Raw genomic sequence first — 50675 nt, 5'->3', positions numbered from 1 at the left:
AACCAGCAGTGCGCCGAGAACTCGACCCAGGCGAAGGGCGACGAGCCGATCTCGCACGTCCTGGACAACATCCCGGTGCTGTCGGGCAACGGCGCCTCGGGCAGCTGATCCGCCGTCACGAGGACCGCTCGGGCCGCCCCGTCGCTCTGTGCGGCGGGGCCGCCCGGGTTCTTCGGAGATATGTTCCGCGTTTCTTTTCCGGCTTTATGAAGTGACGTTTCGCCACCGATTCCGCTCCGGGCGTTCGGGTGAAATACCGGAGAGTCGCACTTTCTGTAGTTTCTTCGTCCCCCGTTCCCTCGTTCTACAGCCCGCAGGTCATGGTGCGAGTCGTTCAGGCTGGGCTCGTCCGGTTTCGGCCGTCATTGGGCATGACCGCAGAGAAAGGGAAGTACGTGAAGCACAAGAAGAGTGCCGTCGTCATCGCCGGCGCGATCATGGCCATGGGCATGGGCGCCCCGGCCTTCGCCGACTCCGAGGCCGAGGGTGCGGCCGTCGGCTCGCCCGGCGTCCTCTCCGGCAACGTTCTCCAGGTGCCCGTGCACATTCCTGTCAACGTGTGCGGCAACTCGATCAACGTGATCGGCCTGCTGAACCCGGCGTTCGGCAACGAGTGCGTCAACGACTGACGTCGTAACGCACCAGCCGGACGGCTGAGTCACGCCGGCCTTGGACCGCTTTCCGGTGCCAAGGCCGGCTTTTCCCACTTCTACCAGCAGAGAAGACAACGAAGTTGCGACAGACCCTGAGCAAGGGAATGGTCGCGGCCGCCGCCGCGACGAGCATCTTGTCCCTGTACGCCTCCCAGGCGTCCGCGGACTCGGACGTGCACGCCGTCGCGGCGGACTCGCCCGGAGTGCTGTCCGGCAACAACGTGCAGGCGCCGGTGGGCGTACCCGTGAACGCGTGCGGCAACTCGGCGAACGCGGCCGCCGGTCTCAACCCGTCGTTCGGCAACTCCTGCGCCACTCCCACGGGCAAGCACCGCAAGCCGGACGGCCCCCGCCACGGAGCCCCGGCCGGATACGGCTCGGACCACGGCCACGGCTCCCACCAGGACCAGGGATACGGCTCGGACCACGGCGGCGGCTCCGGCCACCACGGCTCGGGCCCTCACGACAGCGGCCACCACGGCGGCGGTTCCGCCACGCACGGCGGTACGCACGACGCGCCCGGTGTCGGCAGCGGCAACGTCGACGAGGCCCCGGTGCACGCTCCGGCGAACGCGTGCGGCGACACCGCGGACGCGGGCGGTCTGCTGAACCCGGCGTTCGGCGACACGTGCGGGCACGACGGACCGGGGGGCTACGGCGACGACGACACCCCGCCGTCCGGGCCGCCTTCCGGGCCCCCGTCCGGCCCGCCGCACACCCCGCCTCCGCACACCACCCCGCCCACGACCACGCCTCCCGAGACGGGCCCGCCGGGGACGGTGCCGCCCACCACGGGACCCCCGTCGTCGCTCCCGCCCGCCACGGGTCCGGGAGCGCCGCATCCGTCCCCGCCCTCCTCGGGCCGGGGCCCCTGGCCGGAGCTGGCACAGACCGGCGCCGACGGCATGCTCGCGGCCTCCGCCGCCGGCACGGGCCTGCTGCTCGGCGGAGCGATCCTGTACCGGCGCAGCCGGGCCGCCGCCCGCCGGTGACGACGCGCCGGGTGCCGGACGCCACACGCCCGGCATCCGGCATCCGGCACCCGGCACCCGGCACAGGGCATCCGGCGTGCGCGCGGTCAGCGCCCCGCCGCCCCCAGCACCCCGCGCCGCTCCCGCGCGCCGGGCACGGGCAGCAGGACCGGTCCGGTACGGAGCCGGCGCCGCACGCCCCGTACCAGGGTCCTGGCCGTGAACGAGGCGCCGTGCACGAACCGCATGGCCGGGCCGAAGCCGGCCGCCGTGACCAGGCCCGCCATGAAGAGCCCCGGCCAGGTCGACTCGAACTCCCGGCCCACATAGGGGGATCCGTCGGGGCACGCGCCCAGGCCCTCGTGCACGTCCGCCGTCAGGATCCCCAGGCGTTCGCGGGTCGGTTTGAACCCCGTGGCGGCGATGACGTGGTCGGTGTCCAGCGACACCGGCCCACCGGTCGGGCCGAGCAGGTCCAGGCGTACGCCGCCCGCCGACCCGTGGGCCGCCGCGATCTCGTGGCCCAGCAGCAGTTCGACGGACGGCTCGACCCGGTCGCGGACCCACCAGGCACCCGCGGGGCCGAGAGCCGTGGTGGCGATCCGGGCGCGGGTGGGCTCGGGCAGACGACGGAACGCGCCGGGGCGCTCGGCGTAGAACCAGTTGCGCCAGCCGGGCCCCAGGCCGCTGTGCGGGGCGCGGGCCGACTGCCACCACGGGCGTTCCCAGGGCGGCGGCACGTCGTTCCAGGAGAGACCGGGGGCCCGGGCCACCACCCGGACGCGGGTGCCCTGTTCGGCGAGCAGGGCCGCCGTCTCCAGCGCGGCCTGGCCGCCACCGACCACGGTGACGTCCTCGCCGACGAAGCGGTCCAGATCGCTGTGGTGGCTGCTGTGCGAGACGTGCTCGGGCGTCAGGCCGCGCAGGGTCGCCGGGACTTCGGTGAAGGGGAGCACGCCGACCGCCAGCGCGACCGTCCGCGCCCGCACGCTCGTGCCGTCCTCGGTGACCGCCTCGAAACCGCCGAGGCAGGGGTGGATGCGCTCGATCGTGCGCTCGTCCACCTCCGGGACCGAGTGCCGCGCGAACCACAGCCCGTAGGAGGCGAACACCTCGACCGGGATGGGCGCCCCGTGCCGGGACTCCATCCCCTGCTCCGCGCAGTAGGCGGCCAGGCTCAGCCGGCCCCCGGGGTCCGAGAGGTTGGAGGCCCACGGTTCGGACTTGAGGAACATGCCGCGGGGCATGTGGTCGCGCCAGGAGGCCATGGGCCGGCCGAACACCCGAAGGCTCAGACCGGCCGCCGCGGCATGGGAGGCGATGGACAGGCCGTAGGGGCCGGCTCCCACCACCAGCAGGTCGTACATCAGTGACTGCTCGCTTTCTCGTCGTCGGACAGGGGGGTCGGCTGAGGAGGAGGGACCGTCGGTCGTACGTTTCGGCGGACCGCGCGTCTGCCCACATGGCGTGACCACAGCGCCCACAGGGCGGCGCCGGGCGCGAGGTCGTCCCGGGCGTGCCAGGCCAGTTCGGTCCCGCGGCGGAACGCGGCCGACAGCGGCGCGTAGTTCTCCACCACGAAGGTGCGGCCCGGCAGGGGAACCGGCGACGGCAGGGGACGGTGGGTCAGGTCCAGGTGCAGGGCCCGCACCACGTCGAGCCCCGCCCCGTCGGCGAACAGCCGGAACTGCGCGCCGGGCCGCGGATTGAAGTCGAGCAGGTGGTAGGCGCCACTCGTGCCGTCGCGGCGGAAGTCCAGGTCGAAGATGCCGCGGTAGCCGAGCTGTGCGACCAGCCGCTCGGCCGGCCCCCGCACGGCCGGGTTCGGCGTCCAGCGGCCCACCGCGGTCAGTCCCGCGCCGCGCGGCCAGGCCAGCTGTTTGCGGCCCGCGCCGCCCCCGCGCACCGCCCCGGCCCTGTCCACGTACCCGTGGAAGAACCAGTCCCGCTCGGGGCCCGGCGCCAGGAACGCCTGGAGGAGCAGCCTGCTGCCCGCCTCCCCGGCCCGCCGGTGCAGGGTCCGTGCCTCCTCGGCGGAGGTCAGCACCGTCGTGCTGCGCAGGTCGGAACCGGCGGGCAGCAGCCAGGGGCGGCTCCACTTCGCCACCACCGGCAGCCCCAGCCGCCGGGCCGCCGAGGCCGCCTGCGCGGGGCTGTCCGGGATCAGCGTCACCGGGTGCGGGATGCCCGCGGACGCGCACACGGCGGCCAGTTCCGCCTTGTCCGCGACCCGTTCGGCGAGACCCGCGGGAGCGAGGGGCAGCAGGAAACGGGGGGACAGCTCGGCCCGCAGCCGGTCCACGGCGACGGCGCTCGCGTCATCCATCGGGATCAGTACGGCGGGCCGGCCCACCCGCGCCGCCACTCGGCGCAACGTCGCGGCGATCTCGGACGGCGGGGCCCCGGGAGCGGGCGGCGGATGCATCCGGCACACGAAACGGGAACCGCGCACCGGACTCCCGGTGGAATCCGCGACAAGGTGGACGTCGATTCCGGCCCGGCCGAGCGAGCGTACGGCTCCCAGCGTGCCGTGGTGAAAGGGATTCCGGTCGGTGCGCAGCAGTACGGCGGGCACGCGGGTGTCGAAGGACGGCATGGTCTGTTTCCCTGGGATCGCTTCTGATTCTTCGCTTCTGATTTCTCACCCGTGCGAGTGAGTGGGTATTTCTTCGGCGCCCGGCCTCGGTTGGCGCAATTCACATTCATATGACTGAGTGTCAGTGGACGGTGGAAATGAAGCGCGAGGAGTGGACATGGCCCCACTGCAACGGACCCGAACCAGACGGCCGGCGTACGTCGCCGCCGTACTCACCGCCGGACTCTTCGCCTCGGCCGCCCTCGCGTCCGGGACGGGACACGCGGCGGCCGTGCGGGCGGGGGAGCCGCCGGCCCCGCCGCCGACCGCGCCCACCGGTGTCGTGGCGCCGGTCGCCGCACCGGCCGCCGCTCCGGCCGCCTCCGGACAGGCGACCCCGCCGCCCGCGCCGCCGAAGGCCCCCGAGAACCCGGCCTTCGGCGCCTACCTGGACTACGGGCCCCGCGGGGTGGCCCGGATCGCCGAGCTGAGCCGCTGGCTGGGCGGGGCCGACCTGCGCGTGGCGCACACGTATCTGCCCGGCGACCGCTGGAGCAACATCGAGGGCCTGCCCGGCTTCCTCGACGCCTGGGCCCACTGGCGGCGGGAGGAGGCCGACCGGCTCTTCGTCCTCAACGTGCCCATGCTGGAGCGCAACGAGGAGGGCGTCTCCGACCGCGAGGTCCGCGGTCTGCTGCGGCGCGGCGCGGCCGGGGAGTTCGACCAGCACTTCCGCAAGCTGGCCGAGCGGCTCGTCGAGCTGGAGGTGCCCGACACCGTCATCGTGCTCGGCTGGGAAATGAACGGCATCACGTACACCCATCGCTGCGGGCCGGACCCGGAGGCCTGGAAGAAGTACTGGGACAGGATCGTCACCGCCATGAGAGCGGTGCCGGGGCAGAAGTTCCGCTTCGACTTCACTCCGAACCGCGGCCGGGACGCCATTCCCTGGACCCAGTGCTATCCGGGCGACGAGACGGTCGACGTCATCGGCATGGATTCGTACGACCAGCCGCGCGGACAGTCATTCGACGAGGCCGTCTCGGAGCCCTACGGGCTTCAGGCGCACGTCGACTTCGCGAAAGCGCACGGAAAGCCGATCTCCTATCCTGAATGGGGGCTGTTCAGAAACGGCGACAACGCGACCTACATGAAGCGGATGCTCGCCTGGCTGGACGAGCACAAGCCGCTGTACAACACGCTCACCGACTACTGCCCGCACGGTGTGTGGCAGTGCGACGACAACCCCGAGGCCTCCGAGATCTACCGGTCCGTGCTCTTCGGCCGCACCGATCAGACCCCTAAGCCCACCGACCCGGCCCCGAAGCCCACGGATCCGGCGCCCAAGCCGACCGATCCGCCGAAGCCCACCGACCCGACGCCCGAGAAGCCGTCGAACTGTTCGCCGGTGGCCCTGGGCGACTGGGTGGAGTACTGGCTCGGCGGGAAGCTGTGCCTGCGCTTCGACTGGTGGTCGCGCAACCGCTGACCCGAAGGCGCGGGAGGCGGCGGGCCGGTCACGGCCTGCCGCCACCGCGTTCCCTCCAGTCGAGGAACCGGTCGAGCAGCTTCTTGCCCCGGCTGCGGGCGGCCACGTCACAGACGGCGGCGGACATCAGCGGCGACGTCCGCCGTCTGGCCAGCAGGAACCGCTGGTTGACGACGGGCTGCGGGCGCCAGTGGTGCTTGTAGGGCTCGTTGCCGCGCAGCAGGCTCAGCACCCGGCGCCCGCCCGCCGCACCGCCCGCTGCGGTGTGCTGGGCGCAGGCGTGCAGCAGCATCGTCGCCACGTCCGCCTTGCGCTCCCGCAGCTGGGGATGCGCGCCGTACAGATAGCCGCCCGCCAGCCGGTCCGACAGGAGCGTCAGGTCGACGGCCACCACCGTCCCGTCCACCAGGAACTCGGTCACCACCGCGTCCCCGGCGCGGACCATCGGCCCCACCGAACGGATCAGGTGTTCGGCGAAGCGATCCTGCAGATGTTCGGACGTCACCTTGCGGCCCTGCCACTGCAGCCGGTGCAGCTCCAGAAGTCTGCGCAGCGCCGTGTCGACCTCGTCGGGCCGCACGGTCCGCCGTTCGACGCCCAGCGTGGACAGTTTGCGCAGCTTGGCGCGGACCCGCTGCTGGGCCTTGGCCGTCGCCAGCCGCCCGATCAGGTCGTCCATCGGCACGGCGGGCAGCTCCAGGCACAGCGAGTCCGGCACCTGCCGCCGGGGCCCGCGCCAGCTCGCGTACACCCGCTCCACCGCGCCCCCGGGCCGTACCTCGCGGAAGTCGATCAGCGCGGTGCGCGCGGCCGCGGCCAGCCCGTCGGCCAGCGCGGCGGCGGCCCGGTCGGCGCGCTCGCCGTCCTCGATCAGCACGTCCCCGAAGTCGGAGATCGCCCCGCCCAGCGGCACGAGCGCCGGCCACGGCTGCCGTACGAGCATCAGCGGGGCGGCGGCCACCAGGTCGCCGCCGTCGCGGACGAGCACGAGCCGGAGCCGGCCCGGCGTGCCGTACGAGAGCCACCACGAGTGCAGCCACGCGTGGCTCTGGAACGGGGTGGCCGTGCCGCAGTGCCGGTACAGCCTCCCCCACTCCTCGGCCAGCCGCCCGAACTCCCGCTCGTCCGTGCACAGTTCCGTACGCCACTCGGTCCGCGGCCGGGTCCGCGGCGCGGCGGCTCTCACAGCTGTCCGTGGACGTCGGCGGCGGTGGCGGGGCCCGGCACCGAGGCCGTGGGCGCGGCTCCCGGGGCCCGGCGCGGGCGGACCAGCAGCGCGAGTCCGCCGAGCAGCCCGCCGGCGCTCGCGCCGACGAGACCGGTCATCGTCGCGGACGCCGAGGAGGCCTCCGTGGGCTTGATCGCCCGCGAGAACTGCAGCAGTTCCACATGCGTGCTGTTCTCGGTGTCGTTCGCGTGCCGGGTCAGCGAGCGCGACACGGCGTTGGCGATGTCCGCGGCGAGGTCGGGACGCTCGGAGGTGGCGGTCACGGCGACCATCGGCGCGTCAGGCGAGGTCGCCGTCCGCACGCTCTCCCGCAGGGTCGACACCGGTACGCCCGCCCACACCTGGGCGTCCCCGAGCACCGCGAGCTGGGTGGCGACCCGTCCGTAGGCCTGCGCGAAGCCGAGCGCCGCCGCCGGGTCCGACTGCTCGGTGGGGACGGCGATGACGTAACTCGTGGCGGTGTACTGCGGTGTCTTCAGGACGCCGTACGAGCCGCCGAGCACTGTGCCGACGAGGGCGCCCGCGGCGAGCAGGGACCACGGGGGCAGCGCCCTGGCCCGCGCGAGTGCCGTTCCCGGCCGCCCGGTGACTCGGATGGGGTTGTCGGTCATGTGGAACTCACTCCCAGAGTTGCGGCCGTGTAGATGTCCATGAGCCGGTCGGCACTGCGGGCGATGCCGTAGTGGTGGGCGGCCTCCGGCGCGGAGCGCGGCCCGGGGCCCTGCGCACGGGCCTGCCGCACGGCCCGTACGAAGGAGTCCGCGCCGCCCTGCACCCGCCGGGCGAACGGCGCCGCGTCCCGCGGGAGGTCGTCGACGGCCGGGCAGGAGACGTAGAGCACGGGCAGACCGGCCGCCAGGGCCTCCACGACGGCGAGCCCGAAGGCCTCCTCCGCGGACGGCGAGGCGAGGAGGTCCATGGCTCCGGTCAGCGACGGCAGATCGAGGGCGTCCTTGCCGTCGGCCGTCGCGGGCCCGTTGGGGCGCTCGCCGGTGAACAGCACCCGGTCGGCGACCTGCATGCGCTGCGCGGTCCGCCGCAGCACGTTCTCCTCCGGGCCCCCGCCGACCAGCAGCAGCCAGACATCGTCCGGGAGTTCGGCCAGCGCCCGGACGAGCACCTCGAACCGCTTGCCCGCCGTCAGCCGCCCGACGCCCCCGACGACGTACGCGCCCTGCGGCAGCCCCAGCCGCCGCCGGGTGCTCTCGCGGCGGGCCGCGTCGAAGCGGAAGCGGTCCACGTCGATGCCGTTCGGCACGACCTCGATGCGCATGCCCGGCACGCCCCAGCGGCGCAGCCGTTCGGCGACCGTGGGCGAGACCGCGACCGTCGAGCGGCCGAGGCGTTCGCTGGCCAGATAGAGCGCCCGCACGCCCGGGGTGAGCCGGCGGCCCTCCATCTGCGAGTCGCCGAGCGAGTGCTCGGTGGCCACGACGGCCTTCACCCCGGCGATGCGCGCCGCGGCCCTGCCGTACACGCAGGCCCGGTAGAGGTGGGTGTGCACGAGGTCGTAGCGGCCGCGGCGGATCAGCCGGGCCAGGCGCGGGAGCGCCGCGAGATCGCGGTTGCCCTGTATGCCGAGGTGGGTGACGCGCACGCCGTCCGCGACGAGGCCCTCGGCGACCGCGCCCGGGTTGGTGAGGGTCACCACGTCGCACTCGACGGGCAGATTCCGCACCAGCAGCCGCAGTTGCTGCTCGGCCCCGCCGACCCCGAGCCCGGTGATGACGTGCAGGGCCTTCACCGGGCCGCCTCCGTCACCGGGGCTGCCGTCAGGGCCACGGGGCGGCGGCGCAGCCGGTTGAGGCGGTACTTCAGTTGCAGCCGCCAGGAGGTGTCGTTCTCCCCGATGTGCACCCGGGGCAGGGCGAAGAGGCCGGTGAGCGGGCCGGGGTCGATCGCGCACGCGTAGCCGTAGCCGGCGGCCCGGACGGCGTCCGCGACCCGCTCATCGACCGTCCCGTACGGGTAGCACAGGCCCTGGACCTCACGGCCCGTCAGCTCGGACAGCAGGGCCCGGCTGCCGCCGACCTCGGCGCCGAGCAGCGCGTCGTCGGCCAGGGTGAGGTCGACATGGGTGAGGCCGTGCGAGGCGATCTCCAGGCCCTCGGTGTCCGCGAGCCGGCGGATGCCGTCAGCGGTCAGGAGGGGTTTGCGGGGGCCGAGCGGGTCCCATTCGTTCGTGCCGCCGAGCCGGCCCGGCAGGACGAACACGGTGGCGCCGAAACCCCAGCGCTGGAGCACGGGCAGGGCGTGGTCGGCGAAGTCCGCGTAGCCGTCGTCGAAGGTGAGGCCCACCAGGCCCCGGCCCTCGCCCCGGGCGCGGGCCGCGAGCAGGTCCGCCACGCCCACCCCGCGCAGGCCCCGGCGGTGCAGCCAGCCCAGCTGCCGGTCGAGGCGGTCGGGGGAGACCGTGATGCGGTACGGGTCGTCGGAGCAGTCGCCCACCGAGTGGTACATCGCCACCCACAGGGGTGCCGGGACCGGCCGGGCGGGTCTCTCGGTACGGGTGGCGTCGGTCGGGCCGATCGGATCGGCCGGATCGGTCGGGTCAGCGGAAACGGGCATGCGGCAGCCTTCGGGTGACGGAGCGGAGGGCGGTTCGGAAGGCGGGTGCGACGGCCTGGACGCCGAGCAACCGGAGCAGCAGTACGTAGACGACGGTGACGGTCAGACCACCGGTGAGCAGGGCGAGGGCGGGGCGGTCGAAGCGGCTCGCGCACAGGGCGCCCGCCACGGCCGCGCACCCGGCCGCGCGCAGCGGCTTGCTGAGCTCGTGGACGACCCGGCGGGTGTGGATCGGCACGCTGCGCCGCTCGTTCATGCCGGACAGCAGCAGCGCCGCGGTGAGCGTGATCCCGATCGCGTTGGCGGCGGCGATACCGGACACCCCCCAGGTGCCGACGGTCGCGGCGCCGATCCACGAGGTGGCGACGATGCCCGCGGTCATCGCGGCGAGGGGGTACCAGGTGGGGCGGCCCGCCGAGAAGTACGTCCGGACGAGCGCGCCCACGAGGGTGTGGCCGAGCAGCCCCAGCGAGTAGACCCGCATGACGGTCGCCGTCGCCGCCGTGTCCCGCGCGGTGAACGCGCCGCGCTGGAAGAGCAGTTCGATGATCTGCGGCGCGCACGCGAAGACGGCCGCCGCGCCCAGCAGGACTATGCACGCGGCGACCGAGACGTCGTGCTCGACGCGGTTGCGGGCCCGCTCGGTGTCACCCTCGGCGAGCGCCTGCGCCAGCACCGGGAAGGTGACCGTGCACAGCATCAGCGAGAGGGTCATCGGGATCTGCGCCACCTTCTGCGCGTAGTTCAGGTGCGAGATGGCCCCGGAGGGGAGGTTGGAGGCGAGGTAGCGCTCGATGAGGACCTGGGACTGCCGGCAGAGGGCGAAGAGCAGGACCGGGGTGACGAGGGCGAGATTCACCGAGTGCGTGACCGACTGCTTCGGCGGCTGCTCGGCGGGCTGTTCGGCGTTCGGCCCTTCGGCCTCCGACGCGGCTCCCGCCGGGGCCGCGGTCGCGGCCCCGGACCGGCGGCCGAACAACTGCCGTACGAGGGAAGGAGTCTGCGCCGCCACCATCAGGCAGCCGCCCAGCGCGACACCGATGGCCGCCGACCGCACACCCCAGTGGCCGCCGAGGACGAACATCGCCGTGATGATGCCCGTGTTGTAGGCGACGTAGATGGCGGCCGGGGCCAGGAAGCGGCGGTGGGCGCGCAGGGCCGCGCTGCAGTAGCCGGCGAGGCCGAAGCTCAGGACGCAGGTGGCCGTCAGCCGCGTGCAGTCGACCGCGAGCCCGGGGTCGGGCAGGCCCGGCGCGAGCCCCGCGACGAGGTAGGGCGCCCCGGCGATCAGCAGCGCGGAGACGCCCACGAGGACCAGCGCGATACGAGGAAGCGTGGAGGCGACGAGCGCGCGGACGGGGTCCCCGCCGCCGGTCCCGCGTGCGCGCAGTGCCACGGCCAGGCTGAACGCCGGGACCAGCACGAAGGCCATCCCGTCCTCGATCAGCAGCGTCGCCGCGACCTCCGGCACGGTCCACGCGACCAGGAAGGCGTCCGTCTCGGTCCCGGCCCCGAAGAGATGCGCGAGCGCCTGGTCCCGGCCCAGCCCGAGCAGCGCACCCGCGATGGACAGGGCGGCGGTGACGAGCGTGGCCTTGGCGAGGAAACCGCGGGTGGGCGGGGGGACTTCGGCGGGGCGATCCTTCTCGGCGCCGAAGCCTGTGCCGGCGCCGGAATCGGAGGCTTCGGCGGCGGTCGGGTGCGCGGTCTCGGCCGAGGCCGCGCGGGCGCCGGGCAGCAGGACCTCGTCCTCGGTCCCGACGGCCGTGCCGTGGTCCTGGGCGGAGGAGCCGCCGGCGGCCCCCGTCCGCCGTCGGCGGCCCCTTCGTGCCGTCGTTCCCTCGTCCTCCGCCCGGGAAGGCGTCACCGTCATCGGTCCCCGGCCCCCTCGTGGGCGTCCCCGGGGACGCGTTCGGCGGCGCTCTCGCCGGTCAGCGCCCACCACGCGGCGAAGCCGAGTACCAGCGCCGTCAGTACGGTCGAGGGGCCGCCGATGTCGGCGTACACGAAGTCGACCAGCTGCCAGAGCAGCAGTCCGCAGGCGACGAGCGCGCAGTCGGGGCCGCTCGCGGAACGCCGGGCGCGGAAGAGCTTGCGGAGTCCGAGAACCAGTAGCGCCAGCCAGCTCCCGGCCAGTGCGAGCAGCCCCAGCAGGCCCTGCTCGCTGAGGATCAGCAGATACATGTTGTGCGGTGACAGCAGCGGCTGGCGCCGGAAACCGGCGCCCGCCCCGTCCGTGTCACTGCCCGACGACAGCGCGAGCGAGGCGTGCCCGTCGCGATGGTCGGGGAAGCCCTTCATCCCCACCCCGGTCAGCGGCTGGTCGCGCCACATGTCGACGGCGGCCGTCCACATCGTGTACCGGTCGGTCACCGACTGGTCCGGCGCGTCCGCGACCTGCGTGATGCTGCTGATCCGCTCCTGGAGCATCGCGGAGCCCACCCCGAGCCCGCCCATCAGGACCACCGAGGCCGCCGCCACCGCCGCGAACACCTGTACGGCCCGCCGCAGTCCGGCGAGTACGAGCTGCGCCCCGCAGGTCACCGCCGTCGCGATCCACGCGCCCCGGCTGAACGACAGCGCGAGCGGCAGCAGCAGCGCCAGCGCGCACACCGCCGCCGCGGCCCGCTGCCGCGCGGGCCCGGACCCGAGCGCCAGGCCGAGCGCGCACACCAGCCCGAACGCCACCACGGCCGCCATGCCCATGATGTCCGTGGCCCCGAAGGTGCCCACGGCCCGGATCATCTCGCCCTGGTACGAGGCCCCGGTCCCGGTCACGAACTGGTGGACCCCGAGCGACCCCTGCCACAGCGCGAGCCCGACGAGCGACCAGGCGACCAGGCGTGCGTCACGGCGGTCGCGTACCAGCAGCATCACGGCCGCCGGCACCAGCACGAAGATCTGCAGATAGCGCACGAGCCCCTCGACGCCCACTCCGGCCGAGGCCGCGCCCGTCGTCGCGACCGCGACCCCGACGACGGGCAGCCCGAGCACGACGGCGGCGGTACGGGACAGGGGGCGCCGCCGGCCGCGTACGAGACGCAGTGCGCAGCAGACCACGACCAGCCCGGACACGGCGTCGGCCAGGGTGCCGCCGCCGTCCCCCGAGACCGGCAGCGCGAGCGTCACGACCAGCGCGACGACGGGCAGCACGGGAAGGAAACGCCGGGGTGCCGCGGTCACGACGGAGACCAGGGGCGGGGCGGGCAGGACCTGGGTCACCGGTTCAGCTCCCCGTCGGGCGCACGAGCGAGACCGCGGTGCGCGCCAGGATGCAGACGTCCTGCCACAGCGACCAGTCGTCGATGTAGGCGTTGTCGAACCGGCAGCGGTCCTCGATCGAGGTGTCGCCGCGCAGTCCGTTGATCTGCGCGAGCCCGGTGATGCCGGTGCGCATCCGGTGGCGGGCCGCGTAACCGGGGTACGTCTGGCTGAACTGGCCCACGAAGAACGGCCGTTCGGGGCGCGGTCCGACCAGGCTCATGTCGCCCCAGAAGACGTTCCACAGCTGGAGCAGTTCGTCGAGGGACGTGCGCCGCAGGAAGCGGCAGAACCAGACCATCTCGTGCTCGTTCGCCACGCTCCAGCGGGTCGCCGCCTCGTGCGCGTCGACGGGCCGGTGCGTCCGGAACTTCAGCAGGGTGAACGGCCGCCCGTCCTTGCCGATGCGTTCCTGCCGGAACACCACGCCGGGCCCGTCGAGGACCCGCAGCACGACCGCGCACACCAGCAGCACCGGGCTGACCAGCAGGAGCAGGGCTCCGGAGACCAGCACGTCGAGCAGCCGCTTCCCGGCGTTCCCGTACCGGCGGCCCAGGGGCAGCCGGCGGCAGGCGAACCCGGCGAGCCGGTCGGTACGCCCGTTCGCCGACGCGTCCGCACGCACCTCCCACACGGCACAGCCCGACTCGCCCAGCACCCGCAGCAGCGAGGCCTGTTCGGCCCAGCCGGAGGGGGCCACGGCGAGCACGTCCTGCACGCCGTTCTGGATGAGGGCCCGCTGGACCTCCTCACCGGTGGTCAGCACCGGCAGTCCCTCGCCGTCGCTCGCTTCGTCGGCGACGACCCCCACCGGCCGTACTCCGCAGTCAGGGTGCCGCAGGAAGGCGGCCGCCACGCGCTGCGCGTCGACCGTGCGGCCGACCACCAGGGCCGCGCGCGGACGCCGCTGGAGCGCCCGGCGCCGGTGCCCGTGTACGACGCCCCGGCCCGCGCAGCTCACAAGCGACTGCACCGCGCAGCCGAGGAGCAGGGCGCGGGCGTCCAGCGCGTGCTCCGGGGAGTACGCGGCGAGCAGGGCCGCGAGCGCGCACCAGCCCACCGCGATCCGGGCGCAGACGGCGGGCACTTCGTCCAGTAAAGCCGGTAGGGCGGGTGTGGACGCGGTGCGGTACAGGGCCGCGTGCGCGTTCAGCCGGAGCACCGCGAGCACCAGCAGGGCGAGCGGAAGCGGATGCGGCCACGGCAGGGCCAGGGCGCCGCCGGCCAGCGCCGCGCCGATGTCCACGGCGGGCAGGGGCAGCCGCGAGGGCCGCCGCACGTGCCGTACCCGGTGCACGGCGCGTACGCGGTGCACGAAGGGCCGTCTGCCGCGGGGGAACGCGAAGCCGCCGACGGCCTCGCGCGGTGGCATGACCGAGACGGGCGAGCCCGACGAGACGGGTGGGACGGCCGTGAATCCGTGGTCCGCCGCCCGCGGCCGGCCGCCGGGGGAGGGAACGGTGCTTTCCGCAGTCACGTGTGGATGGACTCCCTGTACTCGGTGTGGTCCACGCCCGTGTCCCGCCCGGTCGGCCAGCTGCCGATCAGATCGCGGTACACGTCGGCGACGGCCGCGGCCGTGCGCCGCACGTCGTGCGTGGTCGTTACGTACCGGCGTCCCTGGTGACCGAGCGACTCGCGCAGCAGCGGGTCGAGCAGCAGCCCGGCGACGGCCCCGGCCAGCGCGTCCGGCCGCTCGGACGGCACCAGGCAGCGTGGCCCCTGGCCCGGCGGCAGGCTCTCGCGCGCCCCGTCCACATCGGTGATCACGACGGGCCGCCCGCAGGCCATGGCCTCCAGCGGCGCCAGCGCCATGCCCTCCCAGCGGGACGGCAGGACGACCAGATCGGCGGCCTGGTACCAGGGCGTGGCGTCGGTGACGGCCCCGGCGAACAGCACGGACGGGGGAGCCGCGGCCCGCAGCGCCCGCGCGTCGGGCCCGTCGCCGACCAGCACGAGCCGCGCGGCCGGCACCCGTCGGGTCACCTCGCGCCACGACTCCAGCAGGACGTCCTGCCCCTTCTGCCGGCACAGTCGCCCGACGCACACCACGAGGGGCGCCGCCGCGTCGACGCCTGCCAGCAGCGGAATCCCGGCCCGTACGGTCTCCACGGGCGCGGGATGGAAGCCCCGCGTGTCGATGCCGTTCGGGATGACGCTCCACCGGCCCCTGATCCCCGACCGCTGCCCGGTGCGCCGCTCGGCCTCGCTGACGCACACCATCCGCGAGGCCCAACGGGCCCCCAGACGTTCCCAGTTGAGGGCGAAGAGGCCGGTGGCCCCGCCGACCGCCTCGAACGACCAGGCGTGCGGCTGGAACACGGTCGGCACCCGTCCGCGTACGGCGAGCCGGGTCGCGAGCCCGGCCTTGGCGCTGTGCGCGTGCACGACGTCGGGCCGCACCTCCCGGACGAGCCGGCGCAGACTCCGTACCTCCTGGGCGAGCCACGGTCCCGGCGAACGGGTCGCCTGCCAGTGCCGTACGCCCGCGCCCAGGAGCTCGGTCGCCGTCGCGAGGCCGCCGTCCGGCGGGCAGGCGACGGTGACGTCGGCGCCGGTGGCCAGCTGCGCCCGCACCAGGTCGGTGACCACGCGTGCCACCCCGCCGTCCACGGGCTGGGAGACGTGCAGAACCCGTGGCCTCGGCCCCGGGCCGGTCGGTGACAGTCGCATGGGGGGTCTTCCTCGTTCATGGGCGGCGCTCGCGGGGAGCGCGGGGGGAACCGGGTCGGGGCCGGGAGAAGAGGGGAAGGGCATCAGCGCTTCGCGTCGACGGCGACGAACAGCGCGCCGGCCCAGGCCGCGTCCCGCCGCGACGTCGGCCGGAAGTCCAGCCGGTCCCCGCCCCGCCGCAGGCCCTCGCGGAGATCGAGGACGTCGGAGTCGTACCCGAGCGTGTTCGGATACGAAGGTGTCCGCGGGGAAGCCGTCCCGTCGGACTCCGTGATCGTCGAATTCAGTACGTCGTCCCGGGGATTGGCGCTGTTGCCGAGGGGGACGGGCCTGCCCCGGCCGTCCGACACGGTGAGCGAGTCACCTCGTCGCCCGCGGTCGCCGTTGTAGGCGACGAGCCCCACGCGGCCGGCGGCCCCCGCGGGGAACGGCAGGTCGTCCACCCGGACCACCGGGCCGTTCTGCGGCCCCAGCGGGCCGAAGCCGTCCCAGATCGCCAGATGCCGCAGCGGCTCCGACGCCTTCTCGTACGCCACCATCAGCGTCCAGCCGCCCCACGCGCCGGCCGCCGAGTGCCCCATCGCCACATTGACCTGCGCCACCGTGTACGCGCCCGCGCCGCTCGACCGCACCAGCCGTGTGACGTCCGCCGACGCCTGGAAGGCGTCCGCGCCACGGGCGACCCGGTGCCCGACGAGGGTGTCCGCGAGCACTTCCTTGTACTGGCCGCCGGCCTCGGCGATCAGCACCCGTCCGTTGTCCTTGGGCGGCTTCTGCTCACCGACCCGCAGATTGCCGCCCCAGTACAGCCGCGCGTACGAGACGCGGGCGCCCGACGGCAGACGGACCTCGGCGCTGCTGGAGTTGTAGGTGTTCGGGTCCTTGTCGATGTCCGTGTAGAACATGTCGAAGCCGTCGTTCGCGACCGCCAGACCTGCGCGGGCGGCCGAGCAGGTCACCGCCGTCGGCGCGACGGGTGTGCGGCAGGTGATCGACGCGTTGGCGGCCCGGACGATCCCGCCGTGCCCGAGCGCGCGGTACCGCTGGGTGAAGGCCAGGCCCCGCGCCTCGGCGGCGGGCGGTGCGGCCGTGGCGCCCGGCGGGACGGGGGCGGCCGACGCCGGTGCGCCCGGCACCCACAGCGAGGCGAGGGAAAAAGCACCCAGCATCCCACGGCGCAGCAGAAGACCCAGGGAATTGCGCATGACCGGCGTTGCCCTTTCGGGGGGAATTTCGGCGGCGGAGGTTCCGGCCCTCGCGGGCGGACGGGACGGGGACATCGGCGGGCGGGACGTGGACGCCCCACGGGTGCCGGCCTGACTTCCCGTCTGTTTCAAGCTGTATGAGGTGATTCGAGGCGGTCTGTGATGATCTGAGGAGAACGCAACTGTAGCCGCTATCCGTATTTATCCGTGAAACCTGTCAAGTGTGTCGGAATCGTGTGCATGCCTCGGAATAACCCCCTGGCTCGCTTCTGGTAACGGCCCGGAGCGTCACTCTTTTGGAGGCACAACCCGCGCCGGTGCCGCGCGTTGATTCCAGAGCCGGGCATCCCGCCCGGTTGTTGTTTCAATCCCAAGGAGCACCTCTCCATGTCGCGTATCGCGAAGGGCCTGGTCTTTACCTCCGTTGCCGCCGCCGCCATGGCGGGCACCGCCGGCATCGCCGCCGCCGACAGTGACGCGCACGGCGCCGCCGCCAACTCCCCGGGTGTCCTGTCGGGCAACCTGGTGCAGGTCCCCGTCCACGTGCCGATCAACCTGTGCGGCAACACCGTGAACGTCATCGCTCTGCTGAACCCGGCGTTCGGCAACGAGTGCGCCAACGACTGACGTCGAAGCCCGGCCCCTGATCGGCCGCTCTCCCCCCGGGGAGGGCGGCCGATCCGCGTTACCCCCTAATGGGGGGAGGGGTGGCAAGTGCGTTCGGCGGGGCCGGGCATGGCGGCTCATCAGGGACAACGGCCGGCGCGGTGGGTGCGGGCCGCCGTGGCGCGGGTGTGATCGGTTGCAGGCGGAGGTCACCGATTCCACGGTGGGCACAGGACCCGACGCACCATCGAAAGGACCCTCCATGCGTGCTCTGCCCACGCGGCGTATCGCGACCTCCGCACTCTGCGCCACGTTCCTGCTGGGGATCGCCGGACCCGTCGCCGTGGCCGCCGACCACGACGCGGCGCACGACACCCGCGCCGCCACGGCCCCCGCCGCGGCGGTGTCCGCGAGTGCGCTGTCCGCGACAGCGGTCCGGGCGCCGGTGCCCGAGGCGGAGGCCCTGCTGGCACAGGCCGCCAGTCTGGGCGACGTCGCCGGAGTGCTGAAGCCGGTCACCGACCTGCTCACCACCGCGCTCAAGGCCGACGGCGGGAAACTGCCCGCCGCCGACGCCACGAAGCTCGGCGACGCGGTCAAGGAGGCCATCGCCAAGGCCACCGCGTCGGCCCCGGCCGCTCCGCAGACCCCGCCGGCGAAGACACCGGCCGTGCCGCAGACACCGACCGAACCGAAGACGCCGACGGTTCCGCAGACACCGGCCGAGCCGAAGACGCCGGAGGTGAACTCACCGGCCGATCCCGGGATCCCGGCCGCTCCGCCGGCGATCCTGCCGGCGCTTCCCGGTGCCCCCGCGCTGCCCGCGCCGGGCCCGGCCGACCGGGTGGCCGCGCCCGACCTCAGGGCCGACGCGCTCAAGGCCCTGCAGAGTTCGGTGGACTCCCTCGTCCAGGCGGCGGTGGCCGGTGACGCCACCGCGCTGGGGGCGGCCGCGAAGAAGACCGTGAGCGGCCTGGTCGACTTCGTCGCCGCGGTGGCGGTGGGCGGCGCCCTGCCCGCGCCGAACCTGCCGGGACTGCCCAAGCCGCCCACGAACGTGGCCGCACAGTCGGGGAGCGGTGGCTGAGGCGAAGCAGCCACCGCCCCGGCCGTCGGGCCGGCCCGTCACCCGGGCCGGTCCGACGGCTGTTTCACCCTCTGTTTTCACTATCTTTCAGGGTTCTCATATGAGGGATCCCATTTGGTGATGAAACACAGCCTTCAATCGGGTGGGTTCCAGGAATTTTCAGTGTTCGGGGTTTCCGCCCGGACGAGGGGTCGTTGGGCAGGAAGCAGTGCGAGAGCAGGCATGCACGGTGCCTGAACAGTGAGAATTCCCTCTGGTGACGCGAGTCGCCGATGAAAGGAACACGATGAAGTCCCTGAAGGCCGCCGCTGTCGTCGCCGGGTCCATGGCCATCGCTGGTGTGGCCGCGCCCGCCTTTGCCGCCGACCTCACGCCCCCTTCGAGCCTCAACGGCGGCCTCAACTCGGCCCTCACCCAGCTCACCACCGAGCCGGTGGACGCCATGCCCCTGCAGTCGCAGTCGAGGGCGCTCGACACGGAGAACCAGGACTCCGCGCTCAGCACCCTCAGCGACGCGACGGACGCCCTGAACTCGGCGGGCGGTCCCACGGGTCTCCTGGGCGGGCTGCCCCTCCAGAAGTGACGCGGGGCCGTACGGGGCCGTAAGTGACGCGGGGCCGGTTGCGCATCAGCGCGGACCGGCCCTTCGCGTCGCAGGCCCACCCCACTGCCTGACCCCGTCCCTCGTTCGTGTGGAGACCTTCCGGTAAATCCCCCGGGCGGGTGAGAAAGGGAGCGGACGCATTCCGACACGTCGATACGGTTCCGCGGTGACCTCAATCTCCAGTGAAACGCGCCCTTTCCCCGCCGCGGACCTCGGCACCCTCGTCGTCATGGCGTGGAGCGGTGAACAGCCCGACGGCGACATGCCCTATCTCCTCGCCTACTCCCTCGGTGACGGGGCGAACGGCCCCGAGGGCTCCGCCGCCGCCGTCGAGCAGCTGCTGAAGGCCAACGGACTGCCCCTCGGCGACGAGGTCGTCGACGCGACCCGGCAGCCGAGCTTCCCGGTCCGCCTCCTCGTCGAGTCGGGGCAGGCCGTCGTCAGCATGACCCAGCTCAACGCCCAGTGCCCCGTACCGCCGGAGTGGCTCGCCGCGGTCGGCGAACGCGGCTACGCCTACTTCCTGTTCACCACCCGCCCGTGGCCCGAGGCCGAGCCGGGCAAGCCCGTCGAGCCGGAGGCGCTGGCCGCCTTCGCCGGTGACGAGGAGACCCTGAACAGCGCGGCGCACGCCCTCGTCCCGGCCCGCAGCCTGCGCGCCTGACCCCCAGCACCGCGCCCGCCCGCGCGACCCCGGGCCGCCGGGGCCCTCGGGGCTCGGGAGACGCGCGCCGGCGCCGCGGTGGGACTTGTGGAAGAGCTGAAGATTGCATCGACCGGGGGAATTTTGACCGGATCCCGTGCGCCGGGTCGTTACCCGTTTCGGACGCACCCTCCCGAATCCCGAAAGGCCCGTGCCTGAGATGAAGTCGACCACCCGAGGAACTCTTGCCGCCGTCGTCACCTGTGTGGCGGCCGCCGTCGCGACGCCCGCCGTCGCGGCCGACGGGGTTCCGGTCGCCGTGCCCCTGGAAGGTGTGGAGAACTCCCTGAACATGGAGATGCCCAGGATCGCCGGCACCGTGCCGCTGATCACCCCGGGCAGCCCCGACGGGCCGCGGTACGTCGAGGGCCGGCTGCTGCCGGAGCGGGCCCTGCCGCAGCTGCCGGTCACCAGCGACCTGCCCTCGCTCGACCTGCGTACGCCGCTGCCGCGCGTGCTCGGGGACACCTTCGACCACCTCGCCGCCAGCACGCCCACCTCCGGTCTGCGCGCCCTGACGCCCGGCGCCTCGCTGGACGCCCCGCTGACCGCGCCGCGCGCGGACATGCTCGGCCTGCCGGCCGCGAAGCTGCCCCAGGTGGCCGTGCTGACCCCGGTCCTGCAGGCGGCCCCGGGCGCGACGCTGGGCCTCGCTCCGGGCCTGTAGGAGACGACAGCGCGGACATGACGCGATCAAGGGGGCGGGGAGTGCGGACGAGAGTGGGAAACGGCACGCGGCGTGACGTCCTGAAAGGGGTGCTCGCCGCGGCCGTGGCGGCAGCCGTGGCGCCGTTCGTCGCGGCGTCGGGACCGATGCGCGAAGAGCCGTACGACGCGGGTGGTCCTTCCGGTGGGCCGTCCCGCGAACTGGCCGACTTCGAGGCGCGGTTCGCCGCCGGGTTCGACGAGATGTACGGCGGGTGCCGGATCCGCGGCTGCAGGGCCGAGGCGGCCGGCGGTGTACGTCCGGCCGGGCACGTACGTACGTCTCCCGCCGGGGCCTGGCGGGTCACGGTGGACGACCGCCCGCTGCACCTCATGCGGCGGGCCGACGGCGGTTATCTGACGATGGTCGACCACTACCAGGCGTACCCGACGCCGCTGGCCGCCGCCCGCGCCGCCGTGGACGAACTGGGCGGCACACTGCGGCTGCGCGCGGCCACCGCGGACGCGGAGCCGGGGGAGGGGCACGGACATGGCGTACACGCGTAAGAACGTGAACGCGCTGACCGGTTCGGAGAAGCGCAGGCTCGTCGGCGCGTTCCTGGAGATCAAACGCACCGGTGAGTACGACGAATTCGTCCGCATGCACATCGACCACTATGTGTCGGACGGTGAGGACGGGCTGCGCGCGGCCCATATGGCACCGTCCTTCCTGCCCTGGCACCGGCGGTTCCTGCTGGACCTGGAGCGGGCGCTGCGCAGGGTCGACTCCGGGGTGTCCGTGCCGTACTGGGACTGGACGAAGGACCGCACCCCCGCCGCCTCGCTGTGGGGGGAGGACCTCCTCGGCGGCAACGGACGCCGCTCCGACCACCAGGTGACGACCGGCCCGTTCGCGCGCCGGCACAAGAAGTGGGTCGTCAAGGAGTCGATGACCGACGGCGACTACCTCACGCGCGACTTCGGCAGGCCCCGCGATCCGCTGTCCCTGCCCACCGCGGGCGAACTCGCCGCGGCTCTCGACGATCCCGTGTACGACACGAGCCCCTGGGACTCCACCTCCGGCCGCGGTTTCCGCAACAAGCTGGAGGGGTGGGGGACCGGGCGGGGCAACGACGCCTGGCGCAACCACAACCGCGTGCACCGCTGGGTCGGCGGGCACATGCTGGGCGGCGGCTCCGTCAACGACCCTGTCTTCTGGCTCCACCACTCCTTCGTGGACCTGCTGTGGACACGCTGGCAGAAGCGGCACCAGGGTGCCCGCTATCTGCCCGAGTCGCCGCCGCAACTCGGGGAGCGGGCGTACGGGCGGATCGTCGCCCGGCACGAGGAGATGCCGCCGTGGGGCGTGACACCGGACCAGCTGGAGGCCCACAGCCGGATCTACCGGTACGTGTGAGGCGCCCGCGCGGGCGGTGCGGCGCCAGGATGCGTGGGGTGCTGCGTGGGACACGAGGAAGCCCCCGGCGGTGGGTACCGCCGGGGGCCTTCGCTTCTGTGGTGCGGCGACTCAGTGGCCGTAACCCTCGTGGGTGTCGCTGATGTTGGCGCACTGGTTGCCGAACGCCGGGTTCAGCAGGGCGATGACGTTCACGGTGTTGCCGCAGAGGTTGACCGGGATGTGGACCGGAACCTGGACGACGTTGCCCGACGCCACGCCGGGCGAGCCGACGGCCGTGCCCGCGGCGTCCGCGTCCGCCATGGCAAGACCGGCACCACTGAGCACAACGGCACCCGTGCCGAGAGCGACAACGGCTGCCTTCGCGATGCGAGACATCACGTTTCTCCTTCGAATCGGTGAGCGCGGACGCATGAACGCGACCGCACTGCCCCTTCAACGCCAGGACTCACAGCGGGTAACGGCACCCAACGTGACATCATTCACCAAGGTGTGTCATACCGGGTCATAGATCATATGAGCTGCCTGGTTTGGTGGGGTCCACGCGCGCGTGCTGTTCACGGACGGGTGCGGTCCATGGGCGGGTGCGGTTCACGGGCGGGTGCAGAAGCCCGTCGGGTCGGCGGCCGGGGGGCGGCACTGGAGCTTGTAGTCGTCCGCGCTCCTGCTCGCGTACCGGCCGACGCACTCGGTCGGCGTGGTCCTGCCGCGTTCCGCGCAGAAGGACAGGGCGTCACGGCCGTCGGTGAAGGGGCCCGGCGCGTAGACGACCCAGTAGCCCGGGCGGAGGGACGCGTAGTCGTCGCTGCGGAGGTAGACGGCCTCGGGGACGGACTCGCGGACGGCGGCGAGCCGCCGGTCCCGGGCGGCGGTGCCGGAGCCGACCGGCTCGGAGAAGAGCTGGGCGATCCACCGGCCCCCGGAGGCCGGTGAGGAGTCGGGGGCGGACGGCTCGGGAGTGGGCGTCGGCGTCGACGACCGCTTCGAGGACGGCGAGCGCGAGGGGTCCGACGAGGACGACGTGGGGGCGGGGGTGCCGCCCTTGGCGCCGTCCTCCTTGCCGTCGCCGTCGCCCCGGTCGCCCAGGGTGAGCACCAGCGCGGTCGCGGCCGTCGCGAGGGCGACCACGACGACGGCGACGGTGGCGACGAGTGCCGCACGCCCTCCGCGCCCGGACGGGCGGTCGTCCCCGACACGCGTCGGCTCCTCACCCGGCACGGCGGCCGGTGCGCCTGGTGTGCCGGCGGCTGCGGCGTGCGGGGGGCCGCCGGGGTCCGCGGACGGGACGCCCAGGGCGTGGGCCGGGGGCGTCGCGGGGCCGGGCGGCAGCGGGGCGGTCGTCGTCGGCAGGGCCCAGTCCGGCGCCGTACCCGACTCGACCTGCGCCAGCATCGCGTCCAGCCGTGCCGCGTCGGGGCGCGCCGCCGGATCCCGTACGAGCAGGGTCTGGAGCACGGGTGCCAGCGGGCCGGAGTTCACCGGCGGGGGCAGGGCCTCGTCGAGCACGGCGGCCAGGGTGGCCAGGGTCGTCCCGCGGCGCAGCGGACTGACGCCCTCGACGCACACGTACAGGACGAGCCCCAGGGACCAGAGGTCGGACGCCGGGTCGTCGTCGTTGCCGCGGATCCGCTCGGGGGCGATGTACTCGGGTGAGCCGATGAGTTCGCCGGTCGCCGTCAGGGCGGTGGAGCCCTGGAGCGCCGCGATGCCGAAGTCGGTGAGGACCGCGGAGCCGTCGGTGCGCAGCAGGATGTTGGCGGGCTTGACGTCCCGGTGCTGGACGCCGGCCGCGTCGGCGGCGCGCAGGGCGCCGAGCACCTGGCGGCCCAGCCGGGCGGCCTCCGTGGGCGACAACGGGCCGTCGGCGAGCCGCTCCTGGAGGGAGACGCCCTCGACCAGTTCCATCACGAGCCAGGGGTGCGGGTCGTCGTTCACGATGTGATGGATCATCACCACGTTCGGGTGGCTGACCCGGGCCAGCGCCCGCGCCTCCCGCAGCACCCGCGCGCGGACGGCCTCGGAGGCCGCCGCGTCGTGCCGTACGGCCTTGAGGGCGACCTCCCGGTGCAGCACGGTGTCCCGCGCCCGCCACACCGTGCCCATCCCACCGCTGCCGAGCCGCGCGACCAGCTCGAACCGACCGTCGATCATGTCCCCCGGTGCGTTCATGGCGGACAGATTAGTGGGGCGGTGAGCGGGGCCGACGGGGCGGGCGGGGAGACCGGGGGGACCGGGTGGGGATCCCGGCACCCTGGGGGCGCGTTCCGCTCAATGTCACCCTCCTCTTCGGCGAGCAGCTCGTCGACGGCGTCCGCGAGTGCACCGCAGTCGGGCACCGGGGAGTCCGGGACCACGGGGTCCGGTACGACGGGGTCCGGCGCCGCGGCGGGCAAGCCGTCGGGCACGCCCGCCCAGTCCGGCACGAAGTGCACGGATCAGCTCGACTACGCGGGCGACTCCCGCTCGAACGCCGAGATCAACTCGATCGGCGAGGACACGGGCACCTGCCCGGTCGAGAAGTCCGGCGGGCAGGCGTCGGGTACGCCGAAGGACGCCGATACGAAGTGCACGGATCAGCTCGACTACGCGGACGACTCCCGTTCGAACGCCGAGATCAACTCGATCGGCGAGGACACGGGTACCTGCCCGCCGGTCGAGCAGAAGTGACGCGCTGACCGTCCTCCTTGGAAGAAGGGGCGCCGGGGGCTGGTGCTTCCGGCACGGTGGCGGTGCGTGCCGTCGCGGGCCCTGCCGGAAGGTCCAATACGGGGCCCTGACAGTCGTTGGCGCGGCCCGTAAAATTTTGACCACTGTGTGCCACGGCCGCGGGACATTGGGGGCTTTCGTGCTCGATGCGAAGCAGCATCAGGGCAAGTTCGGCGAAGACTACGTCCGTGTGCTGGCCTCCGCGGCGGGGCTGATCGTCGTGCAGGGCGATATCGACGCGGACGGGGTCGATCTCGGGTTCCGTGCCACCGGCCGCTACGGACGGACGCTGTCACCCACTGTCGAGGCTCAGATCAAGACATGGTCGAAGCCGTCCGTGTCGTCCGGCCACCTCAACTTCCGCGGGCTCAACGAACGGCAGTTCAACAAGCTCGCCGGCCCCGACTTCACCGTGCCGCGGTTCCTGTTCGTCATCTGCGTCCCCGCCGACAACCAGGCGTACGCGGCCATGAGCACCGACGGTGTGATGCTCCGCCACCTCGGCTACTTCGTCTCGCTTCGCGCCGAGGAGCCGATCAAGGACCCCGACCGTGACCGAAGGCGTCCGGTCAGAGTGCCGACAGCGAACGTGCTCACCGCCGCCTCACTGCGCCGGCTCACCGAGACGCAGTCCGACTGGTAGGGGAAGCGATGACGATTCCGCTGAAGGTCGACGACATCGCCAGCTATCTGGCGGACACGGGCTGGGAGCGGGATCCACAGGGCTGGCGCGGAGCGAGTGTGTGGCAGTACCCGGGCGACTACGAGGTGCTGGTGCCCGCTCGCGACGGGATGGGCGACAGCGACCGCCGATTACGGGAGATCCTGCGCTGTCTGTGCGCGCTGGAGGACCGGCCGGCGGGCGACATCGCCCTGGAGATCGCCAGACCGCAGCTGGACAAGCAGTCCTTCCGCACGTTTCCCACCGGCCACGACCCCGGCTACACCTCGCTGCTCATGGGCGCGCAGACGGTGCTGGGTGTCCGCAACGCCCTGGCGGCGGCGACGCGCACCGTCGTGCAGGGTCCGCACTTCGCCTTCGCCGGCCGGCAACCGGGCGTGGTGGGCGACCTGTTGCGCGCAGCCGAACTCGGCCCCTCCCGCGCCGGGAGCTACGTCGTCGAGATCCGGGTGGCCGCGGACGCGACGGCCCGGACCCCGAGCGGGGAGCAGGTCACCGGCCGGGCCGTGCTGGTCCAGATGCTCGAAGCGGTGAGCGCGGCCCAGGCAGCCGTGGCGGCGGATACGCCCGCGGCCTTCGACGAGACCGTCACGGCCGGCGTCTCCGCGGATCTGTGCAAGGCGCTCAGTGAGCTCTCCGGGTTCGACCGGAAGGAACCCTTCGAGATCGGCTTCCGGTGGGCGCGCTCGCAGCCACTCGATGTGCCGTCACACGTCGTCGCGTTCCCGGAGACCTCGGGATCGCTTCTGCACGCCGCGTCCCAGCGGCTCCGCGACCTCAAAGCCACCGGTGCCGCGACGATCTCCGGTGTCGTCGAGGGGCTGCACGACGACTCCTCCGGCAACGACCGCTGGCGTATCAAGGTCCGCGGTGAGCTGCGCACCGAGCACACCGAACTGGTCCGGCGGGCCGTCTGGGTGCGGCTCCCGGACCAGATCTCGTACGACCGTGCGATCACCGCGCATCGGGAACGGCGGGTGATCACCGTCATGGGCGAGTTGTCCAGCACGACCGGCCGGGTGGAACTGGTGCCCGGGCGGGGGTTCGACATCTGACCGGATTCCGGCTCATCGAGGAGGGGTACTGTGCCGACGGAGTTGACCGTACGAGATCATGCATCGCTGTTCGCCCTGATGGTGGTCGCACGGCCGGTGACCAACCGTGAACTGCGCGAACTCGCCGGCCTGGAGATCACCGCGGTGGTGCGACGGCGGGTGAACCAGGATGCCGAGCGGATCGTGACCAGGAAGCGCGGTGCGGTCAACACGCACCAGCTCACGTCCGCGGGCCGGGCCTGGTGCGAGTCCGCTCTGGTGGCCGGACGCCCGGACGGAGCGAAGTTCCCGGCCGGGGTGCTCTACGCGGTGCTGGACAACGTCGGACAGTACCTGGCCCGCTCCGGCACCAAGTTCGGCGAGTTCTTCCAGCCCGACGTCGAGGACTGGATCCGCGCGGTCTACACGGAACTGACCGCCCGCCGGAAACCGGGCAGCTGGGTCAGACTGTCGGCGCTGCGCCCATGGCTCGCGGACCTGCCGCGAGGGGCCGTCGACGCCGAACTCGACCGGATGATCGAGCAGAACGACGTACAGCTGATGGGCGAGCTCAACCGGCGCACGCTCAGCGACGAGGACCGCAGAGCCGCCGTCGACATCGGCGGCGAACCCCGCCACCTGCTGCGGATCGGACCGGCGTGAACGGGGAACTCGCCGCCCTGGAGAGGCTGTACATCAGCACAGCGCTGGCCCAGGAAGAGATCTGGACACCGGTGACCTCCTACCACGTCGACGGCCTTCATCCCGAGGTGTTCCGGCGGCTGGGGCGGGCGATGAGCGCCGTCGAGCGCGCCCACTCGCCGGTCGCGACCGTGGTGCGGGGCGAGACCGGTTCGGGCAAGACGCATCTGCTCGGCTGGACCCGCCACGAGATCCAGGAGCGCGGCGGCTTCTTCTTCTACATCAGGCTCGTCACCGGCCGGAACTTCTGGGAGAGCGTCGCCGGCGGTCTCGTCGACAGTCTCTACCGGAAGGACGAGGGCGACCGGGAACAACTGACCCGCCTGCTCGACGAGCTGTCGAGCCGGGCTCGCCTCGACACGGACACCCATGCCGCTGTCACCGGCCGGAGCGAGTTGACGCGCGCCCATGTCGACGCGTTCGTCCGGGGGATCCGGACCATCGACCGACAGGTGGGCAACGAGGCCGCGGACACGGCCCGCGCGCTGGTGCTGACAGCCTCCACCGGCGATCCCGTGGAGATCGGCACGGCCTACTTCGCGCTCAGCGACGACGACGGGGACAAGCGCGCCGCCTGGGGGATGGCGCCCGGCGGGCGACCGGCCCAACTCGTCCTGCGTGATCTGACGCGCCTGTTCGCCCTGGTCGGACCGCTGGTGTTCGCCTTCGACCAGCTCGACACCCTGGTCTCCGCCGCGCAGACGTCGTCGCTGACGTCGCCCGCCTCGGGCGAGGGCTGGACCGCGAAGCGGCTGAGCGGTGAGATCGCCACCGGCCTGATGGAACTGCGGGAGGAAGCCCGCCGGACCCTGATGGTCGTGGCGTGCCACGAGGACACCTGGGAGCAGATCTCCCGGGAGGCGGTCCGGTCCGCCCTGGACCGGTTCGAAGTGCTGCCGACGCTCGGTGCGATTCCCGACGAGGCCACCGCCGCCGCCATCGTCAGCAGCCGCTTCCGGCCGTACTACGAGTCGGCGGGGTTCACCCCGCCGCGCCCCACCTGGCCGGTCACCCCGGCGGCGCTGGCCGAAGCCCCGCACCGTTACACCGCACGGCGGCTGCTCGTCCGGGTCCAGAAGCACATCGAGGCATGTCTGCAGACCGGCACGGTGGCCGAACTGATCTCCCTGGCAGACGCGGAGCCCACGGCAGCCACACCGCCCGCACCGGCGCGGGCCGTCAACCTGAGCACCCTGACGGAGTCCTTCGACAAGCTCCGTGCCGAGGCGGACGACCGTCGGCCGCTCGACCCCACGACCGAGGACGGGGCGATGCCCGCTCTGCTGGGCGCGGGGCTGCGGAGTCTGGTCAGGGAACTGGGCGCCGACGAGACACGGTTCTCCATCGAGACCGACTTCGGCCGCAAGGCGGCGTTGCACGCCCGGTTGCGCTATGTCGTGGACGAGGCCAGCGAGAACGAATTCCACTGGTCCTTCCGGGCGATCGCCGCGAACAACGCCATCGCCGCCCAGAACCGGATCCGTAACGCGGCCGTGGAAGCCGGTCTGACGGCCGGCCTGGCGAGCCGCCGGCTGATCCTGCTGCGGAACACGCCGTACCCGAGCGGCCCCAGGACCAAGGACATCAAGGACGACTTCGAGGCGCGGGGCGGGGTGTCGTTCCCGATCGGCGCCGCCGACCTGCGGACCCTGGCCGCCCTCCGGGCCATGCTCGACGACCGTACGTCGGGCCTCGACGAATGGCTGCGGCAGGAGCGCCCCGCTTCCCGTATCGAGGTCTTCGCGCCGGTGCTGGGAGACCTGCGGCAGCATCTCGGCGTCGCGACCACGGAAGTCGGCTCCAGGGATGCGGTGGATGCAGCGGATGCGGCGGGCATGCCGCAGGACGCCGAGTCCGCTCTTACCGAGATCGTCGTCGGAACCACGCTCCGGGGCGGCCGTCCGTTCGCGGTACCCGTGGAACGGCTCCGGATGCACACCGCGGTGGTGGGCGCGGCGGGATCGGGCAAGACGGTCCTGATCAAGCGACTTGTGGAGCAGTGCGCTCTGCGCGGCGTCTCGGTGATCGTGCTGGATCCGAACGACGACCTCGCACGGCTCGGCGACCCCTGGCCGCGCCCACCGAGGGGCTGGACGGACGGCCACGAGCGCGAGGCCCGGCGCTATTTCGCGGAGGTCGAGGTGGTGGTGTGGACACCGGGTCTGAACCGGGGACGTCCGATCTCCTTCCACCCGCTTCCCGACTTCGGTCCCGTCCTCGACGACGTGGACGACTTCCCCCGTCTGGTCAGGTCGACCGTGACCTCACTCGCGCCACACGCCGGTGTACGCGGCAGCAGTGCGCGCGCGACCCAGCAACTGGGGGTCCTCAAGCGCGCCCTCGAACGGTACGCGCGCGAAGGCGGCAAGAACCTGGCCGGCTTGGTCGAGCTGCTCGCGGAGGCCCCGAACGACATCGTGAACAGCAGGACCGGTCGCTTCGCGGTGCAGATGGCGGACACGCTGGAAGCCGCGATGGAGACCGACCCGCTGTTCGGGGAGTCCGGCGCACCCGCCGATCCCGGCATGCTCCTGATCCCGTCGCCGGGGAAGGCCGCCCGTGTCTCGGTGATCAGCTTCACCGGGCTGTCCGGCGACGGACCGGCCCAGTTCGTCAGCCGCCTGCAGGCGACCTTGTTCTCATGGTTCAGGGCCCACCCGGTCGGCGACCGTGCCCTGGGCGGGCTGCTGGTGATGGACGAGGCGCAGAACTTCGTGCCCTCCGGCGCATCGAATCCGAGTACGGAGAGCACGGTCGAACTCATCCGTCAGATACGCAAGTACGGACTCGGGATGGTCCTCGCCTCGCAGCTCCCCAGGGGGATCCACAACCAGGCGCTGGGCAACACCGTGAACCAGTTCATCGGCCGGCTCACCCAGCCCGCGCACATCGAGGCCGCCAGGACCATGGCCCAGGCGCGGAACGCGGTCCTCGACAACCTCGCCGGTCTCAAGGCCGGCCAGTTCAACGCCGCAGGCGAGGGGACCGGATTCAGCAGGGTCGAGGTGCCGATCTGCCTCAGTCACCACGATGTGCCGCTCACGGAGGACGAGATCGTCGAGCGGGCCCGCCGGGAGACCTGAGCGGTCGTGAGGCGGTGAGCGCGTCCGGGGCCGTGCCGGGATCCTGGCGTGTCGCCCAACGGGCTGACCGACCTGCGAGAACGCAGTGCGTGGCGGTGCGCCCCCGGCAGGACTCGAACCTGCGGCCAAGCGCTTAGAAGGCGCCTGCTCTATCCACTGAGCTACGGGGGCCGGGTGTGGTGGCCTGTGGTGCTGGTGCCCGGGTATGGGCGGGGCTGTGACCTTGCCGGGGACAAGGATAGAGCTCCTGGGTCCCTGCGCTTCGCGCTTCCCCTCCGTGGCTCGATGTGGAGGTTCAGTGAAGCGGTCCTGATAATCGCAGGCAGGTACGAATCGTGCATCGCTTTTGGCGCCTCACGCCCCGGGTGTTGTGCACTCGTTATGCCTGCGCCCCAGTCGTCCCTTAGGCCCCGTGTGTCCAATCGGCGCGCAGACATGCCCATATGCTTTAGAAAGCCTGCAAAATTGGGCATTCTTCGCATGTGGTGACCTTGGACGTACGGCCCCAGCTGCTCGACGCACTCTCCGCCCTGCGCGACCGTGTCGCCGCCGCACGCTTCCCGCTGCCCCTGGCGGGGGCTCCACGCGCGCGTGCCAACCGCGACGAACTGCTCGCGCAACTCGACGACTATCTCGTGCCCCGGTTGAGAGAACCCGAAGCACCCCTGCTCGCCGTGATCGGAGGATCGACCGGGGCGGGCAAGTCGACGCTGGTCAACTCCCTTGTGGGGCGGCGGGTCAGCGAGGCCGGGGTGCTGCGGCCCACGACGCGTACCCCGGTGCTCGTGTGCCACCCCGAGGACCATCACTGGTTCAGCGGGATGCGCGTACTGCCCGACCTCACGCGCGTGTGGATGCCGCACCAGGACGTCGACGACGATCCGCTGCCGCCCGGCGAGGAGGACATGCGCGTCCTGCGCATCGAGACCGCCGACACCCTTCCCCGGGGGCTCGCGCTCCTCGACGCGCCGGACATCGACTCCCTGGTGGCGGGGAACCGGGTGCTCGCCGCCGAGCTCATGTGCGCGGCCGACATCTGGGTGATGGTCACCACGGCGGCACGGTACGCCGACGCGGTGCCGTGGCATCTGCTGCGTACCGCCAAGGACCATGACGCCACGCTCGTCACCGTCCTCGACCGGGTGCCCCACCAGGTGGTCTCCGAGGTCTCGCGGCAGTTCGGCGCGCTCCTCGCCAAGGCGGGGCTGGGCGACGTGCCCCGCTTCACGGTGCCCGAGCTGCCCGAGTCCGCCTGGGGCGGGGGACTGCTTCCGGCCACCGCCGTGGCGCCCCTGCGGGCCTGGCTGGCCCAGCAGGCCCAGGACCCGGGCGCCCGGCATCAGGCCATGGCGCGCACCGCGTACGGGGCACTCGACTCGCTCAAGTCCCGGATGCCCGAGCTGGCCGGCGCCGCCGCGGCCCAGTACGCCGCCGCGCTGCGGCTCACCGCGGCCGTCGACGGGGCGTACGACAGCGAGTACACGCGTCTGCGGGGCCGGCTGCAGGCCGGGGCGGTCCTCGCCGGTGGCGCGCTCAAACGCTGGCGCAGCTATCCGCTGGACTCCAGCGCCGGTGAACTGCTGGACGCGCTGGTCGAGAGCCTGGCCGCGCTCCTGCTGTGCGCCGTCACGGCGGCCGACGAGCGCGTCGACGAGGCGTGGCGGCGCGAACCCGCCGCGGGCGCCCCGGGGCTGACGGACCGCGATCCGGCGCTGGAGAGCGCCGAGCACCGCATCGGGATGGCGGCCCGGCGCTGGCGCCGCGTCCTGGAGGAGTACGCCGAGGACGAAGTACGCGCCCTGGAGAAGAGCGTCGCGCCGGATCCCGAGGTGGTGGCCGCGCTGGTCGCCACCGCGCTCCTGGGCGGCCGGCGGGCGCGCTCCGCGGGCGAGGGGCTGGCCGAGCGGATCGGCGCGCACGGGGCGCTGCGGCTGCGCGACAAGGGCGGGCGGCTGCTCACCGACTACCTCGACAAGGCGCTGCACGACGAACGGGAGCGGCGGCTCGCCCCGCTCGACGCACTCGACGTCCATCCGGAACCCCAGGCCGAACTCATCGCCGCGCTGTCGGTACTGCAGAAGGAGAGGTGACCGCGGTGACCGCCGTCACGGACCACACCGATCACGCCGACCAGCCGGGCGACGACGACGCCCGCGAGGAGGGCTCCGGCGGGGAAATCGTGCGCAAGGAGACGTCCGCCACGGAGATCGTGCGCAAGGAGACGGCCGGTAGGGAAGCCGGGCGCAGGGAGAAGGGTGATTCCGGGCGGAGGGCTGCGGACGCGGGCCGCGGGGGCGGGGGCGGGGGCAGGTCCGGCCCCGGCTCCGGCTCCGGGTCCGGAGGTGCGGACGATGTGGACTCCGCGGACGCGGTGGGCGGCTGGGACGACGGGCTGATCGCACGGCGCGTGTCCGCCACGGCCGAGGGCCAGGCCAGGCCCGTACAGGAGACCGTCGTGGACAGCAGGCCGCCCGTGGTGGCCCCGCTCGCGTACGACGGGCCGTTGCGGTCCCGTCTGGACGCGCTGCGCGAACTGGTGGGGCTCTCCAGGACGCGGCTGGACAGCCGGACCCTCGCCGAGGCGGGACAGGTCCTGGACGAGGCCGCGGCCCGGCGCAGGCTCTCCGGGCAGCACACCGTGGTCGCCATCGCGGGAGCCACCGGGAGCGGCAAGTCGCAGCTCTTCAACGCGCTCGCCGGAGTGGCCATCTCGGAGACCGGGGTCCGCAGGCCGACCACCGCCGCCCCCATCGCGTGCAGCTGGAGCGACGGCGCGGCCGGGCTCATCGACCGGCTCGGCATCCCGGGCCGGCTGCGCCGCCGGCCGCTGCAGAGCGCCGAGGCCGAGGCGCAGTTGCGCGGGCTCGTCCTGGTGGACCTGCCCGACCACGACTCGGCGGCCGTCCAGCACCGGGAGCACGTGGACCGGATCCTCGCGCTCGTGGACGCCGTCATCTGGGTCGTCGACCCGGAGAAGTACGCCGACGCGGTACTCCATGAGCGCTATCTGCGGCCCATGGCGGGCCACGCGGAAGTCACCTTCGTGGTCCTCAACCAGGTCGACCGGCTGCCCGGGGACGCCGCCGACCAGGTCCTCGACGACCTGCGGCGGCTGCTCGACGAGGACGGGATCGCGCTCGGCGAGTACGGCGAGCCGGGCGCGACCGTTCTCGCGCTGTCCGCGCTCACGGGCGACGGCATCGGGGAACTGCGCGAGGTGCTCGGACACTTCGTGGCCGAGCGGGGCGCCGCGGCCCGCCGGATCTCGGCCGACGTGGACGCGGCCGCGGTGCGCCTGTGGCCCGTCTACGCCAACCGGCGCCAGGCCGGGCTCAGCGAGGAGGCACGCGAGGAGTTCGCCGACCGGCTCGCCGACGCGGTCGGCGCCACGGCGGCGGGCGAGGCCGCCGAGCGGGCGTGGCGCCGCAACGCGAACCGCGCCTGCGGCACGCCCTGGCTGCGGCTGTGGCGCTGGTACCAGGACCGGCGCGAGCCCGCGACGGGACGGCTGCCCGTACGGGCCTACGACGACGAGGAGGCCACGGCGCGCCAGCGCGTCGAGCAGGCGGTGCGCACGGTGGCCGAGCAGGCGACCGACGGACTGCCCACGCCGTGGGCGCAGGCGGTGCGCGAGGCGGCCGTACGGGGTTCGCAGGGGCTGTGCGAGGCCCTGGACGAACTGGCGGTACGGGCCGGTACACCGGTGGGCCGGCCGCCGCGGCCGGGCTGGTGGCCTGCCGCCGTGCTCGCTCAGGCGTCCATGACCGTCCTTCAGGTCGTCGGCGGCCTGTGGCTGTTGGCCCAGATCATCGGTCTCATGTCGCCGAACCTCGGGGTTCCCGTGCTGCTGATGGTCATCGGCATCGTGGGCGGCCCGGGTGTCGAGTGGGCGTGCAGACTCGCGGCGAGCGGGCCCGCGCGGCGGTACGGGGCGGAGGCGGAACGGAGACTGCGGGAGGCGGCTGCGGGATGCGGGCGGGCCCGGGTTCTCGATCCGGTGGCGGGGGAGCTGCTGCGGTACCGGGAGGTGCGGGAGCAGTTCCTGCGGGCCTCGGGGGTCACGGTGTCGGCGGGGTGACGTGACGGGGTGAGGTGACGGGGAGTCGAGGGGGGAGGTGGGGGAGCTTGTGGGCGGAGGTTCTCGTTCGGGTGGCGGAGTTGTCCACAACCGGGGGACGGCCCACAGGGCTCAGCGGGTTCGGGCGGACGGAGGCAGTCTGAGGTCTCGGCGGACACGACGTGATCGCGAGGCGGTCATGAGACGTGCTGAGGCGCGATGCGGCGTGAGGAGGCGTCATGAGACGTCATGAGGCGTCATGAGGCGTCGTCGGGCGTTCGAAGCACGAGCGCCGTGTCGCGTCCGCCGAACGGACAGACGCAGCCGTACGGGACGAGCCCGTGCGCGTGGGCAGGGAGGGCTTCCGCGATGAACGAGACAGTGGTGTGCGTGGTGGGGAACGTGGCGACACAGCCCGTGTTCCGGGAGACGGCGGCGGGCCCGTCGGCGAGGTTCCGGCTGGCGGTCACGCAGCGGTTCTGGGACCGGGAGAAGAGCGCCTGGCGGGACGGGCACACCAACTTCTTCACGGTGTGGGCCAACCGGGCGCTGGCGGCGAACGTGCAGGCGTCCGTGTCGCTCGGGGAGCCGCTGATGGTGCGGGGCAGGCTGAAGGTCCGCTCCGAGCAGCGCGACGGGCAGTCGTGGACGGGCGCGGACATCGAGGCGTCGGCGATCGGGCACGATCTGGCGCGCGGCACCGCGGCGTTCCGCAGGGCGCTCAGGGGCGACCAGGCACCGGAGCAGGCGTCCGGCCGGTCGTCGGACGCGCCGGTCCGACCGGAGCCGAACTGGGAGACGGAACCGGCCGATCCGGCCGACGGCGCTGAGTCGGCCGAGAGGGCTGAGCCGGCCGAGGGGACGGGACCGGCCGAGAGGGCGAGGCCAACCGGGCGGGCCGCTCCGCGGCGGCAGGAACCGGCCTTGACGGGATGACCGGCCGTGGTCACGGTGCGTGCTGAGACCGCGGCCTGACCGAAGTGCGGCTTATCGGTGAATGCGTTGCGAAGGGTCCCAGCGGATTTGTCGATAAGCGCGGCCCGCAACCGGCCCTGGCGATAACGATTCCGATTCGGATCACTGATCGGATGACATGACCGGGGAGGGAGCTGCGCCCCGTCCTTAGGATGCCGGGCATAGCTCTCGGGGCTGCTGATTCCGCTGGTGGGACCGTAACCCTCCAGTTCAACGGGTCCCGCTCGAAAGGGAATTCTGTGCTTTCTTCGTTCTCTGCGCCGTCCGTGCACGGGCGAGGTGCCGCTGCCGCCCGCCTGGCCGCGGTGGCGCTCGTGTCCGGTCTCGTCGCCGTGAGCGCCGTGACCACCGCCGGTGCGGCCGTCGCGGACGAAGTCCCTCTGAGCCAGGGCGGTGCGACGGCCACGATAGGCGGCCTCAAGACGTCCGGGCCCGCGGTCATCCACGAGGAGGGCGGGGACAAGCAGGTCTCCGCCGGGCTCTTCGAGATGTCCGTGGACAACGGCGGCACCCTGCAGACCTACTGCGTCGACATCTACAGCCCGACGCAGAAGGACGCCAAGTACCAGGAGACCCCCTGGAGCGGTACGTCGCTGAACGGGAACCCCGACGCGGGTCGCATCCGCTGGATCCTGCAGAACTCCTACCCGCAGGTCAACGACCTCGCAGCGCTGGCCGCGAAGGCCGGCGCGAAGGGCCTCACGCAGCAGGACGCGGCGGTCGGAACGCAGGTGGCGATCTGGCGGTACTCGGACGGTGCCGACGTGGACGCCGTGGATCCGCAGGCGGAGAAGCTCGCCGACTATCTGCAGCGCAGCGCACGCGACCTGGCGGAGCCCGCCGCGTCCCTTGAGCTGGATCCGCCGGCGGTCTCCGGTCGCCCGGGTGAACTGCTCGGCCCGGTCACCGTGCGCACGAACGCGGCCGGTGTGACGGTGACGCCGCTCGCCGACGCCACGAGCGGGGTGAAGGTCGTCGGCCGGGACGGCAAGGAGATCACGTCCGCGACCGACGGCAGCGAGCTGTTCTTCGACGTGGCCGAGGACGCCCCGGACGGTTCGGCCGCGCTGACGGTGCAGGCCTCGACCACCGTGCCGGTCGGACGGGCCTTCGCCTCCGAGACGAGGAGCCAGACCCAGATCCTGGCCGGTTCCAGCGAGTCGACGGTCTCCGCGGCGGCGACCGCGAACTGGGCCGGCGCCGGGGCGATACCCGCGCTGTCGGCCGAGAAGAACTGCGCGGAGGGCGGCCTCGACGTCACCGCGGTGAACGAGGGCGACGAGGCGTTCACCTTCGAGCTGCTCGGCACCGAGCACACCGTCGAGGCGGGCTCGTCACAGACCGTGACGGTTCCGCTGCAGGAGGACCAGGCGTACGACTTCACGGTCGAGGGGCCGGGCGGCTACGAGAAGCGGTTCCAGGGCGTGCTCGACTGCAAGACGCAGAGCGGCGCCGCCGCAGAGGAGACCGTACAGACACTGAACGAGCCGAGCCCCGCCACGGTCGGCGGCACGGCCGCCACCACCACGGACCTCGCCGAGACGGGCGCGTCCAGCGCCACCCCGGTGATAGCCGGAATCGCGATAGGCCTGGTCCTGATAGGCGGCGCCACGATCCTCTTCATCCGCAAGAAGAAGTCCCCCGCGCAGGACTGAGGGCCGCGCGCCGGGAGCGGGACTCAGTCGAGTTCGGCCCAGGCTCCGCTGGTTTCCTTCCTCGGGATCCACAGCTGGGGCTGGCTCGCGCGGCAGCGTTCCTGCGCCCGGTCGTCCCAGGGGAAGCGGCCGTCCCTGTCCGGCCAGAACAGCTGCATGACCGGGAGCGGGGGTGCTTGGTAGAAGTCGAGCCCGGCACCGAAGAAGAGCCGGTACCAGCTCGTGTGCACCGGCCGGACGGCCACCGAGTAGCCGTTCAGGATGTCGTCGCGCAGCTGGCCGGGTTCTACAGGACGGCCGTCGCGGATCGCCCGTCCCGCGATGTTGAGGACGGACATCATCGTCTCCATCCGCAGGCCGAAGACGCAGACCTCGGGGCTGCGCAGGGTGTGCCACAGGCCGATCGAATAGGCCCAGTCCGCCGGAGTCTCGTCCGCGGCGGCGATGCCCATCACGTGCCAGCCGTGCTCGGTGATGTTCGCGGCCGTGCGGCTGTCGCGTCCCTCCAGGGCCGGGCCGTCCGCTGGAGGGGCGCACAGGAGACAGGAGCAGGAGGAGGCGTTCATCCGTGGAGGTTACGGCGCCCTTCACCACGGTCGACGCCGGGCCGCCCGAGGCCGCTCGATGACGGCCCGCGGCGCCGGGCGAGCCGCCGGAGCCGACAGGGAAAGTCCAGGTCAGGTGCCCGCAACCGAACGCGTTTCCCCCGGGGGGTAGCCGTGCGGCAAGATGGGGTGTATCTGCCCACTGCCGATTTCAAGCGTCCGGACGGTTTCTCTTGGCTGAGTTCATTTACACCATGCGCAAGACGCGCAAAGCGCACGGCGACAAGGTGATTCTTGATGACGTCACCCTGAACTTCCTGCCGGGGGCGAAGATCGGCGTCGTCGGGCCGAACGGTGCCGGCAAGTCGACCGTGCTCAAGATCATGGCGGGCCTTGAGCAGCCGTCCAACGGTGACGCGTTCCTGTCGCCCGGTTACAGCGTCGGCATCCTCATGCAGGAGCCGCAGCTGGACGAGACCAAGACGGTGCTGGAGAACGTCCAGGACGGCGCCGCCGAGCTGATGGGCAAGCTCAGCCGTTTCAACGAGGTCGCCGAGCTGATGGCGACCGACTACTCGGACGCGCTCATGGAGGAGATGGGCAAGCTCCAGGACGACCTGGACCACTCCAACGCCTGGGACCTCGACGCGCAGCTGGAGCAGGCCATGGACGCGCTGGGCTGCCCGCCCGGCGACTGGCCCGTCGTCAACCTCTCCGGTGGTGAGAAGCGCCGCGTCGCGCTCTGCAAGCTCCTCATCGAGGCGCCCGACCTGCTGCTCCTCGACGAGCCCACCAACCACCTGGACGCCGAGTCGGTGAACTGGCTGGAGCAGCACCTGTCGAAGTACGCGGGCGCCGTCGTCGCCGTCACGCACGACCGGTACTTCCTGAACAACGTCGCCGAGTGGATCCTCGAACTCGACCGTGGCCGCGCCCTGCCCTACGAGGGCAACTACTCCACGTACCTCGACAAGAAGGCCGCCCGCCTCAAGGTCGAGGGGCGCAAGGACGAGAAGCGCGCCAAGCGGCTCAAGGAAGAGCTGGAGTGGGTCCGGTCCAACGCCAAGGGACGGCAGACCAAGTCCAAGGCCCGTCTCGCCCGTTACGAGGAGATGGCGGCCGAGGCCGACAAGATGCGGAAGCTGGACTTCGAGGAGATCCAGATCCCGCCGGGCCCGCGGCTCGGTTCCATCGTCGTCGAGGTCGAGAACCTCTCCAAGGCCTTCGGCGACAAGGTCCTGATCGATGACCTGAGCTTCACGCTGCCGCGGAACGGGATCGTCGGGGTCATCGGTCCCAACGGTGCCGGCAAGACCACGCTGTTCAAGATGATCCAGGGTCTGGAGACCCCGGACTCCGGCGCCATCAAGGTCGGCGACACCGTCAAGATCAGCTACGTCGACCAGAGCCGCGCCAACATCGACCCCAAGAAGACGCTGTGGGCCGTCGTCTCCGACGAGCTGGACTACATCAACGTCGGCCAGGTCGAGATGCCGTCGCGGGCGTACGTCTCCGCGTTCGGCTTCAAGGGCCCCGACCAGCAGAAGCCGGCCGGTGTCCTCTCCGGTGGTGAGCGCAACCGTCTGAACCTGGCGCTGACCCTCAAGGAGGGCGGCAACCTGCTGCTCCTCGACGAGCCCACCAACGACCTCGACGTGGAGACCCTGTCGTCGCTGGAGAACGCGCTGCTTGAGTTCCCCGGTGCCGCCGTGGTCATCTCCCACGACCGGTGGTTCCTGGACCGGGTCGCGACGCACATCCTCGCGTACGAGGGCGAGTCGAAGTGGTACTGGTTCGAGGGCAACTTCGAGTCGTACGAGAAGAACAAGGTCGAGCGGCTCGGAGCGGACGCCGCGCGCCCGCACCGCGCCACCTACAAGAAGCTGACCCGGGGCTGATTCTCCTTGCGGCACATCTACCGCTGCCCGCTGCGCTGGGCGGACATGGACGCGTACGGCCACATCAACAACGTGGTCTTCCTCCGCTATCTGGAGGAGGCGCGTATCGACTTCCTGTTCCGCCCGGACAAGGATTTCCAGCAGGGGTCCGTGGTGGCGCGCCATGAGATCGACTACAAGCAGCAGTTGGTGCACCGGCACACCCCGGTGGACATCGAGCTGTGGGTCACGCAGATCAGAGCGGCCTCGTTCACCATCTCCTACGAGGTCAAGGACCCGGACCAGGTGTACGTACGGGCCCAGACGGTGATAGTGCCGTTCGACTTCGAGGCGCAGCGGCCGCGTCGTATCACCGCGGAGGAGCGCGAGTTCCTCCAGGAGTACGCGGACGACGCGGCCGGTTCCGCGGGGGCCGTCGCCGCATGACGGCCCTGCACCTCGCCGACGAGGGGGAGGCGGCGGATCTCGCCGCCTTCCTCGCCCGGCTGATCCACTACGACCGGGCCGCCGCGGTACGGCTGCAGGCGTCGGGGACGACGCTCGCGGTGTTCGGCCGGCCGCCGTCGTTCGAGGTGCTCGCGATCCGTACGGCACGGCTCGCGAAGCCGTACGAGAACGGTCTCGACCTCACCCTGGACGTGACCGTCTCGGCCGGTGAACTCCTTGAGTCCCTCGACGAGGCGGCGGCCACGGCGGTCGTGCCCGCCGCCGTCACCGGGCCGCCGTGGGCCGGCGTGCTGCCGCCGCGCGGCGGCTGGCGGCCGGAGCCGGGTCTGCCCGCTCTCGACGCGGTGCGCACGATCGTGGCCGCGGTGGTCGCCGAATTCCGTGCGCGGATCGACGAGTTGGCGCCCGAGGGGCGTACGCGGGCCGCACTCGACGGGATCGGACGGGAGATCTGGTCCCGGCCGGTCGGGGACACCGAACTCCCGGTACGGGCCGCGCACGCGGCCCAGTCGCTGGGGTTCCTGAGGCCTACGCGCACCGCCCCCTCCTCCGCCGCCGCCTCCACCGCGTCCGATGAGGCTCCGCTGCGACTGCTCTCCTCGGGAGCGTGGCTGAGGCTGCGAACGCCGTACGGGACGATCGCCGTGCGCAAGGCCGGGCTCGGGGCGCTGGACGTCAGCGTGCGCTGAGCGTCAGCGTTCGCTCAGTGTCCCCCTCCGGAGTTCGCCGCCCCCAGCGGCCCCTTTCCGCGGCCCTTTCGTCCGCGGGTCAGCGGTGTTCGCTGTCGTCCGGCCAGATGCCGATGTGGTCCGGTTCGAGTTCGAGGGCGACGCGGTCGCGCATACCGAGGGCCTCGGTGTACTCGGCGGGCAGCTGGAGCCGGCCGGCCCGGTCGAGCATCGCGTACTCACGGGCCACCACCGTCTCGTGGCCGGTCGTGGCGTCCACCTCGGTGCGGCGCAGGACCTCCGTGGAGGTACGGCCGTCCCGGATGGCGACCGTCCGGCGGACCTCGGCGGCGACCGCCTGGTCGTGCGTGACGATCACGATGGTCGTGCCCAGCCGCTCGTTCGCGGTGCGGAAGGCGGCGAAGATCTGCTCGGCGGTGTGCGAGTCGAGTTCGCCGGTGGGTTCGTCGGCGAGCAGGACCGAGGGGTCGTTGGCCAGCGCCACGGCGATGGCGACGCGCTGCTGCTGACCGCCGGACATCTGGAACGGGCGGCGGTCCCGGCACTCCGCGACCTCCAGCAACTCCAGCAGCTCCACGGCGCGTCGGGCCTGCGCGCGACGGCCCTTGCGGGAGACGCCGAGCTGCATCGGCAGGGCGACGTTCTGGGCGGCCGTCAGATAGGGCAGGAGATTGCGGGCCGTCTGCTGCCAGACGAAGCCGACGGTCTCGCGCCGGTAGCCGAGCCGGTCCTTCGCCCCCATGGTCAGCAGGTCGTGCCCCGCGACCCGGGCGGCGCCCGCGGTGGGGGTGTCCAGACCCGCCAGGATGTTCATCAGGGTCGACTTGCCGCTGCCGGAGGCGCCGACCAGCGCCATCAACTCGCCCTCGCGGACCAGGAGATCGAGGCCCTGGAGCGCCTGCACCTCCACGCCGTCCGTGGAGAAGATCCGTACCAGCCGGTCGCAGGTGATCAGGGCGTCATGGCCGTAGGCGGGACGGTCGCGGCGGTCGGCGGCACGCTGGGCGAGGTCCGCGAAGGAGGGACCGGCGGAACCGGCCGGACCGACGGAGTCGGTGGTCGTCATCGGGCGTCTCCGGTCGTGGTCGTCGTCGGCTGGCTTCGCGTGATGTCGGCAGGGGCCGTCGGGCGGTTTCGCGGGGCTTCGGCAGGGGCCGATGGGTGCTTTCGCGTGGCTTCGGCAGGGGTCATCGGGCGTCTCCCGCCCGCAGTTCCCTGACCGAACCCCGTCGCCCGCTCCACCACGCCTGCGCCGCGGCGATACCCGTGGCGACGAGGAGCACGGCGAGCGCGGGCAGCAGCAGGGACGCCGGGTCGGTGTGCAGCGCGGCGGTGCCGGCGGGCGGGCTGCCGCCGGGGGTCGCGAGGGCCACGGCGGTCAGGTCGACGCCGGGCGCCAGGAGGCGGACCGCAGCCCAGCCCGTCAGGGCCCCGCCCACCGCGGCGAGCAGCGCCTGCGGCAGCGCTTCGAGTACGAGCAGCCGGCGGCCCTGGCTCCGGGTGAGACCCATGGTGCGCAGCCGGGCGAGCAGGGCGGAGCGTTCGGGGGCGGCGCGTACGAGGGCGAGGAGCAGTGCGAGTACGGCGTATCCGGAGCCGGCGGCGACCGCCACCGCGTAGACGCGTTCGGCGCCGGACTGGAGAGGGGAGTCGACGTACCGCGCGCGTTCGTCGGCCCGCAGGCGTACGTCCGCGGCGCTGCCCGCGGCCTTGCGCAGGGCGCCCGCGTCCATCCGGTCCCCGGTCAGCAGGAGGGCCGTCGGCCGTGCGGCGACGGCGCCGAGGCCGGCGCGGTCCACGACGAGGAAGTCGGTTCCCGAGACGGCCGGGGTCAGTTCGCGCACCACGGTGATGCGGACGGTGATGTCGCTGCCGTCCTCCAGGCGCACCGGGAAGGGCTGCGTGCCGAACCGCTCGGCGACGGCGGGGGAGGCGAGGGCGGGCAGCGGGGACTCGCTCGGCGCACCCTTCTTCGAGGATCCCGAGGATCCCGAGGATCCCGGGGATCCCGAGGGCTGCGCGTCCGCCGGTGCCGTCAGCTCGCCCGCGGCGAAGGCCCCGAGGTGCGTGCTCCGCGCCAGCCGGGCGTATCCCTCGGGCTCCACGCCCGCCAGGGACACCGTCTCCACGCCGGTCCCGGGCCTGGCCTGGTAGCCGATGCTCAGCGGGGTCACCTCGCGTACGCCGGGTGCCGTGCGGAGCCGGTCCGGCAGGCCGGCGGGAAGTGCGCCCATGACCTCGACGCGGGCGTCGGCCCCGAGGCTCAGCAGGGCCGCCCGGTCCCGCGCGTCCGCGACACCCGCGAGGACGGACCCGCCGAACGCGGCCGTGGTGAGGGCCGTCAGCAGGGCGAGCAGGGGCAGCACCGTGGAGACGGAGGTGCGGCCCGCGCGGGCCAGGGAGAGATGCCCGACCGCGCCGCGCAGCCGGCCTGCGGGGCGGGCCAGCCAGCGCAGCGGCAGCGGATAGAGCCGGACCAGCAGGAGCGCGGCGATCACACCGATCAGGACCGGTGCCAGCGCGACGAGCTGGTCGCCGGAGCCGGAGGCGTCCAGGTCCGCCGGGTCGCCCGAGCCCGCCGCGCCCGCGGAACCGCCCGAAGTGCCCCTGCTCCGCAGCGCGAACACCGCCGCCGACGCCAGGACCAGCAGGGTGAGTTCGGCGACCGTACGGCGACGCGAGGGGCGTACGGACGCGAGGTCCTCGCGGGCGCCCTGGGCGCGGACGGCACGGTGGGTGATCCAGGCCCGCGCGGGCAGCATGGCGCAGGCGAGCAGCGCGACCGCGGCGGCGGTCCAGACGGCGTACGACAGGCGGCCGTACGGGACGGCGAGCAGGGCTGCCGCGAGGCCGAGCGCGGCGGCCGGTACCGCGACCACCGCCGTCTCGGCGGACAGCCGGACCGTCAGGCCGCGCAGGGAGACGCCCCGGGCGCGCAGCAGGGCGAGTTCGCCGCGGCGGCGGTCGGCCGTGAGGCCGCCAGCCATGAGCAGGACGACGGCGGCGACCGTGGCACTGCCGAAGGCGGCCACGGCGACCAGGGGGCGGATGCCGGAGCGGAGTCCGGCGTACGAGGCGAGGACGTCGTCGAGATCGGTGCTCGCGTCGGCCTCCGGGTCCGTGAGCGCGCGCACCTTCAGCAGCCCGGGGCCGGACTCCAGCGCGGCGATCGCGCTCGCCAGCCGGGGCAGTTCGCTCGCGGTCAGGGCGGCGGGCGACGGGGCCAGGTGCCAGTAGCGGGCGGGGGCGCCGGGGGTGCCGAGGAGGGCCGGAGCGGCGTCCGGGGCCAGGAGGAGCGCGCCGAGCCAGTAGATGCTCGGTTCGGCGCCCTGGGCGGGCAGACGTACGAGGGAGGGGGTGCGCAGGACGGGCTGGGTCGCCCAGTAGGCGCCCTCCCGGTCGCGCGGGGCGACGATGCCGGTGACGCGTATGGCGAGCGGGGCGCGTTCGACGGCGGGCACGTGGATCACCGCGCCGACCTCGATGTGGAGGCTCTCGGCGGTCTCCGTCGTGACCGCGGCCTCCAGTTCGGGTGTCGAGGCGGTCACCGTGCCGTCGGCGCGCGGGAGCCGGCCCTCGCGCAGCCGGGAGTGAGCGGCGAGGCCGTTCTGCGCGACGAGGGTCATCTGCGCGGGCAGTCCGGTCGGCCGCGGCAGCCACTTCTCCGGCGCTTCGAGGGATTTCGTGGTGCGCACGCCGTACGCGGACCGGCCGGGGTCGGCGACCAGCGGGCGCTCGACCACCTTCAGGATGTCCTGGTACCGCTCGCGCACCGAGGCCGGGCGCAGGACCTCCTCGCGTTCCTGCTGCGTGGCGCCGAGGGAGGGCGGCGGGGCCGACAGCTGCACGGAGGTCCGCAGGGGCGTGGCGTCGGACACCGCCCGGCGCAGACCCGCGTCCTCGTAGCGGTCGACGGCACGCGGGAAGGACGCGGCCAGGCAGACGGTCGCCAGGACCAGCAGGGCGAGGGCGACGGCGGCACCGGGCGCGGCGCGCAGCCGGGTACGGATCCAGGGGGCGACGACGGGGGGTTCGGCATCCCGACGCGTGAAGATCCGGCGGCGGCCCATCTCACTCACCTCCCTGTTCGTGCAGCACACGCAGCGACCGGAGCGACGAGGCCGAGTCGCCCCGCCGCAGCACCAGCACGGCGGTCACGATCAGCGGCGCGACCACCAGGCCCGCCAGCAGGAACGCGACGCGGGCGAGGGGCAGTTCCACCAGTACCTCCGGCACCGGCCGGGTGGCCCGGGAGGTGAGCACGATCAGCGGAACGACCGCCCGGGTCAGTACCGCTCCCAGCGCCACCCCCACCACCAGGGCGAGCGCCACCAGGACCCCCTGTTCGGCAGCGACCAGCCGGGCCAGCTGGCGGCGGGGCGCCCCCAGCGCGCGCAGCAGCGCGAACTCGGCGCTCCGCTCCCGCAGCGAGCCTGCCGTGCTCACCGCGAAGCCGACCGCGGCCAGCGCGGCGGCGACCACGGAGGCCGCGGCGAACGCCGCCTCAGGACCCGCCCCGAACGGATCGTCCCGCAGCCGCTCCGCGATCTCGTCCCGCACGACGACCTGCGAGGGCTCGACATCGGGCCGCTCACGCAACTGGGCCGCCACCCGCGCCTCGGCGCCCGGCTCGGTGCGCAGCCACCACTCGGTGGGCGCGACGCTCTCCCCGTAGCGCTCCTCCAGCACCCGGTTCACGGAGCGCAGGTCGACCAGCAGGGCCCCGCCGGAGCTCTGCGTGGCGTCGGAGCCCTCCGTGCCCTGCGTGGTGGGCAGCGCGCGGACACTCTCCACGATCCGTACCGGGACGGCCGAGCCGCCGAAGGGGACGTCGAGCCGTTCCCCCTTCCGCGCGCCCGCGGCCTTCAGGAAGTCGTCGGTCGCGACGGCCTCGACCTCGGGTGCGGCGGGCCGCTCCGCCTGCAGCCGGATCGTCACCGACGAGGTCTCCCAGGGGGTCTCCCGGGGGATGTAGCCGGTTCCGTAGGTCACGGCCAGCGGGCGCTCGGACGTGATGTCGGGGGCCGTCGGGGTGTTGCCCGCCTTGGGGTCCGCCGTGGTCTGGTTGTTCTGCGACGTCACCTGCCAGGACGGGGGCGCCGACAGCGTCCGCCGCGTCCCGTCGGACGTCGTGGCCGTCAACTGCTCCACGGACAGCCGGTGTTCCTCCGCGCGCCCGGTCGGCTGGGACATGTCCAGCTGCGCGCCGGTCAGCGAGAGCGGTTCGGCGGCCCGGTCGGACGGCGCCTGCTCGGCCCGTGCCAGCTGCACGGTGAGGCGGTGTGCCCTCCCGTCGGCGGGGAGGTCGCCCGCGGACATGCGGTACGGGGTGCCGTAGCGGTCCTCCAGCGTCACGGTCACGTCCGCCGTCATCCTGGAGCGGTACGCCGCCGAGTCCCGGGCGGTGGGCTGGGCGCTCGCCCGGATGCGCAGTTCCAGTTCCAGCCGCGTGCTGGCCTTCGGCAGGGTCACGCCCGCCGATCCCGCCCGGCCGGGGCCGATCCCCGCCAGCAGCCGCCCGGCGGGCTTCTCCGCGAGGTCCCCGCGCAGCAGCAACGCGGCGTCCCCACTCCCGGAACCACTCCCGGAACCGTCGCCGGAGCCGCCCTTGGAGCGGTCACCGGAACCGTCACCGGAGTCCGCCCCGGCGCCCTCCGTGTCCAGCGCCAGCACCGCGGCCGTCCGGTTGCCGGACAACGGCAGCGTCGTACGCATGGCGGGGGCCGCCCCGCGTACGCCGTCGAGGTCGGCGTAGAGCCCGGCCCGGGACAGGCCGTCCTCGCCGCCCGCCAGGACCCGTACGGACGTGCCGGCGAGGAAGTCCGCCTGGTCGTCCTGCGAGCGGTTCCACGACGCGCCCTGGCCGATCGCGAGCATGCCCATGGCGACGGCGAGGACGAGCAGCAGGACCGGCCCCGCGCCGCGCATCGGGCGACGGCTGAACTGCCAGCCCGCGAGCGCCGTCGGGAGCCCGCGGCCACCGGCCGCGCGCCGCTCGGCGAGACGCGCCACGGGCGGCATGAGGCGCAGGGTGAGGACCGTCCCGGCCAGCAGGGCCAGCGCGGGAGCGGCGACCAGCAGGGGGTCGATGCCGAGCGTGTCCGTGGGCGCCGCCTCCGACCGGCCGGGGCCTGCGGGACCGACGGCACCGGAGGTCTGCCGGCTCAACTGCCAGTAGGCGACGGCCGCGACGACCAGCAGGCCGATGTCCGCGCCCGCCCGTACCGGCGCGGGAAGCGAGCGGGCCCGGCCGCCCTCCGCGGTCTCCTCGCGCGCGGTCAGCGCGGGTACGGTCACCGCCAGCGCGCAGCCCAGGGCGACCGCTGCCGCCGTCGCCCACACCGCGCCGGCCACGGCCGAGGTGTCCAGGCGCAGCCCGATCCGCGACAGCGCCCCCTGTCCTGCCAGCAGCCGCGTCAACGGCCCCGCGAGCAGCGGCGCGCAGAGGGCGGCCGGCACGGCGAGGAGCGAGGCCTCCAGCGCGGCGAGCGCGGCCACCCGCCCGCGCGAGGCGCCGCGTGCCCGCAACAGCCTTGTTTCACCGGCCCGTTCGACGCTCAGCAGCCGGGCCACGAGCAGCAGCGCGTAGCCGGCGAGCAGGGCGAGCTGGAGCGCGACGATCAGCAGCGTCGAGCGGGAGACCAGCAACGACCGCTCGACCCGCTCCAGTTCCTCCGGCAGCGAGGTCGTGACGGCCGTGGTGCCGTGCAGCGCGGGCGACTTGCGCAGGTCACGGGGCCCGGCGGTCGCCGCCTCCCGCAGGGCGCCGATCCGCCCCGTCGTCAGCGTGGAGAAGTCGGCGGACGCGAGCCAGGCGGTCGGCCCGGAGCTGACCGGCCGCGCGCTTCCGGTGGCCGCGAGCACCGACGGGTCCGCAAGCAGCGGCCCGTACGTCGTGAAGTCGACCTTGCTGACCCCGCGTCCGTGCAGGTCGTCGAGTTGCCAGTAGGGCGAGGTGACCCGCACGGGCCGGTAGAGGCCGGTCACCAGGACCCGTACCTTCGGGCCGTCGAAGCGGTCGACGAGGGTCAGCCGGGTGCCCGGTTCGACCGCCAGCCGGCGGGCGGCGGTCTCGGGCAGGGCCACCTCGATCTCGCGGCTTTCGGAGAGGTCGCCGGGGGCGCGGGGCGCGCGTCCCTCGACCGTCCGCACCTGGGACGGGTCCAGCGCCGCGAAGTGGGTGAGGTCCGGGTCCTCGGAGCGGGCGGCGGGCTCCTGCAGCGACCTCGGCAGGGCGTAGGGCCCCGACCTGGACAGCGTCCGCAGTGTCACGGGCAGCCCGTCGAAGGTGCGCTCGGCCCCTTTGCGTACGGCCCGGTCGGCGGCCTTGCGCTCGGCGGCGGGGACATCGGCCTTGACGATGAGCGTCGTGGCCGCCGCGCTCTGCGGATCCGCCGCGCCCGCCTTGCCGGTCGTGGCCGCCGAGGTGTCGAGGAGCGAGTGCCGCAGTGCCGCGTCGCCGATCGCACCCGAGTACGCGGTCAGGGTCGCCAGGACGGCCGTCGTCAGCACGACCGTGAGCAGCGCGGCGGCCAGCAGCAGACGATGCGCTCGCACACGCAGTAGGACGAACCCCGTCACCCGGCCCCCCGCCGTATCGCCGGACTTCCCGGATCTTCGACGATGCTGTCAGAGGTGAGGGGGCGCGGGTAAGCGCTTGAGGACTGGGTTTGACCGGATCGTGACCGGAATCCGGCGACGAGCGACCGGAATCCGCGCGTCAGTCGTTTCTGTTCACTTCTTGGCGAGTGCGGTTGTCCGGTCTGCGGCGCGCGTTGCCGGTCAGCCCTCGGTGTTCACCATCGAAGCCGCCGCGTACGTCAGGTAGTTCCACAGTGTGTGCTCGTGCTCCTCGGAGAGGCCGAGCTCGTCGACGGCGACCCGCATGTGCTTCAGCCAGGCGTCGTGCGCCGCCCGGTCGACCGCGAAGGGCGCGTGCCGCATCCGCAGCCGGGGATGCCCGCGGTTCTCGCTGTACGTGGTCGGACCGCCCCAGTACTGGATCAGGAACAGCGTGAAGCGCTCCTCGGCCGGGCCCAGGTCCTCCTCGGGGTACATGGGCCGCAGCAGCGGGTCCCCGGCGACACCCTCGTAGAACCGGTGCACCAGGCGCCGGAAGGTCTCCTCGCCGCCGACCTGCTCGTAGAAGGTCTGCTCCTGAAGCGTGCCGCGCCGAATCTCTTTCACACCGTCCATGGTCTCAGACGGGCCGACCGAGGACTCAGGACTTAGGACCACCGGAATCGAAGGGGCCGGTTCCGGACCGGACGGCCCCGGCGCTCGCCTCCCGGCCCGTCCCGCAGCACAGTGGAGGTATGAGCGCGTACGCGGTCGACCACGGGCTCGACGACCTCGCCGCCACGGCGCGGGCGGCGCTGGTGCGCGAGATCGACGCGAGCGGGGCCTGGGACGCCGACCCGGTCTGGCGGGCGGCCTTCGGGGCGATCCCGCGCCACCTCTTCGTGCCGTACTACTACGTGGGCGCCGCCGGCCCGCAGGGCGGTTACGAGCGCAGATGGGGCGAGGACCCCAGCGCGCGCCGACGTGAGGAGTGGCTGCGCGGGGCGTACGCGGACACCCCGCTGGCCACGCGCCTGCGCGACGGCGAGCTGCTGTCGTCCAGCAGCCAGCCGTCCCTGATGGCGAAGATGCTGGCCGAACTGGCGGTAAGGGACGGGGACGCGGTCCTGGAGATCGGCGCGGGCACCGGCTACAACGCGGCGCTGCTCTCGTACCGGCTGGGCGACGAGCTGGTCACCACGGTCGACCTGGACCCGGAGATCACGGAGTCCGCCCGGCGGCATCTGGCCGCCGCGGGTCACCGGCCCGCCGTCGTCACCGGCGACGGGGCGCGCGGCTGCCCCGAGCGGGCCCCCTTCGACCGGGTCGTCGCCACCTGCGCGCTGAACACGGTCCCGCGGCCCTGGCTCGCCCAGTGCCGTCCCGGCGCCCGGATCCTCGCCCCGTTCGCCACCGGCCTGATCGCCCTGCGGGTACGGGACGCCGGGCACGCCGAGGGCCGCTTCCTGCACACCGGCGCCTACTTCGTACCCCTGCGCGGCGGCCCCAGGACCGGGCGCGGGGCCCTTGACGTGCGCCTCTCCGGTCTGCCGCGCCGGGCCAGGGGAGACGAGCTGCTCCGCTTCCTGCTGACCCTGACGGCGGGCGGCCTGACCTCGGACGAGGCGCACGCGCTCTGGCGGGACGAGGCCTGGCCGGCTCGCGAACGGTACGGGATCACGGTCGCCGGCGACCGCGCGTGGGCGTGGCTGGACGACCCCGCGGGGCCGCACACCTGGCCGCTGCCGTGACGCGCCCGCGCCAGGGGCGCGGGGAACTGCGCGGCCGGCCCCCACCGGCCCGCGGCTTGTGACCTTCTGCTTAGCCCCGCCTGATCGTGATCGTCGTCCAGGCGCCCACGTGCACCCGGTCGCCGTCCTGGAGCGGGACGGGGACGAACGGCTGGATCGGGTCCTCGGCGCCGTTGACCGTCGTGCCGTTGGTGGAGTTCTGGTCGACGACCGCCCAGCTGCTGTCCGGCTGCTGCACGAGCACCGCGTGCTGGTGCGAGACGCCCGGGTCCTCCGGCGGCACCGACAGATCGATGTCCGGGGTGTCGCCGGTGGAGTGGCGGCGACGGCCGATCGTGATCTGGTTGCCGCTGAGCGGACGCTGCTGTTCCGGCGAGTACGCGGGCAGGTTCAGCCCCGCGGCCTCCGGTCCCGAGCGCTGCATCATCGCCATGAAGTACTCACGGTCGGGCCCGATCGTGATGCTCCACGACGACGACTGCTGTGGCTGCTGCGGCGGCTGCTGGTACCCGGCGGGTGCCTGCGTCGAGCCGGCCGGCGGATAGCCGTAGCCCCCACCGGGTCCGGACGGGCCGCTGGGACCACCGGGGCCGCCGGGTGCGGGCGGGCCGCCGGGGCTGCCGGGCGACGGCGGTGAGATCACCCAGTCGTCCGCGCCGCCCCCGAAGGACGGACCGCCCGGCGCCTGCGGGCGCCCTGTCTCCGGCGGATACGCGGTCTCCTGCTGATAGGAGGGCGGTCCGGACTGACCGGGCTGACCGGGCTGACCGGGAGGACCGGACTGGCCGGGCTGCTGGAACCCTTGAGGGCCTCCTGGGGCTCCGGGACCGCCTTGGTTTCCAGGGCCATTGGGCCCGCCGGGGCCGTTGGGGCCACCGGGACCGTTCGGGCCGCCGTACCCGCCCTGCCCGCCGGGCCCGGGCCCGCCGTACCCGCCGGGGCCCCCGGGACCGGGCGGCGGCGGTACCGGTCGTGAAGGATCACCGGGGAAGCCCGAGGGGTCCTCGCCGAACGGCGGGATCGGCTCCGCGGGCCGGTTCATCTGCGAGGGCCGGGAGCCCTGGTAGTCGAAGCCGCCGTGGGTCGGTCCCGACTGCCCGGGAGGCGGCTGCTGCTGGAAGCGGAGCGCCGGATTCTGTCCGCCGGGGCCCGCGCCCGGGCCGCCGGGGCCGGGCCCACCGGGACCCGGACCGCCCGGGCCCGGCC

The 50675-nt window shown here is 73.2% G+C and carries 42 protein-coding genes, 1 tRNA gene and 1 pseudogene; 24 read left to right on the top strand and 20 right to left on the bottom strand.

All coding sequences use genetic code 11. The annotated features are described in order from the left end of the window. The 3 genes and pseudogenes from ACFWGJ_RS07240 to ACFWGJ_RS07230 form a co-directional block, all read left to right on the top strand. Positions 1 to 108: pseudogene (locus tag ACFWGJ_RS07240) on the top strand (RdlA protein); the annotation flags it as partial. Positions 109 to 371: 263 nt separating this feature from the next. Continuing rightward, on the top strand, positions 372 to 629 hold the full coding sequence (locus tag ACFWGJ_RS07235; RefSeq protein ID WP_384802322.1) for a chaplin: 258 nt from the start codon (positions 372 to 374) through the stop codon (positions 627 to 629). Between the two features lie 104 nt (positions 630 to 733). Then, positions 734 to 1645, top strand: coding sequence for a chaplin (locus ACFWGJ_RS07230; RefSeq protein WP_387321573.1), 912 nt, complete (start codon positions 734 to 736; stop codon positions 1643 to 1645). 86 nt (positions 1646 to 1731) lie between these two features. On the opposite strand, the gene ACFWGJ_RS07225 is transcribed toward ACFWGJ_RS07230, so the two are convergent. Then, positions 1732 to 2991, bottom strand: a complete 1260-nt coding sequence (locus ACFWGJ_RS07225) for an NAD(P)-binding domain-containing protein (protein ID WP_387321572.1) — start codon at positions 2989 to 2991, stop codon at positions 1732 to 1734. After that, positions 2991 to 4220 carry an ATP-grasp domain-containing protein gene (locus ACFWGJ_RS07220; RefSeq protein ID WP_387321571.1) on the bottom strand — a complete coding sequence of 410 codons (1230 nt, stop codon included), beginning with the start codon at positions 4218 to 4220 and terminating at the stop codon, positions 2991 to 2993. The genes ACFWGJ_RS07225 and ACFWGJ_RS07220 overlap by 1 nt, the downstream gene beginning before the upstream one ends. A gap of 157 nt (positions 4221 to 4377) precedes the next feature. Between ACFWGJ_RS07220 and ACFWGJ_RS07215 the strand changes: the two genes are divergently transcribed. Next, on the top strand, positions 4378 to 5688 hold the full coding sequence (locus tag ACFWGJ_RS07215) for a glycoside hydrolase family 26 protein (protein WP_387321570.1): 1311 nt from the start codon (positions 4378 to 4380) through the stop codon (positions 5686 to 5688). Positions 5689 to 5716: 28 nt separating this feature from the next. Here the strand turns inward: ACFWGJ_RS07215 and ACFWGJ_RS07210 are convergent, their stop codons facing one another. The 9 genes from ACFWGJ_RS07210 to ACFWGJ_RS07170 form a co-directional block, all read right to left on the bottom strand. Next, positions 5717 to 6874 carry a GNAT family N-acetyltransferase gene (locus tag ACFWGJ_RS07210; protein ID WP_387321569.1) on the bottom strand — a complete coding sequence of 386 codons (1158 nt, stop codon included), beginning with the start codon at positions 6872 to 6874 and terminating at the stop codon, positions 5717 to 5719. Next, positions 6871 to 7527 carry a lipopolysaccharide biosynthesis protein gene (locus ACFWGJ_RS07205; RefSeq protein ID WP_387321568.1) on the bottom strand — a complete coding sequence of 219 codons (657 nt, stop codon included), beginning with the start codon at positions 7525 to 7527 and terminating at the stop codon, positions 6871 to 6873. The genes ACFWGJ_RS07210 and ACFWGJ_RS07205 overlap by 4 nt, the downstream gene beginning before the upstream one ends. Beyond that, complete coding sequence (locus ACFWGJ_RS07200) at positions 7524 to 8660, bottom strand: glycosyltransferase (protein ID WP_387321567.1); 1137 nt, start codon at positions 8658 to 8660, stop codon at positions 7524 to 7526. Before ACFWGJ_RS07200 ends, ACFWGJ_RS07205 begins: the two co-directional genes overlap by 4 nt. Beyond that, the gene (locus tag ACFWGJ_RS07195) at positions 8657 to 9376 is read right to left on the bottom strand and encodes a polysaccharide deacetylase family protein (protein WP_381833273.1); all 720 of its coding nucleotides are present in this window, start codon (positions 9374 to 9376) and stop codon (positions 8657 to 8659) included. The genes ACFWGJ_RS07200 and ACFWGJ_RS07195 overlap by 4 nt, the downstream gene beginning before the upstream one ends. A gap of 91 nt (positions 9377 to 9467) precedes the next feature. Further along, positions 9468 to 11357: a murein biosynthesis integral membrane protein MurJ gene (murJ, locus tag ACFWGJ_RS07190; protein WP_387321566.1), complete on the bottom strand. Its 1890-nt coding sequence runs from the start codon at positions 11355 to 11357 to the stop codon at positions 9468 to 9470. Next, a complete protein-coding gene (locus tag ACFWGJ_RS07185) occupies positions 11354 to 12706 on the bottom strand; it encodes an O-antigen ligase family protein (RefSeq protein WP_387321565.1) in 1353 nt (450 codons plus the stop codon). The genes murJ and ACFWGJ_RS07185 overlap by 4 nt, the downstream gene beginning before the upstream one ends. A 4-nt stretch (positions 12707 to 12710) precedes the next feature. Further along, the gene (locus ACFWGJ_RS07180) at positions 12711 to 14222 is read right to left on the bottom strand and encodes an exopolysaccharide biosynthesis polyprenyl glycosylphosphotransferase (protein ID WP_387321564.1); all 1512 of its coding nucleotides are present in this window, start codon (positions 14220 to 14222) and stop codon (positions 12711 to 12713) included. Continuing rightward, positions 14219 to 15418 (bottom strand): glycosyltransferase, encoded by a 1200-nt coding sequence (locus ACFWGJ_RS07175; protein ID WP_387321563.1) that lies wholly within the window; start codon positions 15416 to 15418, stop codon positions 14219 to 14221. The genes ACFWGJ_RS07180 and ACFWGJ_RS07175 overlap by 4 nt, the downstream gene beginning before the upstream one ends. An 83-nt stretch (positions 15419 to 15501) precedes the next feature. Further along, positions 15502 to 16623, bottom strand: coding sequence for a DUF3344 domain-containing protein (locus ACFWGJ_RS07170; RefSeq protein WP_387321562.1), 1122 nt, complete (start codon positions 16621 to 16623; stop codon positions 15502 to 15504). A gap of 387 nt (positions 16624 to 17010) precedes the next feature. Here ACFWGJ_RS07170 and ACFWGJ_RS07165 point away from each other — a divergent pair, with 387 nt between their 5' ends. The 7 genes from ACFWGJ_RS07165 to ACFWGJ_RS07135 all read left to right on the top strand — a co-directional run bounded on the left by ACFWGJ_RS07165 (position 17011) and on the right by ACFWGJ_RS07135 (position 21685). Next, positions 17011 to 17250 (top strand): chaplin, encoded by a 240-nt coding sequence (locus ACFWGJ_RS07165; RefSeq protein WP_107016158.1) that lies wholly within the window; start codon positions 17011 to 17013, stop codon positions 17248 to 17250. A 241-nt stretch (positions 17251 to 17491) separates the two neighbouring features. Next, positions 17492 to 18316 (top strand): hypothetical protein, encoded by an 825-nt coding sequence (locus tag ACFWGJ_RS07160; RefSeq protein ID WP_387321561.1) that lies wholly within the window; start codon positions 17492 to 17494, stop codon positions 18314 to 18316. A gap of 286 nt (positions 18317 to 18602) precedes the next feature. Beyond that, the gene (locus ACFWGJ_RS07155; RefSeq protein ID WP_387321560.1) at positions 18603 to 18899 is read left to right on the top strand and encodes a hypothetical protein; all 297 of its coding nucleotides are present in this window, start codon (positions 18603 to 18605) and stop codon (positions 18897 to 18899) included. A 187-nt stretch (positions 18900 to 19086) separates the two neighbouring features. Beyond that, positions 19087 to 19584 carry a DUF5949 family protein gene (locus ACFWGJ_RS07150; protein WP_387321559.1) on the top strand — a complete coding sequence of 166 codons (498 nt, stop codon included), beginning with the start codon at positions 19087 to 19089 and terminating at the stop codon, positions 19582 to 19584. A gap of 199 nt (positions 19585 to 19783) precedes the next feature. Further along, a complete protein-coding gene (locus ACFWGJ_RS07145; RefSeq protein ID WP_387321558.1) occupies positions 19784 to 20290 on the top strand; it encodes a hypothetical protein in 507 nt (168 codons plus the stop codon). A 53-nt stretch (positions 20291 to 20343) separates the two neighbouring features. After that, on the top strand, positions 20344 to 20835 hold the full coding sequence (locus ACFWGJ_RS07140; protein ID WP_381833907.1) for a tyrosinase family oxidase copper chaperone: 492 nt from the start codon (positions 20344 to 20346) through the stop codon (positions 20833 to 20835). Then, positions 20819 to 21685: a tyrosinase family protein gene (locus ACFWGJ_RS07135; RefSeq protein WP_387321557.1), complete on the top strand. Its 867-nt coding sequence runs from the start codon at positions 20819 to 20821 to the stop codon at positions 21683 to 21685. The genes ACFWGJ_RS07140 and ACFWGJ_RS07135 overlap by 17 nt, the downstream gene beginning before the upstream one ends. Before the next feature lie 111 nt (positions 21686 to 21796). On the opposite strand, the gene ACFWGJ_RS07130 is transcribed toward ACFWGJ_RS07135, so the two are convergent. After that, entirely contained in the window at positions 21797 to 22063 is a 267-nt protein-coding gene (locus ACFWGJ_RS07130) for a chaplin (RefSeq protein ID WP_210882490.1), read from the bottom strand. 213 nt (positions 22064 to 22276) lie between these two features. Next, positions 22277 to 23854, bottom strand: a complete 1578-nt coding sequence (locus ACFWGJ_RS07125) for a serine/threonine-protein kinase (RefSeq protein ID WP_387321556.1) — start codon at positions 23852 to 23854, stop codon at positions 22277 to 22279. Positions 23855 to 23956: 102 nt separating this feature from the next. On the opposite strand from ACFWGJ_RS07125, the gene ACFWGJ_RS07120 reads away from it, so the two are divergent. The 5 genes from ACFWGJ_RS07120 (at position 23957) to ACFWGJ_RS07100 (ending at position 29892) form a co-directional block, all read left to right on the top strand. Next, a complete protein-coding gene (locus ACFWGJ_RS07120) occupies positions 23957 to 24352 on the top strand; it encodes a hypothetical protein (protein WP_387321555.1) in 396 nt (131 codons plus the stop codon). A gap of 178 nt (positions 24353 to 24530) precedes the next feature. Continuing rightward, entirely contained in the window at positions 24531 to 25034 is a 504-nt protein-coding gene (locus ACFWGJ_RS07115; protein ID WP_366782119.1) for a DUF4365 domain-containing protein, read from the top strand. A gap of 8 nt (positions 25035 to 25042) precedes the next feature. Beyond that, positions 25043 to 26128, top strand: coding sequence for a hypothetical protein (locus ACFWGJ_RS07110; protein ID WP_387321554.1), 1086 nt, complete (start codon positions 25043 to 25045; stop codon positions 26126 to 26128). Between the two features lie 30 nt (positions 26129 to 26158). Then, positions 26159 to 26770: a hypothetical protein gene (locus ACFWGJ_RS07105; protein ID WP_381833709.1), complete on the top strand. Its 612-nt coding sequence runs from the start codon at positions 26159 to 26161 to the stop codon at positions 26768 to 26770. Beyond that, positions 26767 to 29892, top strand: coding sequence for an ATP-binding protein (locus tag ACFWGJ_RS07100; RefSeq protein ID WP_387321553.1), 3126 nt, complete (start codon positions 26767 to 26769; stop codon positions 29890 to 29892). Before ACFWGJ_RS07105 ends, ACFWGJ_RS07100 begins: the two co-directional genes overlap by 4 nt. Before the next feature lie 98 nt (positions 29893 to 29990). Here the strand turns inward: ACFWGJ_RS07100 and ACFWGJ_RS07095 are convergent. Then, positions 29991 to 30063: transfer RNA gene (locus ACFWGJ_RS07095), tRNA-Arg, on the bottom strand. 311 nt (positions 30064 to 30374) lie between these two features. Between ACFWGJ_RS07095 and ACFWGJ_RS07090 the strand changes: the two genes are divergently transcribed. The 4 genes from ACFWGJ_RS07090 (at position 30375) to ACFWGJ_RS07075 (ending at position 36579) form a co-directional block, all read left to right on the top strand. Further along, positions 30375 to 31982 (top strand): dynamin family protein, encoded by a 1608-nt coding sequence (locus tag ACFWGJ_RS07090; protein WP_387321552.1) that lies wholly within the window; start codon positions 30375 to 30377, stop codon positions 31980 to 31982. Positions 31983 to 31987: 5 nt separating this feature from the next. Continuing rightward, positions 31988 to 33970: a GTPase gene (locus tag ACFWGJ_RS07085; protein ID WP_387321551.1), complete on the top strand. Its 1983-nt coding sequence runs from the start codon at positions 31988 to 31990 to the stop codon at positions 33968 to 33970. 348 nt (positions 33971 to 34318) lie between these two features. After that, on the top strand, positions 34319 to 34885 hold the full coding sequence (locus ACFWGJ_RS07080; RefSeq protein ID WP_387321550.1) for a single-stranded DNA-binding protein: 567 nt from the start codon (positions 34319 to 34321) through the stop codon (positions 34883 to 34885). Positions 34886 to 35163: 278 nt separating this feature from the next. Next, entirely contained in the window at positions 35164 to 36579 is a 1416-nt protein-coding gene (locus tag ACFWGJ_RS07075) for a TQXA domain-containing protein (RefSeq protein WP_387321549.1), read from the top strand. A 23-nt stretch (positions 36580 to 36602) separates the two neighbouring features. Here the strand turns inward: ACFWGJ_RS07075 and ACFWGJ_RS07070 are convergent, their stop codons facing one another. Next, positions 36603 to 37145 (bottom strand): DUF4262 domain-containing protein, encoded by a 543-nt coding sequence (locus tag ACFWGJ_RS07070; protein WP_387321548.1) that lies wholly within the window; start codon positions 37143 to 37145, stop codon positions 36603 to 36605. Between the two features lie 212 nt (positions 37146 to 37357). On the opposite strand from ACFWGJ_RS07070, the gene ettA reads away from it, so the two are divergent. The 3 genes from ettA to ACFWGJ_RS07055 are packed head-to-tail and all read left to right on the top strand — an operon-like array spanning position 37358 to position 40158. Beyond that, complete coding sequence (gene ettA / locus ACFWGJ_RS07065) at positions 37358 to 39022, top strand: energy-dependent translational throttle protein EttA (protein ID WP_366782113.1); 1665 nt, start codon at positions 37358 to 37360, stop codon at positions 39020 to 39022. A gap of 6 nt (positions 39023 to 39028) precedes the next feature. Further along, the gene (locus tag ACFWGJ_RS07060; protein ID WP_107016174.1) at positions 39029 to 39448 is read left to right on the top strand and encodes a thioesterase family protein; all 420 of its coding nucleotides are present in this window, start codon (positions 39029 to 39031) and stop codon (positions 39446 to 39448) included. Beyond that, entirely contained in the window at positions 39445 to 40158 is a 714-nt protein-coding gene (locus ACFWGJ_RS07055) for a hypothetical protein (protein WP_387321547.1), read from the top strand. The genes ACFWGJ_RS07060 and ACFWGJ_RS07055 overlap by 4 nt, the downstream gene beginning before the upstream one ends. A 79-nt stretch (positions 40159 to 40237) precedes the next feature. Here the strand turns inward: ACFWGJ_RS07055 and ACFWGJ_RS07050 are convergent, their stop codons facing one another. The 4 genes from ACFWGJ_RS07050 to ACFWGJ_RS07035 form a co-directional block, all read right to left on the bottom strand. Beyond that, a complete protein-coding gene (locus tag ACFWGJ_RS07050; protein ID WP_387321546.1) occupies positions 40238 to 41224 on the bottom strand; it encodes an ABC transporter ATP-binding protein in 987 nt (328 codons plus the stop codon). 121 nt (positions 41225 to 41345) lie between these two features. Continuing rightward, a complete protein-coding gene (locus ACFWGJ_RS07045; protein WP_387321574.1) occupies positions 41346 to 44228 on the bottom strand; it encodes an FtsX-like permease family protein in 2883 nt (960 codons plus the stop codon). A gap of 1 nt (position 44229) precedes the next feature. Next, positions 44230 to 47715, bottom strand: a complete 3486-nt coding sequence (locus ACFWGJ_RS07040) for an FtsX-like permease family protein (RefSeq protein ID WP_387321545.1) — start codon at positions 47713 to 47715, stop codon at positions 44230 to 44232. Positions 47716 to 47940: 225 nt separating this feature from the next. Further along, a complete protein-coding gene (locus ACFWGJ_RS07035) occupies positions 47941 to 48354 on the bottom strand; it encodes a globin (protein WP_107016178.1) in 414 nt (137 codons plus the stop codon). 119 nt (positions 48355 to 48473) lie between these two features. On the opposite strand from ACFWGJ_RS07035, the gene ACFWGJ_RS07030 reads away from it, so the two are divergent. Continuing rightward, positions 48474 to 49469, top strand: a complete 996-nt coding sequence (locus ACFWGJ_RS07030; protein ID WP_387321544.1) for a methyltransferase domain-containing protein — start codon at positions 48474 to 48476, stop codon at positions 49467 to 49469. A gap of 70 nt (positions 49470 to 49539) precedes the next feature. Here the strand turns inward: ACFWGJ_RS07030 and ACFWGJ_RS07025 are convergent. Next, the coding region (locus tag ACFWGJ_RS07025) for an FHA domain-containing protein (RefSeq protein ID WP_387321543.1) at positions 49540 to 50675 on the bottom strand (1136 nt) is incomplete at its 5' end.

The sequence above is a fragment of the Streptomyces sp. NPDC060205 genome, assembly GCF_042728395.1.
Lineage (GTDB): Bacteria > Actinomycetota > Actinomycetes > Streptomycetales > Streptomycetaceae > Streptomyces.
Note: the sequence above shows the minus strand (reverse complement) of the source record. Positions and strands in the feature narration are given on the sequence as shown.

Coding starts and splice junctions, on each gene's coding strand:
- ACFWGJ_RS07220 (WP_387321571.1), bottom strand. CDS start 4,220: ATGCCGTCCTTCGACACCCGCGTGCCCGCCGTACTGCTGCGCACCGAC.
- ACFWGJ_RS07055 (WP_387321547.1), top strand. CDS start 39,445: ATGACGGCCCTGCACCTCGCCGACGAGGGGGAGGCGGCGGATCTCGCC.
- ACFWGJ_RS07155 (WP_387321560.1), top strand. CDS start 18,603: ATGAAGTCCCTGAAGGCCGCCGCTGTCGTCGCCGGGTCCATGGCCATC.
- ACFWGJ_RS07165 (WP_107016158.1), top strand. CDS start 17,011: ATGTCGCGTATCGCGAAGGGCCTGGTCTTTACCTCCGTTGCCGCCGCC.
- ACFWGJ_RS07045 (WP_387321574.1), bottom strand. CDS start 44,228: ATGGGCCGCCGCCGGATCTTCACGCGTCGGGATGCCGAACCCCCCGTC.
- ACFWGJ_RS07035 (WP_107016178.1), bottom strand. CDS start 48,354: ATGGACGGTGTGAAAGAGATTCGGCGCGGCACGCTTCAGGAGCAGACC.
- ACFWGJ_RS07235 (WP_384802322.1), top strand. CDS start 372: ATGACCGCAGAGAAAGGGAAGTACGTGAAGCACAAGAAGAGTGCCGTC.
- ACFWGJ_RS07215 (WP_387321570.1), top strand. CDS start 4,378: ATGGCCCCACTGCAACGGACCCGAACCAGACGGCCGGCGTACGTCGCC.
- ACFWGJ_RS07050 (WP_387321546.1), bottom strand. CDS start 41,224: ATGACGACCACCGACTCCGTCGGTCCGGCCGGTTCCGCCGGTCCCTCC.
- ACFWGJ_RS07195 (WP_381833273.1), bottom strand. CDS start 9,376: ATGTACCACTCGGTGGGCGACTGCTCCGACGACCCGTACCGCATCACG.
- ACFWGJ_RS07130 (WP_210882490.1), bottom strand. CDS start 22,063: ATGTCTCGCATCGCGAAGGCAGCCGTTGTCGCTCTCGGCACGGGTGCC.
- ACFWGJ_RS07160 (WP_387321561.1), top strand. CDS start 17,492: ATGCGTGCTCTGCCCACGCGGCGTATCGCGACCTCCGCACTCTGCGCC.
- ACFWGJ_RS07225 (WP_387321572.1), bottom strand. CDS start 2,991: ATGTACGACCTGCTGGTGGTGGGAGCCGGCCCCTACGGCCTGTCCATC.
- ACFWGJ_RS07125 (WP_387321556.1), bottom strand. CDS start 23,854: ATGAACGCACCGGGGGACATGATCGACGGTCGGTTCGAGCTGGTCGCG.
- ACFWGJ_RS07135 (WP_387321557.1), top strand. CDS start 20,819: ATGGCGTACACGCGTAAGAACGTGAACGCGCTGACCGGTTCGGAGAAG.
- ACFWGJ_RS07120 (WP_387321555.1), top strand. CDS start 23,957: ATGTCACCCTCCTCTTCGGCGAGCAGCTCGTCGACGGCGTCCGCGAGT.
- ACFWGJ_RS07170 (WP_387321562.1), bottom strand. CDS start 16,623: ATGCGCAATTCCCTGGGTCTTCTGCTGCGCCGTGGGATGCTGGGTGCT.
- ACFWGJ_RS07145 (WP_387321558.1), top strand. CDS start 19,784: ATGAAGTCGACCACCCGAGGAACTCTTGCCGCCGTCGTCACCTGTGTG.
- ACFWGJ_RS07175 (WP_387321563.1), bottom strand. CDS start 15,418: ATGCGACTGTCACCGACCGGCCCGGGGCCGAGGCCACGGGTTCTGCAC.
- murJ (WP_387321566.1), bottom strand. CDS start 11,357: ATGACGGTGACGCCTTCCCGGGCGGAGGACGAGGGAACGACGGCACGA.
- ACFWGJ_RS07080 (WP_387321550.1), top strand. CDS start 34,319: ATGAACGAGACAGTGGTGTGCGTGGTGGGGAACGTGGCGACACAGCCC.
- ACFWGJ_RS07110 (WP_387321554.1), top strand. CDS start 25,043: ATGACGATTCCGCTGAAGGTCGACGACATCGCCAGCTATCTGGCGGAC.
- ACFWGJ_RS07205 (WP_387321568.1), bottom strand. CDS start 7,527: ATGACCGACAACCCCATCCGAGTCACCGGGCGGCCGGGAACGGCACTC.
- ACFWGJ_RS07030 (WP_387321544.1), top strand. CDS start 48,474: ATGAGCGCGTACGCGGTCGACCACGGGCTCGACGACCTCGCCGCCACG.
- ACFWGJ_RS07070 (WP_387321548.1), bottom strand. CDS start 37,145: ATGAACGCCTCCTCCTGCTCCTGTCTCCTGTGCGCCCCTCCAGCGGAC.